This is a genomic window from Acidithiobacillus sp. HP-2 (genome assembly GCF_015100155.1).
Lineage (GTDB): Bacteria > Pseudomonadota > Gammaproteobacteria > Acidithiobacillales > Acidithiobacillaceae > Acidithiobacillus.
In genome coordinates, this window is the sequence record NZ_JACKZA010000012.1 from 57,672 (window position 1) to 115,342 (window position 57,671).

The following is a 57,671-nucleotide window of genomic DNA, read 5'->3' on the forward strand; positions in this document are numbered from 1 at the left end:
CCTCAGGGGACCAATCTATCATGCCTCGACCCCATATCCATCAAGGCACCGGTGGCAATCAGCATACTACCAAATGTCCAGATAAGAATGGCCATCTCTAATGCGATCAGTAGTACCACGCCCAATAGGGCGAGAACGATTTTACCTACAAGCATAAAGCCCAGATATTTTACCAGAAAAAACAGAATGCCAAAAAATATGGCAAAAACAATGCCAACACCGATGAATACCAGGATCAGGATTGCGCCCAGAATAAATGGAAAAAACAGCCATTTCAATTTTCCCCCAAAAATACCTAAGCTGCTGGTTATGGACATTTTGGCATTCAATCCATAGGCAGAATACAGCATAAATACATATCCAAAGAATGCGCCCAATAACATGAGTGGAATAAACATTATCCAAATCTGCTGATGCATGAACCAGTCTGCAGGCAACTTTTGCCCCGGCTGAACTATGGGCATTCCCGAATAGGCCTCCAGGACGCTGCCAATAACAGCGTAGATCAAGGCAAGTACCCAGGCTTCACCACGTTTGAATGCCCAAAATAAGTTTCCGATATGCCATGACTGACCGGTGAGACTTTTAGCTAACAGGTAAAATAATCCCATATCCAGCAAGGTGATCCACAAGAATAATGGAAATTGCCTTAACTGGACGTATGTTGGGCCGCTGAAATTGAGTATTGAATCTAGGGCAAAGCCTATTCCTATTAAGAAGATAAAAATGAGTAAAGCCGGCCATAGCGTTTTAAATTGGTTTTTAAGTAGATCCCAGCCACCACGGATGGCGCTGCTGTAAGTGGGATCATCCGCCTGCATCGGGGTAAAACTGTCCATAATGTGTTCCTTTTTTCAATGCCAAAGTAGTAACAGAAAGCCACTGCCATTCCATACCATATGAAGCAGGATTCCGGGCCAGAGTGAACGATAGCGGATGCGCAAAAATATTAATGCGGCTGCCAATAGCGCGATGATAATCAATGCCGGAGGGTAATGAAACTGTTCGATTTTGCTGGGTACATGGGCTAACACAAAAAGCAAACTGACGAACAGGGCCGACCAGCCTGATGAAAACCGCCGGCGCAGCCCGGCATATATGGCTCCCCGAAAAATAATTTCTTCGGCAAAGGGCGCAATGACAATCAGCAACAAAAGGACCACGTAGTGCGTCAATCCTGAGCCTTTCAGTCCCTCAAAGAGACCTAATGCGCGCGGGTTCAGATGGCTGGGCGGAGGAAATACCTGGAAAAGACCATGGGCAATGAGACCGATGAGAATGGCCAGTATCAAGGCCAGCAGATAGGCATATGGACGACTGGGTTTGCGCCAGGCAAAACCATCAGCTTTGCGCCAGACCTCCCGGGGAAATTTCATCTGTAAAAAAATCAGGATCGCCAATGCACAAAGCGTATAGCTCAGGATGCCCAGCCATATACGGAACGTAGTACTGATTTGGTGTAAGGACTTTTCCAGGACAGGCGGCGGCATTTTTTCATGGAGTAAGGCATAATGCATACCCAACTGCGCGCCGACGACAAAATCCCGCAGCATGACCATAACAACGACAATAATGGCCTGACCGAAGAAAAAGCTCAGAAAGAGGATTATCGCTGCCCAGGGCCCCCAATGCGTGCTAAGAGATTTTCTTGCAGACTGTTGCTTGCTTGTTTCTGCCGATAAAGCGTACTTTTGTCCTGTCTGCTGAATTTTTTGGGCAGAAAATTGGGATAAATTCCAGTCACTGCGACTCAGGCGTTGTCGGGCAAGATAGGCGGCAAACCCCACACTGACAAGGGCCATAAACATTAAAACCAGTGTTCCGCGCAGATGAAAGGGCACATGAATCAGGTGGCGATAAAACCAGTAGTGCGCGCTGCGCAACACCAGAAAAGCATCCAACCCAAAAGAAAGGAGCAGGATGATTTGCTGTCGGATACCGGTAAAGCCCAGGCCGATTATACCCATTGGTGCCCAGGCCAGCACCAGAATGCCCATATACAAAATCAACAAAATCATGCCGATTTGCAGGCTATGATATCCCAGCAGAATCAAAATAAGGGCCGGCCAAAGCAGTAATACCAGGGCCAGCAGGCTGGTATGCGCAGCGTAACTTTTTACAATGTGCGTACTTGCCTGCTGGTGATTGCCACCAAAACGACCGGTAAGCGTCAGATATTGCCAGTCAAATGCGCGTGCCGACCAGATACCCCATGATAAGACAGGTAGAAGGTAAATGACCGGAAGAAAAGGTAGAACCTGAGGCCAATGCGATGTACCAACCTGCAAAAATTGTAAGGCCATAAGAGTAGCCGGGAACAAGGGTTGGATGAAAAGAACCGCCAGAATTCCCTGCGGCCGTCGCGCCGTATCGAGAATGGGGTTGTGCCAGTTTCCGGGCATCCAGCGCCAGATTGCACTCCACGGAATGTTCTGGATGCGAATATCCTGGGGCCTGTGCAGGTATTCGGATAAAAAATCTTGCCACTCCCGTGGCGTTTTCCGCATCAGCAGGACGATGAGTAAAAGCAGAAGAATTCCCAGGACCGAATCCACTGGTGCGGGAATCGCCAAAAAAAGATCTCTGGCAGGTGGGAAAAATATGAGGGGATACACTGGAAGCAGGGGGAATCCCTGCCAATATTTTCGGTCTTTCCTGCGGCTTCCGCCGATATTGATCAAAATCGCATAAAAAGAGGCCCAAAATGCCACGTAAGCCGTTAAAATAAAGGCTCCTGCCAGGGGAATGTTTGAAAACCGCATTTCCCCGGCAATGATGACCAGCAAGAGAACTAGAATGGAAACAAATATACCAATGGCCTGTCTGCGAAAACTGGGTAAAATTCTTAAAAAGTCTTCAGAAATCATCCGCCAGTAATGGATGAGAAAGCCAGCCACGATAAAAAATGCGGGCAGTAGTATCATTGTAAAAACTGCTTGCGACGCCTGTGGCTTAGCCTGGGTGGAAAGTGAAAAGCCGATTGTTATACCCATCCCCATTAAAAATAACAGGTTACCCAGTATCAGGGTCAGGTTTTCCTGAAACAGCAGGCGCGGGTGGAGACAGCGCCAGATACCCATCAGTTGCTGTCTCTGGTCTTTGCCAGGAATCGGCTTTCCGCTTCTCCGGGCTGTAAGGTTTCGCGGGGCCATTCTGCAATTTTCTGGCCGTGGTGGAGTACCAGAAAACGCGAACAAATGCGTTCAAGATCAGAAACAATGTGGGATGAGAGCAGTACTGCAGCTTCATGCTCCAGGGCGTGTTCCTGCAGCAGGGACAGGAAATCCTGGCGGGCCTGTGGATCCAGTTGGGAAACTGGTTCATCCAGGATCAATAAACGCGGGCGGTGGCGCATGGCAAGAACAATTGCCAGACGTTGTCTTTGGCCACCCGAAAGTTCCTGAACTTTTTTGCTGGAGTCCAGATCAGCCCAGTCTTCGAGTTTTTTCCAGTGGCGACCGGAAGCAGGATAGAAGCCCGCAATCAACTCAAGAAGTTGCTTGACCCGCATCCAGGAAAAACCACTGAATTCCTGCGGTACAAAACCAGTCTGAATACGGTTTTGGGTATCCAGTTGCTGGATAGCCTGACCAAATAACTCAATGTCGCCCTCATTGGCGAGGATGAGACCGACCAGACAGGTCAGCAGGGTGCTTTTGCCGGCACCATTGGGACCCAGTAATGCCACGATTTCCCCAGGATATAAGTCCAGAGAAACATCCCTGAGTATCTGGGCTTCTCCATAGAATTTGCCAACACTTCTGCAGCGTAATAAGGCTGTGTCCTGCCCGGAAGAATTCATAGGCGTACACTCACCCGAATGGTTTCAGGACTTGCGAAAATTCTCCCGTTTTACCAATATGGGGCACTGATTGGAAATAGGACATTGCGGCTCCTGATCCGGTTTTTACCGGTTAGCAGTTTAATAATGGACAAATGCTAGCACCATAATATGACAATTTGATGAATGTCTATTGATCATGTAAAGAAAGAATCGGCCAGCCTTTGCTTGTGGCATGGGCACCCAGGCGTTCATCGGGGTTCACGGCAACGGGGTAATCGACGGTTTCCAAAAGGGGCAGGTCATTGTAGGAATCACTGTAAAAGGTGCTGCCTTGCAAACTTTGTTGCCAATCCAGTTGCTGCTCCTGCAACCAGTGACGCAGGCGTTCGATCTTTCCCGCCTGGAAGCAGGGGGTGCCGACCGTTTTGCCCGTAAATTCTCCATCTGCGTTTACTTCAGGTTCGGTAGCCAGGAGGTTTTCAATCCCAAATTCAGTGGCGATGGGTGCGGTCACGAAGCGATTGGTGGCCGTAATAATGACCAGCAAATCGCCCTGCTGGCGGTGGTCTTCCACCAAGGCCCGTGACCGGTTGGAGATCATGGGCAAAACCCTTTCCTGAAGATAATCACGATGCCAGACATCCAGTTGGGCACGGGGGTGGGCGGCTAATGGCGTGAGCTGAAAGTCCAGAAAGGCATGGATGTCCAGGCGTCCGGCCACATAATCGGCGTAAAACTGATCATTGCGATGATTGAATTCTTCCGCATCGACAATGCCACGACTGCCCAAAAACTCCATCCAGGCGTGGTCGGAATCACCGGTCAGCAGGGTGTTATCGAGGTCAAACAGGGTCAAAGCCATACATTCTCCTTCTGGTTGGTAGTTCAATTATCTGCAAAAATATACCAGAAAGGGCATTCGGGATACGCCGCCCAAAAATTATCCACGCCTGAATTTCAGCAAAGGAGTAATGAGTGGCATCAGCCAATGACAGGGACCTGCAGCGGATTATGCAGTTACGCGCGCAACTGAGTGAAGCGAATGCCGCCTACTACCAGAAAGATGCGCCGACGCTCAGCGATCCGGAATATGATGCGCTCCTGCGGGAACTTCAGGCACTCGAAAATCGCTATCCACAGTGGCGCAGTGCTGACTCGCCGACGCAAAGGGTAGGTGCGGTACCCCTCAGCAATTTTGCCGAAATACATTATCGTGTGCCCATGACCTCTCTGGACAATGTGTTTGACGATGCGGGTTTTGCAGACTGGTTGGCGAGAGTCCACAAGGGTCTGGGACGCGAGCAGGTCAGTTTGAGCGCCGAACCCAAATTTGATGGTCTTTCGGTCAACATCCGCTATGAAAACGGACAATTACTGCAGGCTGGCACCCGGGGAGATGGTCACACAGGCGAAGATGTAACAGGTAATGTGCGTAGTATTCGCAATGTGCCTTTGCAACTTCAGGGAACAGGTTGGCCGGATATTCTTGAAGTGCGCGGCGAGGTGGTCATTCCCGTGGCGGCTTTTGAGCGTTTGAATGCAGAACGTTTACGGAATGATGAAAACCCGTTTGCCAATCCCCGCAATGCAGCGGCAGGGAGCTTGCGGCAACTGGATTCACAAATCACAGCGCAAAGGCCTCTTGCTTTTTTCCCCTGGGGCTGGGGGGAGCTGAGTGCGCCCTTCGCAGAAACTCATCTTGAAGTGTTACATCAACTTGCTGGCTGGGGATTTGAAGTAACTTCTTACTTGAATAAAATTGATCATCTTAATGATTGTAAGATGTATTATTCACAAATGCAGAATTTACGTGAACACATGCCCTTTGAAATAGATGGCCTGGTGTTCAAGGTGAATAATCTGGATGAACGGCAGCGCCTGGGCTTCACAGCGCGCGCGCCGCGCTGGGCTATTGCCTATAAATTCCCGGCGCATGAGGAAAAAACCGTGGTTGAGGTCATTCTGGCTTCGGTGGGACGCACCGGTGTGATTACCCCTGTTGCCCAATTGCGGCCCGTGCAGGTGGGTGGCGTGACCGTCAGTCGCGCCAGCTTGCATAATCAGGATGAAGTAGATCGCAAGGATATCCGGGTAGGTGATACGGTGTTGGTGCGACGGGCGGGTGATGTAATTCCTGAAGTGGTCATGGTCATCCTTGAAGCCAGACCGGAGCATACGCAGCCCTGGCAGATGCCTGCTCATTGTCCGATCTGTGGATCAGAAGTGTTGCGCCTCAGTAATGAAGCCGCGCATCGTTGCATGGGGGGTATTTATTGCCCGGCGCAAAGAATGGGTGCTATCAGTCATTTCGCTTCACGCAAAGCCATGGATATTCGTGGTCTGGGTGAAAAACTGATTACCCAACTGGTAGAGCGTGAACTGGTCAAAACGGTGGCCGACATTTATTCCCTCAATGAAGACGTATTGTGTGGTCTGGAGCGTATGGCCCGTAAATCCGCACAAAATCTGCTCGCCGAAATTGCTGCCTCCCGGCAAACCCAACTTTGGCGCTTTTTGTATGCCCTGGGTATTCGTCAGGTCGGTGAAACGACAGCCAAATCACTGGCTGAGCACTTTGGCGATATTGATCCGCTGATGGCGGCAGATGAGGCACAACTGCAGAATATTCCGGATGTAGGGCCTATTGTCGCCGAGTCCGTCCAGCATTTTTTTGCGCAATCCCATAATCAGGAAGTGATTACGGCCTTGCGCACTGCAGGCCTGCACTGGGAGAAGGTCGCGCCCAAAAGCTCTGGACATTTGGCTGGGCGCATATTTGTTCTGACAGGAACTCTCCCGCACATGAGTCGGGAGGAAGCCAAGGCAGCTATTGAGTCGACGGGAGCGAAGGTCAGCAGTTCGGTTTCTGCGAAAACCGATTATGTGGTGTTGGGTGCGGATGCGGGCAGTAAGGCAGAAAAAGCTGCCAAGTTAGGCATTGCGACACTGGATGAAGCGCAGTTGCTGGCTTTGCTGGAGGATGATCCCTGACTGTACATGTGATTTGAAACTTAGCGGCGCGGCAGCGGTCACAAGGGCTATTGCCACAAGGAGAGAAAAAATGCCACGTTTCCGTGTCCGCCTGCCCATTATGCATATGCTATGGATGCTATTGCCTGCTTCCTTGCTTTTGACAGGATGCGCGCAGGAAGTCTCACCCCATCCGGTCGCCCACATACCTGTGCCTTCCCATGTTATAACCCAGCCACCTACCCAGCGTTATGCGGCTCCAGGCGTACAGAGTGAGGATATTAATGGTCCCCTCGGGGGGCGGAACAAGTATTTGTCTGACGCTGAACTGGCCGCCTTACCCACGCATCTGCGCGTTCATTTTGCTACGAACAGTAGTCAGGTCAATGTCCACGGTCGTCGTATTGCCCTGGATAATGCCCGGTTTTTATTAAAATTCCCCCATGTAAACGTACGCCTGGAAGGTAACTGCGACCAACGTGGCACCCAGGAATACAATCTGGCCCTGGGAAATCGCCGGGCAGAATCCGTGGCGCGCCTGCTGGAGGCTGATGGGGTATCTGCCAGCAGAATTCAGATGGTTTCCTTTGGTAAGGACAATCTGCTGTGTTACGCCAATGATCCCAAGTGCTGGAAGCGCAACCGGCGCGTGGATTTTGTCTATCATGCCATGTTATCAGACTCCAACTAGTGGTACTGGCAGACGCGTGAGCGCTTGGCGACCAGTTTTTCTGGAGATCGGCATGATGGCCTTCCTGACCGGTTGTGCAGCCTTACCGCCAGTTTCCAGCCATGCGGCTACAGCAGAGTGTAACAGGGACAGAGCTGAGGTTGGAGTTATTGATATAGGCTGGCATACCGGATTGATCATTCCTGCTGATGAAATGCAGGGTGACTTAAAGTTTGTACCGCAGTATTTTCGGGTCAAGCCTCATGACTGGATTTTTGGATGGGGTAACCGGCGCTACTATATGGCCGAAAACCCCAGTGTCTGGGAGGGAATCAGCGCCCTGTTGCCTTCGCATAGCGTGATGCTGATCAGAGCCGTGGAAAATCTGAGTGCAGCAAGCGATCTGCCGGGTGTTAAAGTCCGGTGGTTACCGGTCACTCCGGAAAATCTGCACAGACTGGCTAATTATATAGCCGCCTTTCTGACTGTAAACCATACAGACGGGTTGACAGTTGTTGGGGCCGGGCCTTATCCTCGCAGCAAATTTTTTGCCTCGCCGGGTACGTATGATGCTTTTCATACCTGCAATACCTGGACCGTAACCGCTCTGAAAACGGCGGGTTATCCGGTGCATCCGGCGGGGGTAATTTTCGCGGGGCAGGTGCTCAGCCAGCTGAAAACATTGCCGGTCTGTAAATAGCGCTGTTCCGCCCAAATACGTCCGTCGGGGTATATGAAATCAGCAAATACATCTGTTTCGTCCATTGCCGCGCTGAATGACGCCACTCTCGGGCTTTTTCACTTAAAAACCATGTTAACTGCCGGACTGGGATTTTTTTCGGCAGCCTATGATTTATTTATCATTGGATACGCCTTGGCACTGATTCGTCAGGAATGGCATCCTGATGCCCTGATGATGGGCCTGATTGGCTCCGTTTCTTTGCTTGCCGTACTATTTGGGGCATATCTGTTTGGTAGAATTGCGGATATTTATGGGCGCCGCAAAATATACGGTATCGAAGCCCTGTTGATGGTGCTCGGCGCACTCGGATCTGCCTGCGCCAATGATATTACCACATTGATTATCTTTCGTTTTATTCTGGGGCTGGGGGTAGGTGGAGATTATCCTTTGTCTTCAGTGATCATGAGCGAATATGCCAATCGGGATAATCGCGGATTGCTGGTGGGTCTGACTTTTTCCTTTCAGGCTTTGGGGGTTTTGATTGGCCCTGGTATTGCCCTGGCATTGTTGGCCGCACAAATTGACCATGACCTGGCCTGGCGCATCATGCTGGGGCTGGGGGCGTTTCCTGCGCTTGGTGCATACTGGATGCGACGCAGCATGCCGGAATCACCGCGTTGGCTGAATCGGGCCACAAAAGCCCCCAACCACGCGGATTCATCGGTTACCTCTGCAAAGCCACTGAGACATTACTGGCGATATTTGTTGGGTACGGCTGGGGCCTGGTTTGCTTTTGATTATGCCTATTATGGGAATACTATTTCGACGCCCATGATTATGCATGCGCTGGCCCCACATGGTGGGCTGATGGCCAATATTGCCTGGAGCTGGATTGTTTTTGCAATTGCTGCAGTGCCAGGATATTTTCTTGCGGCATTTACTCTGGACCGTATTGGTCATCGCCGTCTGCAATTGATCGGTTTTTTTTGCATGGGTATGGCTTTTCTCGCCATTGGCGTGATTCCTGATATAGCCGGGGCATTTGCTCTGTTTATTGCCTTGTATGCCATCAGTTATTTTTTCGCAGAATTTGGCCCGAATACCACTACATTTGTCCTGGCTTCAGAAATTTATCCTGCTCATTTACGGACTACAGCCGCTGGTGTTTCCGCAGGGACAGCCAAGGTAGGCGCATTTATCGGGGTGTTTTTATTTCCCATTCTGCTCCAGGCGATGGGCATAGAAAACACCCTTCTGCTCACTTTTTTATTCAGTATGACGGGATTGGCCCTGACTATTTTATTGCCTGAGCCCGCCCGCCAGAATCTGGAAAAGGTAGCAGGCGAGGAAAATCTGGTTGAGCGGACGTTTTCCGCTTCGGACGGACCAAATCCTGAGATTAACCCGGAGGGGTCTGGTGCTGAAGGGAAACAGCAGATTGCAGGCTGATGCGTAACAAGGTCAGATTTTCGTGATTATACAATTCATAACTGACATAAATGCGTTGGATATGGAGATTATCCGGCAGGCTTCTGCGCATGTCAGGAACATCCCGACTGGGTAAGACCAGATAAAGGGGACTGGGGTTATGGCGCAGAATGTTTTGTAATTCCGCCATATGCTTGGGCTGGTGCAAAATCATGTTGCCACGCCCGGCATAAAACAGAAAATTGGGCTGGAACCAATGCCAGGCGGCAATACTGTAGGGGTTGTCGCCTTGATACTGACGGATTTTTTCGCCCATGAAGTAAGAAGGCTTCAAAATATTCAATGCCGGCTCGGTGTAGGTCATCAGCGCGAAAGTCAAGGCGGCGGCCCCGGCGGTCAGAGTGATCAACCAGCGTCCAACCTGGTCTTTCCATACCCAAAGTGCGGCAAGGACGGCAGACAGGGCATAGGGTAAGCCCAGGTAATAAAGCGAGCCCAGAGGAGGAATTTTTGCCGGCACGATTATAGCGCCGGCATAGACCAGTGCCGCCCCGACGCTGAAAAGCACGGACAAGGACATATATAATCCCCGGCGGTGAAAGGGCATTTCCCCGGACAGGGCCTGGTAAATGCGTCTTCCGAGAAAAATAAACAGGGGTGGATAGGCTTCCCAGACATAATTGGGCAGTTTGGTGGCGGAAATACTGAAAAAAATGACCCACACCAATAGCCAGCTGAGCAAAAAGGTATCCACAGGATATTGCTGGATCAGTTGCTTGCGTTTGTGCCACAGAGGCCGCAGTGCCTGAGGGAGAAATACGGACCATGGGAGCAGGGCGAGGGGAATGGTCAGCAGGTAGTAAAAAAACGGCCCCTGATGCCCCTGCATTTCAGCATTATATCGGCTGATATTGGCCCGCAAAAGAAAACCCAGATCCCATCTCCAGTGGCTTTCTACCCCCACGGCAACGTACCAGGGCAGGCCGATCAGTAAAAATAAAGGTAAGCCCCACTGCAGACGCCCTTCTTTCCATAAATAGGGGAGATTACCGCGCAACAATAAAAAAACCACAATAATCAGCCCCGGAATCAGGAAGCCTATCGGTCCTTCATCCACAGTGGCCAGGGCCATGGCGGCATAACTGAGTAAAATATTGAAGCTGCGTGTCTCCGGGAATTGATAGGCGTGCAAATAGCTGATCAGACTCATGCTGACAAATAAAATCAACAAGGGGTCCGGTACCGCTGCCCGGAAAATGATCTGGCTATGCAAGATAGTGGCGGCCACCAGGCCCGTCAGCAAAGCGGGGCCGCTGCCTATCAGGCGCCGTGTGGAGACAGTCAGGTACAGGACAAACAGCGCCCCCACCAACACCGAACCCATACGCAAACCCCAGCTGTTCATTCCGAACACTTCCACACCACCCCACATGAGCCAGTAATTCAGAGCGGGTTTGGCAACGCGCAGGGTCCCGTTGAACAGGGGAACCACAAAATTATGCTGGGCAAACATTTCCTTGAGCGCCTGAGCATTATTGGGCTCATCAATATCCCAGAGGCTGCCGCTGCCACTGTGGTAGGCAAAGAGGATAAAAGCACCCAGAAACAACAGGCCGCATAAAAAATAAAAACGGGACAGACTAAGGGTTTTGTTGAAGGCCATATCAGCGGGCGGTCTCCATGGTAGGGGTCAGCAGTGCGGCGCTTATCATATCAAAAATATGGTCCTGATCCTCCATGGCTTACAGCAAAGCGGGTTGCCGGGAACTTTTGTATTGTCTACATATCATATTAGGCTTATACACCGACCAACTGCTCCAATGCTTCAGGTAGAACTATTTGTTGTTATTGAACCGTATTGTCAATGGATAGACCCGTAAAATTCCTGCCCGCAGGACGGGCGCGTCTGGTCATCATCGTCCTCTTGCTGACTTTTGCAGTTATGTTGCTTCGCGATATCTATCTGCAGATTCTGGACCAGTCCACTCTGCGCCAGCAGGGCCAAATGCGTTATTTACGCGCTATTTCCCTGCCAGCCAGTCGGGGAATCATCACGGCCCGTAATGGTGAACCTCTGGCGGTGAATGTTCATGCGGTCACCATCTGGGCGGACCCTGCCATTCTGGATAAACACCACGACCAATGGGCAGCACTCAGTCATGCCCTGCATCTCTCCGAAGCCAGTTTTGCCCGTCGAGTGGCCAGTGGGGGAGCAGATTATGCCTACATTGAACGTCAGATTGCTCCGGAGTTCGGAACGGCTCTACAAAAACTGCAGGTGCCGGGCATTTATGTGCAGGATACCAGCCGCAGTTATTATCCTATGGGCGCGGTGACAACACCCCTGCTGGGGTTGGTGGATCAGGCTCATCAGGGTTCTGCAGGTTTGGAGCGTGGTTACAACACCTGGCTCAGGGCGCATCCCGGAAAGGAACTGGCACTGGTGGATGGACATAGCCAGATAGTGCACGTGGCCAAAGTGCAAAAACTCTCGCATTTTGGTCATCCCCTGCAGCTCACCATTAATCCCCAGATTCAATATTGGGCCTATATTACCCTGACCCGCTCACTGCATCATTTTCACGCCAAAGATGGATCTGCGGTGGTGATGAATGTGCATACCGGACAGATTCTGGCCATGGTCAGTGCACCCAGTTGCAATCCCAATGCAGAGGGTTCCTGCATGGATCCTGCCGACTATACCAATAATGCCGTGCATCAGGCCTTTGAACCGGGTTCAGTGATGAAACCCTTTGTTGTAGCGGCAGCCCTGGCGAGCCACAGTGTTCAGCCTGATGCCCGATTCAATGTGTTTCATCCGCTGATGGTGGACGGTTATGCCATCACGGATGATGTGCGCCATCACATCCTGAATATTGAACATATTCTCAAATATTCCAGCTGTATCGGGGCCTCCAAAATTGCACTCAAAACCCCCGAGCAGATTATTTACAATATGTACCGTAGCGCCGGGTTCGGGCGCAAACCCGATCTCGGTTTCGTAGATGCGACTTCAGGGGTGCTTCCCAACTGGCATAGCTGGAGTCTGGCGCGCCATGCCACCATTGCCCTGGGTTATGGGGTTAGTGTCACCACCCTGCAATTGGCAGATGCTTATGCCGCCTTTGCCAACGGGGGCTACCATATGCGACCGGAATTGGTCATGGGGCAGGCACCAGTCGCCAAGAGAATTATGCCTGCCTGGGTGGCCAAAAAATTGCGAGTCTGGCTGCAGAGTGTGGCGGAGCCGGGAGGAACAGGTATCTTGGCGGCCATTGAGGGCTATCATGTAGCGGGCAAGACGGGTACAGCCAATATGGCCAATGGTCATGGCGGCTTTTATGGACATACCACCAATGCCACCTTTGTCGGCTTTGCTCCCGGCAATCATCCCCAACTGGTGATGGCCGTTTCCCTGCGCGGTAGTCATTTCAAATGGAATTTTGGGGGCATAGAAGCGGCACCCGTATTTCGGGTGACCATGCGTCATGCCTTGCAGGAGCTGAATGTGGCTCCTGCCTGCCATCATGGCCCGACCATGCGCATCACCATCATGCCCGGCCAGAATCTGGCAGAAATTGCCCAGCAGTATCACAGTTCTGTTGCCCATCTCATGCAGATCAATCAGATGACTAATCCGGAAGATATCGACTCGGGCGCATTACTCATGGTGCCCACTCCCAAGGGGGGTAAGCATATTTGCCGTTTTGAGGCACCGCTGGTTTCCAGAGCTCAGGCCGAAATCTGGAGTGAAGGCGGGGGTGGGGCATAGTACCGGGTCATATTGGCCCGGTCATGTTGTTTAGGTGTCCCCAGAATAATTCAATTGGGGGTTTTGTTTTTACCGCAATGGGCACAGACACCGTTCACCACCAGTTCCATTTCGATGACCGAATAATCCTTGGGAAGAGTGGGCGTGGAGACCGTGCTCTCCGGGAGACAAAATACCTGCCCACAGGAAACACAGTGAAAATGGGGATGCTGATTGGATTGTTCCAGGCGCCGGGCACTGAAACGCCAGACCCGATCATCAGCGGTAATGCGGTGGGCCAGGCCGATATCCACTAACCACTCCAGATTGCGATATAAGCTGACCCGATCTACCGGGCTTGCGATACTTGATTCCAGACGTTGCTGTACTTCGGGATGGCTCAGGGGCTGCTCCGCGTCCAGAAGCGTCCTGTAAACAGCAACGCGTAACTTGGTGACGCGCTGCCCCGCGTCCCGCAATAGCTGGGTTACTTCTGCATCACTGTGCGTGGGGGAGGGCGTATCATGCGCATGATTTTTCATGGGTTCATGCTAGAGCAGCCCCTGCATGGGTGCAAGTCCGACCGTGATCCGGGGAATGGCTGGACATCAGGGCATCAGCCGCGCTAGATTTTCAGCAGGTTCACTCAGGAGTCTTCCATGTCCTCAGAAAAAATCGCCGTTGGTCAAGATGCCCCGCAATTTCACGCTGCTGCTTATGGCAAGGATTCAGAAATCCGTTTGCGCGATCTCAACGGCAAAATTGTCGTCCTTTATTTTTATCCCAAGGATGATACTCCCGGCTGCACCACAGAAGGTCAGGAATTTACGGCACTTTATCCTGATTTTCAGGCGGCTGGCGCAGAAGTTTTGGGCGTTTCCCGCGACACTCTGGCCAGCCATGAAAAATTCGCCTGCAAGTTCAATTTCCCTTTCCCTCTTCTGGCAGATACGGACGAAGCACTCTGCACCGCTTTTGATGTGCTCAAGGAAAAAAACATGTATGGCAAAGTCAGTATTGGCGTAGAGCGCAGTACCTTTATTATTGACCGGCAAGGCAAAATTGCCTATGTGGAGCGCAAGGTCAAAGCGGCAGGTCATGCGGCGGCGATACTTGATATTGTCAAAAAACTCCCATGAGTGCCGGTAAAGCGGTTGCCAAGGAGCCCCAAAAACCACGGCTTTATATTCTCGACACCAATGTCCTGATGCACGATCCAGCGTCGCTGTTCCGCTTTCAGGAACACGACATTCTGCTTCCCATGATTGTTCTGGAAGAGCTGGATCAGCATAAAAAAGGACTCAGCGAGCAGGCCCGTAACGTCCGTCAGGTCAGTCGCAGGCTCGATGAACTGCTGACGGATACGGCGGATCTGGATCAGGGCCTGCCTTTACCCTACGCCCAGGGCCGCCTGTTTTTTCAGACGGCGGCCTACCAGCAGGCTTTGCCGGAAGATCTGGCGGGTGGTAAGGCTGATAACGAAATTCTTGCGGTCACCTTGGCCTTGCAAAATCGTCACCCTGAAAAAGATGTCATTCTGGTCAGCAAGGACATCAATCTGCGCATCAAGGGCCGGACCCTGGGTATTCGCGTGGAAGACTACGAAAATGACCGGGCCCTGGAAGACGCGGACTTATTGTACACAGGCTCAGAAATTCTCAGTGCAAATTTCTGGGACCAGCACAGTCGCGATCTGGATGCCTGGCAGGAAAGCGGGCGCAGTTTTTACAAAATCAGCGGTCCGGCCATTCAGCATTGGCATGCCAATGAATTTATTGCCCTGAATCAGGGGGAGGCTGGTGCCGATGAATTCGCGGCTATTGTCCGCGAAGTACATCCTGAACATGCCATCATCGAGCGGATCACGGATTATCGACATGATCGTCATGCTGTTTGGGGAATTATCGCCCGTAATCCTGAGCAGAATTTTGCCTTGAATCTGCTGATGGATCCAGACATTGATTTTGTCACCCTGCTGGGTCATGCCGGCACCGGAAAAACCCTGCTGACCCTGGCGGCCGCTCTGGATCAGGTTTTTGAACATAAACGCTATTCGGAAGTCATTATTACCCGGGCAACGGTACCAGTAGGCGAAGAAATTGGTTTTCTGCCGGGGACTGAAGAAGAAAAAATGCAGCCATGGATGGGTGCGCTGGAAGACAATCTGGAAATTCTGGCGCGCAGCAGCGATGAAGCCGGGAGTTGGGGGCGCAGTGCGACCCAGGACTTGCTAAACAAACGCATTCGCGTGAAATCCATGAGTTTCATGCGGGGGCGCACTTTTCTGGAGAAATTTGTCATTATCGACGAGGCCCAGAATCTCACCTCCAAGGAAATGAAAACCCTGATTACCCGGGCAGGCCCCGGCACCAAAATTGTCTGCCTGGGCAATATTGCCCAGATTGATACGCCCTACCTGACGGAAACCACCTCGGGTCTGACCTATGTGGTGGATCGCTTCAAGGATTGGGCACATAGCGGCCACATTACCCTGCGCCGTGGAGAACGCTCAAGACTGGCGGATTTTGCCAACGAAGCTCTATAGATGACTTGTCGGGTGGCCTGCAGAACCCTTAGACTGCGCTAGGCTTTTGAGGGGGAGAGCGGGCATGAGCTGGACGGTGGCCGATAGTCGTCATCTTTACAATCTTCAGCAATGGGGCGAGGGTTATTTTGACATCGCCGAAGACGGGCAAATGCTGGTGCGGCCCGATGCGCGTGCGGACAGTCCGGCGATTGGACTGGCTGATGTGGCCAGCGAATTGGGAGAACACTCCCTGGGGCTGCCCTGTCTGCTGCGTTTTCCACAAATTCTCGGTCACCGGGTAGAAAAACTCCGTGGCGCCTTTACGGCCGCCATGCAGGATACGCGCTATCAGGGGGGCTATACCCCGGTTTATCCCATCAAGGTCAATCAGCAACGTCGGGTTGTGGAAGAAATTCTGCGGGCGGGCTCAGGCAATGTGGGTCTAGAAGCAGGCAGCAAGCCGGAATTACTGGCCGTGCTGGGCTTAATGCCCGTAGGCGGAACAGTCATTTGCAATGGCTATAAGGATCGCGAGTATATTCGTTTGGCCTTGAGCGGCGAAAAGCTGGGCTTGCGGGTTTATCTGGTGGTGGAAAAAATATCGGAATTACCGCTCATCCTCAGTGAATCCCGGGATCTTGGTGTCCAACCCCGCATTGGCGTTCGCGCCCGGCTGGCTTCGGCAGGTGCCGGAAAATGGCAGAATACGGGTGGAGAAAAATCCAAGTTTGGTTTGTCCACCGCGCATATTCTCGATTTGCTTGAACATCTACGCCGGGAAAATGCCCTGAAAAGTCTGCAGTTACTGCATTTTCATCTGGGTTCGCAAATTCCAAATATTCAGTTTATCAAGGGCGGCATGCGCGAGTGCGCGCGACTGTATGCCGAGTTGCGGCGTCTGGGTGCGGCACTGGAAGTCGTGGACGTAGGCGGCGGTCTGGGGGTGGATTACGAAGGAACCCATTCGCGTGCCTATTGCTCGACCAACTATCATGTCAGCGATTATGCACATGCCATTGTCAGTGCCCTGGCTGAGGTGTCCCGCCAGGAAAATTTGCCGGAGCCCCATGTGGTTTCGGAATCGGGCCGGGCTCTGACCGCTCACCATGCCATTTTGTTGACGAATGTGACAGATGTGGAAATGGCAGCAGGAGAGCTGCCCTTGTCTGCAACTGCCGCGCAGGGAATCACCGAGGAATGGCAACGGCTGTTGCAACGCCTGGAGAATGCGCAGGCTTCCGATGCCCTGGAGGTTTATCAGGAAGCCATTTACCTGCTGGGTGAAGTGCATCAACAATTTAATCTTGGTCTGCTGCATATTGAACAAAGAGCGCAGGCGGAAGAAATTTACGCGCGCGTTATCTGGCAGGTGCGCCGCTTTCTGGACCCCCATAATCGGGCGCATCGGGATATTCTGGATGAACTGGACGAAAAAATTGTGGATAAATATTTCGTGAATTTTTCGTTATTTCAATCTTTGCCGGATGTCTGGGCGATTGACCAGATTTTCCCCATTATGCCTATCCAGCGTTTAAATGAAGAACCAAAACGTCGCGCCCGGATTGAAGATATTACTTGTGATTCCGATGGTCGGATTGACGCCTATGTGACCGCAGAAGGCCTGACGCCGGCCTTGCCGGTTCATGCCGTGCAAAATGACAAGCCCTATATATTGGGTATATTTATGGTGGGTGCCTATCAGGAAATTCTTGGTGATATGCACAATCTTTTCGGCGATACGGATTCGGTGAATGTGGTTTGTAATGCGCAGGGTCAGGTTCTTCTGGAGCAGCCTGTGGCCGGAGATACCGTAGAATCGGTATTGAATTACGTGCAGTTTTCTGCTCCGGATTTACTGGCGCGTTATCAGAAAAAAGTCGATCAATGTACCCATCTCAACCCTGAGCAACGGCATCTTTTCCTGCAACAATTTGCCGATGGTCTGCATGGCTATACCTATCTGGAGTGATTTGTGATTCTTGAACCTGAAACTTCTCCTTATACCCTGCTGGGCGGCGAAAGCGCGGTCCGGGCATTGGTCAATCGTTTTTATGACTTGATGGACAGTGAAGCCCAATGGCGCAGTCCTTTGCGGGAAATGCATCCGGCCGACCTGGCAGAATCCAAGGAGAAACTGTTTTTGTTTCTTTCAGGCTGGCTGGGTGGACCGGATTTGTATGTCGAAAAGTTTGGACATCCCCGCCTGCGGGCGCGCCATGCCAGCTTTCCGGTAGATGACCAGGCGCGGGATCAATGGATGGCCTGCATGTTGCGCTCCATGCAGGAACAGGAAATGCCACCCGAAGTGTATACGCATTTACAGACCGCCTTGCAGCGTACGGCAGATTTCATGCGCAATCGTTAGTGCTGCGTGCCTGGTTAATCTGCCGTGACCGGATTGATGAGCGACCCGATGCCTTCAATACGTATTTCGCAGTGTTCGCCGGCCCGTAAAAAGCGCGGTGGATTGCGGGTGAATCCTACACCGGCCGGGGTTCCGGTAATGATCAGGTCTCCACAACGCAAGGGTGTGACTGCCGCCAGGGCACGAATCAGTGACGCAACGTTGAAAATCAGATCGGCCGTATTGCCAGTCTGCATGACCGTACCATCAATTAACGTATGCAAGGCCAGGCCTTTGGCTCCCATAGGGAGTTCATCGGCACTGACTACCACAGGCCCACATCCGCCCGTCGCCGGAAAGTTTTTGCCCAGGGTCCACTGACTGGCGCGAAACTGGAAATCCCTGACGCTGGCATCGTTGAAAATGGTGTAACCCGACACGCAATCCAGCGCTTGTGTATCGTTCATGGGCCCGAAGCAGGACTTGCCAATAACCACAGCGAGTTCTCCTTCGTAATCCAGTTCCCGGGAGCTGGAAGGGATACGCAGGGTTTGACCGTGTCCCACCAGAGTATCTTCGTAACGCATAAAAAAGTTGGGATATTCCGCTGGCGGAGCGGAAACTTCCGTGGCATGACTTTGGTAATTCAGCCCTGCGCAGAGGATTTTGCAGTTTTCGGGTAAGGGGGGCAGAAAATTCAGTTGCGCGGGATCGAGCAGGTCCTGGGCATGCGCACGATTAAGTCGTTGTTCCAGATCATTGCGCAGGCTGGCACTCGCGCCGAGCAAATCCATCAGGGTCAAACGCGGAGCGATATTCCGCAGGGACAGCAAGTCCCGACCGCGCCAGAGCGCCAATTCGACGGTGCTGTTGCTACTGATTTTACTGAGTTTCAATGCTTACTCCTTGCCTTGTTTGTTGCCATATACTAGCACCTCGGCTAAGGTGCGCCTATAAAATGCCCGGCAAGGACAGGACATGGTAATGACAGTATACGGGATTGATGTAGATCCCGAATGGCTATTGCATAGAGCGATTTATACGGTACTGATCGTACTGGGCAGCTATGTCATTTTGCGTTGGTACGGTAAAGCCATCAATCACCTGCTGTCTTTTCTGGGATCACGGCGCACCATTTCCCATGGTTATGGCATCGTTTTTAAACGCATAACTACCTGGTTTTTATGGCTTCTGGTTTGGGTGGTCGTCCTGCGCGTCTGGGCGGTGGATGTGACCGCCATCTGGACGACTTTTGTCAGTCTGCTGGCGGTAATCGGTGTTGGAATGCTGGCTTTGTGGGCGATGGTCAGTAATATAACCGCGCAGTTTTTTATCTGGTTCTGGCAGCCCTTACGTTTAGGTCAGCGTATCGAAATTTTCCCCGAAGCACTCATCGGTGAAGTGGTTGAAGAAAACCTGATGTTTACCGAGCTCAAACAGGACGATGGCGCCGTGGTCGTCATCCCCAATAATTTTTTCTTTCAGCGCGTGATCCGCCGTTTACCGGATGTGGGCGACAAGAAAAAAAGTGAATAATTTTCTCCGGAATTGCATGTTTTTCGTTTAGATGTTCAGTCAGACTTCTTGTAACAGTCTTCCATTTTTATATGGTAGATCCCGCAGTTGCGCTGGCTGCCGCCTCTGTGGCGAGCGGCACATTTTCTGCCTGAAGATTATGTCCGCTTACCCAACCGAGAATAATCCCCACTATGGCCATGGCAGATAGTGCGGGGTAACCGATGAACTGCACCAGCGGTCCTCCCAGAAAAGTACCCAGCACGGTAGCTACCGCGCCACTGGCATTAAATAAACCCATGGCGGCACCCTGGCTGAACGGTGTCAGCCGGGCTGTGAGAGTCGTGCCCGAGATGCTTTGCAAAGGCCATACGGCAATAATCAGGACAAAACCCAACAGGGCCACGAAGGTTTTGGGAATGGGTGTAAAAAAGACGGCCAACAGCAGGGTAAAGCCAAGCAGTCGTCCGATGAGCGACCAGCGATATACCCGTCCGGCGCCAAACTTTCCAGAGAGTTGTCCACCCACAGAATAGAGGATCAGGGCAACGGCAGCCGTCACTGCATAGACACTGGAAGTCAAGGCGGGGGCCACGCTGTAAGCTTTTTGCATGGCTACGGGAAAATAGGCAAAAAAGGCGGCAACGCCGAAAGCCACGGCAAACCAGGAGAACAAAAAACGTCCGAAACGGGTGGACAAGACTTCCTTAAAGCGTTTACCACCCCGCAGAGATAAATGATGGGAAAAGCGCATTACCCCACCTCCCAACAGTTCGGGACGCCCAAAATTGGCCAGCAGTCGCCAATCCATTTCCCGACGCATCTGGTTGCCAATTTCTGCAGACCAGTCAAAACGTTTTGCAGCAGCGGGCAGACCTTTGGCGCCCAGCCATATGGCTGGAATTAATGCCAGTGCCGAGCAGATTAAACCCATCTTGAAATTGGCCACAAAAGCACTGGCAACCAGTAGGCCGACCACCTGTCCGGCGCCATTAAAAGTCTGCAACCAGCCAAGACGAGGCTCCCAATGGTCTTTGGGATCAAATTCGACAATGAATAAGCTGGCCACGGTGGCCACAGCCGAGGTACCAGCTCCTGCCAGTAGGGCCAGCAGACTCCAGGGCAAAAGCCCCGGAAGAAAAGGCATGAGCGCAAGGGCTATGATCAGCATCAAAAAACCAGCCAAAAAAAGCGGGCGATGCCAGTGTTTGCTGTCTGCCAGAAAGCCCCAGAGCGGTGAACTCAGGAGTCCTAAATTAAATCCCCCCATTACATAGGCGACCCAACTGAGATGATGGGTTAAGCCAACAATCATCAATGGTAAAAGGATGGGGAGGAGGCCTGAAGAAATGGCGCCCAGAAGGGCATAGGACAGAAACCAGACCGATATCCAGCGCCTTGGTTCATTCAGGATTTTCAGCACAGTGGCGAAGCGTGCATGGGCCAGACTTCTGCGCTCCTTGGAAAATATCGGGTTTCCGGGTTGATGCTGTTCGGCTGTTGTTTTTACAGGCATGGCAAGACCCCTCACGTTGAGTGATAAGTTGCATTGGTGTAAAAATCATGGGTATATAAAATATTGATGACTATCTGGGTAAATAGTTCAATGTGGCCCGAGAAATGGGTTTGCTTGTCAGTGACCTATGCTTTCTATATGGTGAGATGCATGCATGATTTTAAGCGTTTTGGAGTGATTTTCGGCGAATGTCTGGTCGATGACTTCGGCGACAGCCAGCGCCTTGGGGGCGCGCCCTTTAATGTGGCGCGTCATTTACGCGGCTTGGGAGTGCCCGCCATTTTTATCAGCCAGGTGGGCGATGACATCAATGGCAGGAATATCCTGGATCATATGCGGCAATGGCAGATGCCCTTGTCAGGGGTGGCAGTCAGCAAGACTTTGCCAACCGGGCGTGTGGAGGTGCTACCTGACCCGATAGAAGGTCACCGCTTCGAAATTCTACCCCATCAGGCTTATGACGGCATTCCATTCCCCGAAAAATTACCTGAACCTGTTTCCTGGCTTTATCACGGTTCTCTTGCCTTGCGGGAAATCGGTACATCCCGACAAACCTTGCAAAAATTAGCTTCCATCAGTAACAAGCGATTTCTCGATATCAATTTACGGGCACCCTGGTGGACGCCTGACACGCTTGCCCCGTTACTGACTGATTCATCTATACTGAAATGTAACGTTGATGAATTGGAAACTTTGCTGGCCGTTTATTCGCTACGCTCTTGGCCTGCGCTATGCGACAAGATGCGGGTTTTCGCAGACCATTTTTCATTGGAGTCGGTGTTGCTGACTTGTGGACCGGAAGGCTCTGCCTACTGGGATCATCAAGACTTTTATGAAGCGGCTGCTGAACCAGTAAATAATCTGGTGAATACGGTAGGAGCGGGTGATGCATTTTCTGCCGCCTGGTTATGGAGCCTGCTGCGGGGGGAAAGTCCGGAATTACGCCTGCGCCGGGGTGGGGAATTGGCGGCTGCAGTTTGCGCTCTGCAAGGTGCGACGCCGGATTCCCTGGATTTTTATGAATCGTTCATGAGTCTCTGGACCCAAGGCAAAAGTCTGTCTAAACCAATGTGAAGGCACTAGCCCAGCATCAGCTGTGAGGAGAAAAGCCTTTGGCCGAGAATGAACCTTGTTTCAATAAACCCCGGTACCATGGCGTCAGTCCAGCCCTGGATGATGCCTATCGACTGATTGAGGCTGCTGGTGTCTTCTATGGAGGGCAACTGGTGGGTACGGCAGCCAGCGTCGACCCCAAGGCCCCTGCAGAAAATTATGCAGATTGCTTCGTACGGGATTTTTTCCCCGTCGGATTGATTCTGCTGCTGGAAAACCGGGCTGACGTCGTCCGCTCCTTCCTGCATCTGATTATGCAGCTCAGAGGACAGCAGGAAGAACTTGAAGGGCAGCAGATTGCTCCCGGGGTTATGCCTGCCTCGTTTCGCGTGCAGCGTAATGACCGTGGAGAAGAGGAGGTGCTGGCAGACTTTGGTGATCGGGCCATTGGCCGCGTAGCCCCGGTGGACTCGATGATGTGGTGGTCGATGCTTCTGCATGCCTACGTGCTGTATACAGGTGACCTGGGTTTTGCCCACAGCCCCGAAATCCAGCGCATGTTGCGGATGATTCTGAGCCTGTGTTTGCAGAGTCGCTTTGAGGTTTTTCCGACCCTGCTGGTTCCTGATGCCTCCTTCATGATTGATCGACGTATGGGCGTCAATGGTCATCCCATCGAAATTCAGGCGCTGTTCAATGCTACCCTGCGCTGTGCTTCCCTCTTGCTTCCAGAGCAGGGCAGTCAATGGTTGGTGGATTTGGCACAGCGCCGCAGAAACGTATTGCGTTCTTATGTACAGCAGTATTACTGGCTGGATATGGACGTCCTTAACCGGATTTATCGCTTTGAAACGGAAATGCTCGGAGTCAATATTGAAAATCTTTTCAATATCCACCCGGAATCCATTCCTCTTTGGGTCCAGGACTGGCTTCCCGACGGTGCCGGCTTTTTCGTAGGAAATCTGGGGCCCGGGCGTATGGATTTTCGCTTTTTCGCTCAGGGAAACCTGTTGATGCTGGCTACGGGCATGGCCACGACTGCTCAGGCACAGGCGTTGACCAGCTTGATTGAGCAGCGCTGGAACGACCTGATTGGACGAGTCCCCATGAAACTCGTTTATCCCGCCGTTGAGGGGGATGAATGGCGGCTGATCACGGGGTCCGACCCTAAAAATATCCCCTGGTCTTACCACAATGGTGGCAATTGGCCGGTCATGATCTGGCCCCTGGTGGCGGCAACTATCAAAGCGGGACGCATGGATCTGGCAGAGCGGGCCTGGCAAATGGTTGAGCCACGCCTGTTTGCCGACCGTTGGCCGGAATATTACGACGGCCGTCTTGGACGTCTGGTAGGTCGTCGGGCCAATATCGGACAGGTGTGGAGCGCTGCAGGACTATTACTTGCGCGCTATTTCCTAGATGAGCCGGGTCTTCTGGAGCGGCTGGGGTTCGATGAAACCCTGGACGAAGCCACGGAGAGTGCAGAGGAGTAGGTAATATGTTTCGGAAGCATATGGTGAGGGGTGGATAATGGACAATCGCCCGGAAAGCAAGCCGAATTCAGCCCAACTCCATCTGGTCCTTATCAGCCTTCACGGACTGATTCGCGGCCAGAATCTGGAACTGGGCCGCGATGCGGATACGGGCGGTCAGATTCTCTATGTCGTCGAACTGCTGCGTGCGCTTGCCACAGATCCTCGGGTCGGGAGGGTCGATCTGCTTACCCGGAGGATTCAGGATGCGCACGTGGCTGATGATTACGCCCGGCAAGACGAGACCCTGCCTGACTTGCCGAAGGCGCATATTATTCGTTTTCCGGCAGGACCTGACGAATACCTGCCCAAGGAAGGCCTGTGGCCCCATCTGGATGGTTTCAGTGATCACGCCATGGAGTATCTGCGCCAGCAATCTCCGAGTCTTATCCATTCTCACTACGCCGACGCGGGCTATGTGGGTATGCGCCTGGCCTTACAACTCGGTGTGCCTCTGGTGCATACCGGACATTCCCTCGGGCGCAGCAAGCGCCAAAGCCTTTTGGCCTCTGGAGAGTCAGAGCGCACCCTGGAGAAAAAATATCGCCTGTCCCAGCGTATCCGTGTTGAGGAAGAAATTCTGGCGACTGCCTCCCTGATCATCACCAGTACCCAGGACGAGATCGATAGACAATACGGGATGTATGATTGGGCTAATGCTGAGCGGATGCGGGTGATTCCGCCAGGGGTTAATGTTTCCCGCTTTGAACCCGGCCCTCAACCCTCGCCGCCCATCAGCACAGAATTGCGCCGTTTTTTACGAGCACCACAAAAGCCACCTATTCTTGCCCTGTCCCGTCCTGACGAACGAAAAAATATTGCCGGTCTGATTCATGCCTATGGCCAAAATCCGGGTTTGCAGGCGCGCGCCAATCTGGTGATTGTGGCCGGAACACGCGATGACATTCGTGACATGGCCGCCGGTCCACGGCGGGTATTGACGGAAATTCTGCTGTTGATTGATCGTTATGATCTTTACGGAAGAGCCGCCTATCCCCGCTACCACCGTCCTGATGACGTACCAGATCTCTATCGCTGGGCGGCAGGCCTGGGAGGTGTTTTCATCAATCCGGCCCTGACCGAGCCATTTGGTCTGACACTCATTGAGGCGGCGGCTTGCGGGTTGCCGATCCTGGCGACTGAAGACGGAGGACCCAAAGATATTATCGCCAATTGTCAAAACGGCGTGCTGATTGATCCCCTGAATGTCGAAGAAATCGGCGAGAAGCTGCTCAGCATGCTGAGCGATAAGGCTATCTGGAAAAGTTATGCCAAGAACGGTATTGCCGGGGTGCGTCGGTATTATTCCTGGCAGACCCACGTTGACCAATACCTGACCGCACTGGATGAATTGCCCCTCACCGTTCCTCAGCGACAAGATATTATCCCGACAGACGAACGTATTACTGCCGATCGGCTGTTGTTTCTGGGTGCCCGTTTGCTTGATCCAGCACCCATTCCGGGGCAACAGGCAGAACTGGTCGCTATGCTGCATCGCCATCGGCGAAAAATAGCCTTTGGTTTGGTCAGTTTTCGTCCCCTCCATGAGTTGCTGGCGCTGCTTAAGCAGCGCCGCATGAACGTTCCTGATATTCTTATAACCCGTGGAGGGACCCAGATTCATTATGGTTCCAGCCTCTCCCGCGATCAGGGTTGGAGCCGCCACATTGGAGTAGATTGGCAAGGCGATCGGGTATACGACCTGCTTGCAGAAACCCCTGGCGTGCAGATTGTAGGCCGCAGCGGTCAGGGATTTTATGCCGTGCATGGTTTCATCCATGACCATGCCGAATTTGAGGGATTGGCCGTGCTGAATGATCAGCTTCACAACTGCGATATTCCCAGCCGCTTGATAACCCTCAATTCGCAGGAATTTCTGGTTGTACCCCAGCGCGCTTCCTTGGGGTTCGCTATCCGTTATGTGGCGGATCGCCATGACATCGCCCTCGATCACGTACTGGTCGTCGGTAGTGCCCGTGCGGATCTCGATTTGCTGGGAGGTAATATTCTGGCTGCCCAGGTGGGCGGAGAAAAAGATCTGCAACAACATGAGGATATTTATCAATCTCAGGCAAGTGGGCTACCAGGAGCGATGGAGGCCATCACGCATTATGATTTCCTGAGCAATAACGCAGCGATCTGAGCAAGGGAAATGGTGATCTGACATGAATGGAGCAGGAGACAAGCATGATGAACGCAACAGAGGAAAACATTCCGACAGTATTACTCTGCTGTGATCTGGATCGAACCCTGATTCCTAACGGCAGCCAGACCGAATCCGCACAGGCCCGTCCTTTGTTTCGGGAGCTTTGCGCCCATCCTGCTGTACACCTGGCCTTGGTAACCGGCCGCCATCTGCAACTGGTTACCGCAGCCATTGAGCAATGGCAACTACCTGTTCCCGATTTTATCATCGGTGATGTCGGTACAAGCATTTACACCCGTGAAGAAGGACATTGGCGTCATTGGGATCATTGGTCTGCAGAAATTGGCCCTGACTGGGGAGGAATGACACATCAGGATATTACTACAGAATTTGCCGATATTTCCGCCTTCACCTTGCAGCCAGCTGAACAGCAGGGAATATTCAAGGTCAGTTACCAGGTGGATATGGGTATCAATCGCGACATCCTGGAATCGGAACTGCTCCGCCGCCTTTGGGGCATCGGGGTTAATGCGCGATTGGTCTTGTCATTCGATGAAATGACCGATACGGGTTTGTTGGATATTCTGCCCAGCAGCGCCAGCAAGCTCCATGCCATAGAATTTCTCGGTCAACAGCGTGCGTATCCCAACGAGCGCACGGTTTTTGCCGGTGATTCGGGTAACGATCTGGAGGTGTTAGGCAGCCATATTCACTCCGTGCTGGTAGCCAACGCCCATCAGGGGGTCCAGGAAGAGGCCATACGTATGGCTGCAGCGTCGGATCTGGCGGGCACCCTTTATATTGCCCATGGAGGATTTCTGGGCATGAACGGGAACTACAGCGCGGGAGTATTGGAGGGACTCGCGCATTATCTGCCCGAAACGGCGGCGTGGATGAAGTTGCCTGCTTGTTCATAAAAAAGCTCAAAACAGCTGTTGTCTGGAGGGCTTTGTCACTTTCATTCAGGACCAGACTCTGCCCGTTCCAGAGATACAAATCCTGATGCAGAACATGGAGCAGTCAGTGTTCCGTCAAAATTGGCACGATGTGCCGGGAACTTTCGGGTAAAAATTCCGGTCTCTTCAGGCGGAGGAAAACTTCCTTCCGATTGTTTTGATCTCAGGGTTTTTTCCAGTAAGGAGGATAGCCATGAAAAGAAACCCTCTCTCGAAACGCCGGTGGCTTGCCCTGGCGAGCTTACCCCTTCTCGGCGCGACAATGGCCTTGCCCATCGCCCATGCGGCGACGACCTATGTTTCAGTGGATGGTCATTCGATTCCCGTTTCTGCGCAGAGCAGGACCATTCATATTCCCGGTGGCATCATCCGGGTACAAACATTCACTTGGGGGGCGCAGGGTGTTCCCGGACATTTGCAGGTGACCGCCGGCCATCTCTCTCCAGTACAGGGGCAAGCGCTGATCAATCAGAGTTTGTGGCAGATGCGCTCCATGCAGGTGGCAATGGATCAGCAGATCGCGCAAATGAATCAGCTTATGCGCGTCTCTTTCGGTCCTTTCATCAACCCGGCATTCAATTTTCCGGAACCCGTGATGATGATTCATGGACTTTTGCCGGGAACGGAGCGGCTGACACCGGTGCATAAATCTCCTGCAACGGCTGTCTCGGCAGGTCCTTTATCTGGTCATGAGACGCTGTCGGTACGCTGGAAACATCCGGAGAAAACCGAAAATCCCAAGTTGCCCATTTAATCAAGAGTTGCCAGACACACCCCAAAGACCAGCTCGCGGTGTCTGAACACTAGCAGCAGATGATGATGTTGTTGGCGAATACTCCAAAGGCCTCTTGGAATCAGGCATCTGCCGGGAGTTCGTTGCTGTTTTGAACGGATTCAGCTCCACGTTACGGGGCATTTTCAGATGTCAGGAAGCTGATATGTATCCATTATTATATCGCAAATTTATTTTTTACCTTTTTGGGGTCATCGGGTTAAGCTGGACATCCGGTGTAGCAATTGCAGATGAGTTACTGGTGCACAAAGTGCCTGCATTCCGAATACATGAGATGGAACTGCCGGAATCTGTAGCGGGAATGCCTTTGCGTGAAATTGAAAAATGGGCGCGAGCTGGAGATCCTGCAGCAGAAAATGCCTTGGGTGTGGACTACTTGCATGGTAAAAATGTTCCAGAAAACTGGCAAAAGGCAGATGCCTGGTTTCGTAAGTCGGCCCATGCCGGGAATGCCAATGGGGCTTTTCATTTGGCCTTCGCCTATAACTTCGGCGAGGGTGTGCCGCCGAATAGGCACAAAGCCGTTTATTGGTGGCAACAATCAGCGAAAGATCGCAAGAGATGAGTAAGTTTTGTGCTCAAGTGTATATTGAAACTCCTCGTGGTAGGTCTATTCGCGGCATTCAGGTTATTCTGGATTGGTCATCAGGGCCACACGCATATTGAACGGATTTTTGAGTCCAGTAAGAACCGCCACTCTTTTCGTTGGCATGTCACAAACCCTGTTATAAAAAACGGAAGAGAGTGATCAGATTCTTTATGGGTTTTCTTCATCAAATAATTCACCGTTTCCAGAGACCAGCGCCCAGACCAAGGCTACAATCCAGCCAATAATTGTCCAGCCTAACAGCAAATCCAGTGTGGTGATGCCCAGGAAGAAAGGACTTTTCAAGCTCCAAGCCAATAACACTGGTAAAATATATATGGCTATTATTATCATAAATCCTATCATCAATAAAACAGTAAATCCCGTCGGACTGTGTAAAATCCAGTGTAGCATTATCTATCCCCTGTAATGGCTAAGATATTTATATGACAATCCAGTATTTTTTTTTGATTTGTACAATAAAAACCAGCGCTAAAAAGTATAATGCAACCTATTTATTGCCTGCACAATCATAGCACCTCTATACATCTTCATGAGAACTATAGTGTATTTTTGATTTTACATTACCTATCATCCATGAAGGCTTGATAACAGTGATTTGCGTATCATCTATAGCATTTGGCTGCAAATCGAGCTTAATGATGGTAGTTATGATTATTACGCCACAAACAATCATCATGCTGAACAAGCTACGTATGAAAGCTCTTTTGAAAGAAGGACCACTATTGAAGGACCTTCTTGATGCGGCTAGTTCCCAGCACCACCACCAGCCAATGACACTCCATCCAAATAGAAAATTAAAAATGTACAACTTGTGCTTGTTCCTTTTTTTTTGCAATTCCATACCACAGTGATGGCAAAAAGTAGAATATAAGTATAGCTAGTGAAACTGCAAATATTTTTAGTGCAGAGAAATACAAAGGAAGCAGGTGGAATTCTGATCTGATCATTCACCTGGCCTTTTTAGGTGTGACTAAAAATAGCAGCGTTTGCACTACCATATCGATGATTATTCCTGAAAGCAGAATGACGTATACTATCTAGACTCGTACTGCTGCTGTAGAGTTCCGCTATTCACAGGGAATGACTTTGTATAGGAGGGGCTGGAGGTTATCGTTTGTAACCATGTAACTGACGATGATAGGCCTGAATTTCAAATATTAGGAGAAGTTGACAATGTTATGGTTGATACCAATTAGCTTATGGTTACATTTTTTACCAGCATCTGGGTCTTCACCGCTTATGAATGGTAATAATAATCATTTTATATTGGTGGAGGGAACCAATCCTTGTTATCAATCCAAAGTAGAATTTACTTCAAATCCTAGCGATCGGGCCTATTGGAGTAGTAATATAAACTCCTTCTCCGCCTTGACGCATGCTCAGCCGAACAATTGGATTTTAAGCCTTGGTGAAGAGAGTCCTAAAGGACAATGGCATCATCCGGTAAGCTTGGCTCAGCTTTTCGGTAAATTGGCATTTGCGCACGGCAAATATGCGATTTTAGCCCCATCCTTAAGGGTTCTGGGCTTACATGGAAGCGGTTTTGCTTCAGCAAAAAGGAACGAGGCACAAGTCCCCCCAGCGTTATCAAAACTGCTAAAAATTTCCGCTCAGGGAAATGGTATCATTCTTCGCGTGGCATCTTATGAAAATAGACCGACCGAATATGCGCATATTGTTCGTTTTTTCTCCGCCGCTATACGCAAGACGCTCCCCGATGTAGCCATTATTGCCGAACTAGCAATGCCGGATAGTCCAGGCTTCTGGAGCGTCAGTCAGCATACTTGGCTTAAAGACATTCAGACCACAAGTCATCTGGTGGACGGTTATGCGTTATTTCAATGTGGTCATGTCTTATATTCGAACTATTCAGGGACCTCTTCGTCTTTAATAGCTTCAGGTATCCGTCTTGCCGATGAAACCAAACAACCGTCCTAATGGTCCATACTGTAGGGACCATTCAACACTTTTAAAGCCAAATAAGCGTTTTTCGGCTGAATGATATTCCTCCGCGAGCGCAACTACTGATTCGAGGAGTCCGTAAATGACCAATATGCCTGGCAAGCAGTTTATTTTTATGTGTGGCTTAATGTTGATGCCTATTGGCGCAATGGCAAGTTCCGATGCTACTTCTGCCTTATCAAGTATTTCGGTGACGGCGCACACGCTGGCCAATTGGCGTGCTGGTGCCGAACATGGTTATGGTCCAGATCAATATCGTCTAGGACTGGCGTATGCAACAGGTGATGGTGTTCCTCAAAATTTGAGTGAAGCTGCCTATTGGTGGCGTAAGAGTGCTGACAATCTTTATCCGCAGGCAGAACTTATGATGGGCAATGCTTATGCGCATGGATGGGGTGTATCACGTGATATCAATAGGGCGATTCATTGGTGGAAGACCGCTGCGCGAAGCGAGGCCGCTGATGTGGCCCGTCGAGCCCAATTCCTGCTCGATTCCGCAGCTTAAAATGCCGATGGCGTCATTGATATCCAAATTTTAGGGCAGTCAGTCAATAACAGGAGGAGAATATTGCCTTATCTAAATAAGTTTTCAGCCCATAATTTTATCCTGAGGGACTGGTTGGCGCTGGATCGCACCATTCTCGCCAACGAACGAACCATCTTGTCCTTTACCCGGACAGCCTTGGTACTCATTCTTGCAGGAATGACTTTTATACGATTTTTTGGGGCGAATAGTTGGTCAGCTTTAGGTTATCTGACGCTTGCGGTAGGCGTGATCCTGTGGCTGACCGGATTCCGCATCTATTTGGGAAGAAAAAAGAACTATCATGCGTATGTAACAGAGCTGCAAACTGAAGAAAACGATGAACAGGAGAAGGGAGAAAAATATGTACCGATATCCCTACGATGATTATAATCGCGATAAAATGGTATTGCGGGACTGGATGGCGATGGATCGGACGGTTTTTGCTGCTGCCCGCACGTTCAATGATTATATCAAAATTTTCATAACTGCCGTTGTTGCTACGATTGTTTTTCTGGTCATATTCAATGGAAAAATATGGGATGAGGTGATTTATCTGGGATTGATTTTTGCGGGCATGATGTTGGTGGCGGGATTGTTTTTGCTTGTGCAGGCGTATTTGCATCATCGGAATTTGCATCATGAGTAGCCATTCAAACATTACTTGGCTGGACGCACTGCACATGGATGTCCATCGTCGTTATTTTCACTGTTACCAGAAAAAAGACCTGGTACTTCAGGACTGGCTGGCTATGGACAGAACCGTAGCAGCAAATAAACGCACACTGTATGCTTTTATGCGTACAACACTGGACTTCAACGTAACAGGTTTGATATTTATTCGTTTTTTTAAATATGGTTGGATTATTGGCATTGGGGGTTTTTTCCTGCTGATGTCCATCCTGCTGGGCGGGTATGCACTAGCTCGATATTTTCGTGTGAAAAGTCATTATCAGAAATTTTTGCGAGAATCAGGAGATGTTAAACCAGCTGATTTATTGCAGGAATAGAAAGATAATAAAATAAAACATCTTGATGCTATCGAAAGCACTGCTGACAATTAAATTGGTTGAATACACCTGCAAGTTGGCTTGAGAAAATCAGGTTCTCAATAAATAGGAAATTCGGTTTTATCGATCATTTTCCGCAACACAAAGCTGGAATGCACGCCAGTCACGCCTTCGATTCTGGTCAGGCGATTCAGTAAGAAATCCTGAAAGTGGGCCATGTCGCGCAGGACCACTTTCAACTGATAATCGGCATCGTGCCCGGTGATCAGATAACATTCCAGAACTTCGTCTGATTTTTTGATTTCTGCTTCAAAATGCTCAAAGCGTTCGGGGGTATGGCGGTCCATGCTGATGTGCATCAGCACCATGAGTTCCAGCCCGATTTTTTCCGGCTGTAACAAGGCCACCTGTTTGCGAATGATGCCTGCTTCTTCCAGTGCCTGCACCCGGCGCAGGCAGGGGGAAGGGGAGAGGCCAATTTTTTCAGCGAGGCGCTGATTGCTCAGGCTGGAATCCTTTTGTAAGGCTTCAAGGATGCGGCGATCATACCGGTCCAGGGGCATTTTGGGTTCTCCATTTTTCATGGCACAATATTCCATCTAAAAAAAGACCATTATAGCAATAATAATGCGCGAACAGCGGCGATAAAGTCAAAATTCGCAAGCACCTGCCGGATAATGCCGCGTATAGTTCTCCCATCGTCTTGAGCAGGCAGGAGAGTCATCATGAACAACTTTAATCATCGTCGTTATCGGGCTTTCCCGGCGGTTCACAAGCCGGATCGTCGTTGGCCCAACCGGCGCATGCATCATGCACCCATCTGGACCAGTGTGGATTTGCGCGATGGCAATCAGGCCTTGGTGTCGCCCATGAGTGTGGCCCAGAAAATGGAAATGTTCGATTTGCTGGTACGGATGGGGTTCAAGGAAATCGAAGTGGGTTTTCCCGCCGCCTCGCAGCCTGATTTTGACTTTGTCCGCAAAATCATTGAGGAAAAACGGATTCCTGAGGATGTGACCATCCAGGTTTTGACCCAGGCACGAGAAAATCTGGTTGAGCGTACTTATGCGGCTCTGCAAGGTGTGCAGCGCGCCATTGTGCATGTGTACAACTCGACCAGTCCGGCGCAGCGTGAACAGGTGTTTGGTCTGGATAAAGAGGGCGTCAAGGCTATTGCCGTGCGCGGTGCCGAGTGGGTAAAAGCCGGAGCGGCCCGTTTCCCGGAGACCCGGTGGACATTTCAGTATTCCCCTGAAAGTTTCAGCAATACGGAATTGGATTATGCCGTTGAAATCTGCGAAGCCGTGATGTCCGTCTGGCATCCTGAAGAGGGGCAGCCGGTTATTTTGAACTTGCCGGCTACAGTCGAATCCGCCATGCCCAACGTGTTTGCAGATCAGATTGAATGGTTTTGCGACCATTTGCGGGGACGGGAGCACGTTAAAGTCAGCGTGCATACCCACAATGATCGGGGATGTGCGGTGGCTGCAGCAGAATTGGCGGTGTTGGCGGGTGCTGACCGGGTTGAGGGGACCCTCTTCGGGAATGGTGAACGTACCGGGAATATGGACATTCTCACCATGGCCATGAATTTGTATTCTCAAGGGCTTGATCCGAGGCTGGACCTGTCCATGGGGGAGGCCATCAGCAAAATTTACACCCGTTGTACGGGAATGGCGGTTTCTCCCCGCCATCCCTGGTTTGGTGAACTGGTCTATACCGCATTTTCCGGCAGCCATCAGGATGCGATTCGCAAGGGCATCAATCACCGTCAGGGACAGGATGTGGCTGTTTGGGAGGTGCCTTATTTGCCTGTAGACCCTGCCGACTTGGGCCGCAACTATGAAGCGGTGGTGCGCATTAACAGTCAATCTGGTAAGGGCGGGGTCAGCCATGTACTGGAAAGGGATTATGGCATTTCCTTGCCGCGCTGGTTGGCTCAGGAGTTCAGTGCCGTTGTGCAGAAAGCGACTGAAGAGCAATCCGGCGAGATCACGGCGAAGCAAATATATGCCTTGTTTGAAAGTCATTTTGTGCAGCGCAATACCGACTGGCAGATGCAACGCTACCGCTTGCAGCGTGAAGGCGAAAAGGTCATTGCCTCAGTGGTAATGGGCACGGAAGCGCATCCCCGCATTTTGCAAGGGAAGGGGAGTGGGGCCGTAGGGGCGCTGGTAGATGCCTTGATTCAGGGTGCTGGCATTTACGCCGAAGTGGAGCAATTTGATCAGCACGCCCTGGGAGCCGGGACTGGTGCCCGCGCCATGGCCTGCGCCCGGGTCGGTGTGGAATCCGCTGGAACCGCTTCAGCAGTATCTTTTGGTGAAGACACCACCGAAGCCGCCTTGCAGTCTGTGCTGAGTGCCATTGGTAAGGCGGGAGCGGTGGTTCGTCTTCATCAGAACGATGCGCAGAAACAGGGATGAGCAAGGAGGGAGGCTAAATGGATCTACTATCCGCCAAAGGCCTCCCAGGCCGTTCTGGCAATCAGGACCAGCACGACAACAATGAACAGGCGGCGTACAAAAGTAGTTCCATGCGTCATTGCCATGCGGGTACCCATGAGACTGCCCAGCATGTTGCACATGGCCAGAAACAGGGCGAGATGCCAGAGCACATGATTTTTGCTGGCAAACAGAACCAGTGCCGCAAAATTTGACGAGAAATTGACTATTTTGGCGCTGGCGCTGGCATGTAAAAAATCAAAACCAAAGATGAGAATGAATACAAAAACCAGAAAATTACCGGTTCCAGGACCCAGAAAGCCGTCATAAAAGCCGATGAGCAAGCCACCACCTATGCCCAGAAAAATGGCGGTCTTTTGGGAGAAACGGGGTTGATGCACCTGACCCAGCTGTCGGTTCATGAGGGTGTATATCAATACGCCAGCAAGCACAAAGGGCAGGGCACGGCGAAAATCGTCGCCATTGATACGAGTGACCATATCCGCCCCGATCAATGACCCCGTCAAAGACGCCAGGGCAGTTGGGAGAACGGTTTTCCAGGGGATGCGCACGCGCCGGACATAAGACAGGAAGGCGGCACCAGTTCCCCAGATAGCGCCGGCTTTGTTGGTGCCGAGCAGCGTCGCCGGTGCGGTCTGGGGAAAGGTTGCAAAAAGAGCGGGCAGCAGGATCAGTCCACCTCCACCCACAACAGCATCGACAAAGCCTGCAAATCCTGCGGCTAGTCCAAGGCCCATATCTGCAACGTTCAGAAACATCATGAGGAGGATTTTTATAGGATCAGCAGAAAATTTTCAGGCATGCGCCGCCGCAGTTTTCCGGGCCAGGACGGCGGCCTTTTTGGCTATCTGAGCGCCGGGCAGACCGAAAGTCTCGCGCACAAAACACCAGCCGTACAGCCCAACCAGTATCAATAAGGCCACCCCTACCAGGGATACCAGCAGTGCCGCAGCATAAGTATGCAAGCGTGCCGAAATGAAGGTGATGCACCCCTGTAGCAGCAGGCTGGCCAGCAAGAAAGCCAGCCAGACCCGAACATTGGCCAGCACAGCCTGGAATCCTGCCAGCAGGGCTAGATAGCCTCTCTGGGTGATACCCGTGACAATGACGCCAACAGACAGCAGCAAAAATGCATTACCCAGCATGGTTTGTGCGGTACCAAGGGCATTGGTGATGAGCGAACGTAACCAGTCCGGCAGCTTTTGCCAGTCGGCAGATTTCAGATTGTGCAAAGTCGCCGCTGAGGAAATATGATCCTGACTGAATATACCCTGCAGATAATGCCGGAATATCAGCATCAGCATCAGCAGTGCCGCAACCAGCAGGGCAATTTCCAGGATGAGCCGCAAGAGGGGCCACCAGGGTACGTCGCGAATGCTGCGGCCAACGTCGGTCAACTGCGTGCTACCCTGATGAATCGCCATGGCGACGGCAAATATAATTGCCATGACAATGCAGGAGATGGGAATACTCAGTACAAGCGGCTGCCAGGCTATATTCAGTAGCAATAGTACCAGATAAAGCAGCGCAAAAGACCGGGGCGAAGCACGCAGCAGAATCAGAGAATCCCGCCACCAGCGCAGCAGCCAGCCGGATTCAACGGGCTGTGGTTTAAGCGATGCAGCCATTATTAGATAGTGTGGAAGCAGAAAGGGGCCTACGCTGACGATGACGCATCGTCACGGTATGCCCCTCTCCCTGATGACCATTATTGCCACGATGTTTGACTTTGCGGTTGTAAACCGTCTGGTCTTTCTCGATACGGGTAGGGTGAACACCCAGACGCGGTTTTGGCCGTTTGGCCTGGCCATGTATTTTTTCTATTTTCATCAATATCTCCTGAATTCTCCAGAAACTGGACCTAGTCTAGCATGATCCGGGCAAGGATGAAGATTACAGGTTTTAGGGGTAAATTTCTGCCATCGCTCCGTATTTCAGAAGCCTAAGGAATGAGCGTTATTTTTTCCAGCGACCACTGACCAGCCGCCCAACGTCCAATGCAGGCTGCATCCGGGCTCCAGGCACCCAGCACCATTCGCCAGCCAGCGTCAGTGTGTTCCCAGACGGGGCGATGCGTATGCCCATGTACCAGCACATCAAAACCCTGCTCCAGGTGCTGATCCGCAATCCCGTGATGCAGAGCCGTCTGAATGGCCATAGGATGAGCGTCGGTGATATTCAGGGATTTTTTCTGGACTGCGCGAGTGCTTCCCCGCCGCAGGCCCGTCGCCAGTTTTTGCAACCAGGAGTAGGGGAGATTACCGACACTGAGACGCATCAAGGGATGGCGAATCACCCGCCGAAAAATCTGATAGCGTCGGTCTTCCGTACAGAGCAGATCACCATGGGTGAGCAGGATATTTTGGGTATCCAGGCGCAAGGCCATCGGGTCGGGAATAGGAATAAGGCCAAAGGACGCGAGCAAGTTTTTGCTCAAGGCAAAATCCCGGTTGCCAACCATCACATAGACCCGAATACCTGCTGTAACCAATTGCTGCAGGTTCGCAAACACTTCGGCGTAGGTGCTTTCCCGGGATTGATCGGCATGGACCCAGTAATCAAACAGGTCCCCGAGAATAAAAATAGCCTGCCCTTCTTTAGCCCGGGTTTCGCAAAACTGCTGAAAAAGCCGGGTCAGGGCAGGCTGCTGGGGGCTCAGGTGCAGATCAGAAATGAACCAGATCGGTCCGTCTTCAAAATCCACATCCAGATAGGGCATATCAGGCCGTAGCGATACGCTCGCCCTTTTCAATGGTGACGGTTTCCTTGGGCACATCCTGGTGCATACCTTTATTGCCGGTAGGCACTTTGGCGATTTCGTCCACCACTTCCATGCCGCTGACTACCTTTGCAAAGACCGCATAGCCCCAACCGGTACCCGAAGCGGCTTTGAAGTTGAGGAAATCATTGTCGGTCAGATTGATGAAAAACTGGGCTGTGGCTGAATGGGGATCGTTGGTGCGGGCCATGGCCAGAGTCCCGCGCAGGTTCTTCAAACCGTTTTCTGCTTCATTTTGAATGGGCGTATGGGTTTTTTTCTGCTGCATATCTGCCGTAAAACCGCCGCCCTGAATCATGAAACCGGGAATGACCCGATGAAAAATCGTTTCATCAAAAAAACCTTCATCAACATAGCTCAAAAAGTTTTCGACCGTGTTGGGGGCCTTTTCGGCATCCAGTTCGATGATAATATCGCCCTTGTTGCTGTGCAGTACGACTTGTGGATTGGTCATGAAGACTCCTCGGGATTGCAGGGATCCACCCTGTTCAGAATAAATTCACCACTGGGTCAGCGGCAGCGAGTGAGAAGAGTAAAGCGTCAGCCTAGCTTTTGTCGATAGGCGCAAGCATCATGACGCAGGGCATTCATCCCAAAAACGGTGGTTGCCACGGGTGTTTTGCAGCGACTTTTGTTTCGCGCCGTTGTTGTTCTTGGCGAAATCCTGCGCCCGTCAGGAGAGCTGTTTGAGCCCGTAGGGCGAGTTCTCTCCTGACAGCAGGATGAGCCCTAGAACAACAGGCGAGGAATAATGGAGCAAAAAAACCCGTGGCAACCACCGTTTTTAGATTCATGGATTCTCCGGGTCAGAACGGGTCACTTCACAATGAATGCGGCCTCTAGCTAAAGTAGCTACCAGTTGTTCACCGGGATGGGTGTTCTGACTGTCGAAAATAACTTTTCCGGATGCATCCCGTAATACCGCAAAGCCTCTTTGCAATACTGCCAGAGGATCCAGCAAACGCAGTGCAGAAGTAGATTGCTGCTGGCGAAGGCCCGCTCGCTGCAAAATATCGAGCATGACGGTTCCCAGATTTTTCTGGCTTTCGCGCAGTTGCTTTTCCAGAATCTGCAGACGTTGTCCTGGATCCTGGCGCGCTCGTCGCTCCTGGAGATAGGCGAGTTGCTGCGCTCGCGATGACAGCTGCAAGGTCATGGCTCGAGACAGGTTCTCACGAGCGAGTTGCAGGCGTCGTTGGGCCGCATCCAAACCTTCTCCAGGATGGCGCAGGCGCATCCGCAAAAAATCGAGGCGCTGGGATTCATCCTGCAGCTTTCTGAACATGAGTTTTTCAATCTGATGATGTTGAGTCTGAACTTTGGGAAGCCACTCGCTCCGATCAGGACTGACCGCTTCTGCAGCGGCGGTGGGAGTGGCCGCTCGTAGATCACTGGCAAAGTCCGCAATGGTAAAGTCAATTTCGTGACCAATTCCGGTGACTACCGGAATGCGCGAGGCACGGATGGCACGGGCCACCATTTCTTCATTGAAACACCAGAGATCTTCCGTGCTGCCACCACCACGGGCAAGAATCAGCACATCTTCGGTGCTGCGCGCATTGGCGCGCCCCAAGGCTTCGACAATCTGGCCGGCAGCCTGATCCCCCTGAACCAGTACCGGATAAACCATTATGGCGAGCAATGGCCAGCGTCTGGCCAGGGTTGCCCGGATATCCTGCAAGGCTGCGCCTGTCGCCGAAGTGATCACTGCCACCCGTTGTGGCCATGCGGGTAGTGGGCGCTTTAAATGGGCTTCAAAAAGCCCTTCGGCTGCGAGTTTTTCTTTTAATGCCAGAAAACGCGCCTGCAAGTCACCTTCACCGGCTTCCTGCAATTGCTCAATAATCAGCTGAAATTCACCCCGACCCTCATAGAGCGTAGGTTGTGCCAGCACCTGAATTTGCAGGCCGTTTCGTGGTTGCACCCGGCTATATGAATTTCGTTGCCGAAACATGGCGCAACGTACCTGGGCGCGACTGTCCTTGAGAGAAAAATACCAATGGCCAGAGCCCGGCGCACTGAAATTGGAAATTTCACCCTCGACGCGTAACAGCGGAAAATTGCCTTCAATAATTTCCCGGGCCGTACTGTTCAGTGCACTGACTGACAGCACCGGCATAGATTCTTCAGAAATACGCATGTCTCGACCTCATCCCTTGACCCCATCCGTCCCGCGCTTTAAGGTCAGCATATAGCATTTTACTGTCATTCGGGATGGTCCCGTCTGCCGCGCGCGATTCTGCGCAATCCTGTTTACGAGAGGAGATAGCATGGCTGTAGTGGAACTTACCCAGGAAAACTTTGAACAAATGGTTACCGGAAATGACATGGTTATTGTCGATTTCTGGGCTCCTTGGTGTGCGCCTTGCAAGGCTTTTGCCCCAACTTTTGAGGCTGCAGCCGAAAAATACCCGGATATTGTTTTTGGCAAGGTAAATACGGATGTGGAACAGGAACTGGGTGCTTCCTTCCAGATTCGTTCCATTCCCACATTGACCATTTTTCGTCAGCAGATTGGTATTTTTTCCCAGGCTGGTTCGCTACCTGCCAGCGCGCTGGAAGAAGTTATCCAGCAGGCACTCGCGCTTGATATGGATAAAGTCCGTGAGGAAATTGCCAGTCAACAGGGCGAAAACACCAGTCATTGAGACGTTCACGCCGGCCTAAAAACCGGCGTATAACTGCAGTAGCAGTAATCCCAGCAGACTTATGACTGCCGCAGTCAAGCCGCTACGCAACGGCAAAAACCAGCTTGGCAAGCTCAAGCGCTTGTTTATGCGATAATCGGCGAACCACTGTGCGATAAAGCCCAAAATCAGCAGGACCAGCGCTACGGGTGCTGACCACCATAAAGCAAAAAACCCCCATAATGCCGGAATAACACTCCACATCATCAACATGGGTGCGTCATCGCTGTGTTCACGGTTCATGGCCAGGCCCCAGTGAATGGCACCAAGAAAACTGAGAATAATAGCGGCGTACATATTACCCAAAGTTAAAGCCACCACACCGTAACCTTTCCAGAATCCCAGATTGGCAAGAATAAGGGGAATGATTCCTGCCCAACCGAGTATTCTCGCCATACGCATGCTATCCATGATGACTGTCCTTGGCTGAAGGGGAAGCACTGGAAGCCGTCGCTGCAGTACCAATACCTTTCGGTTGAATGTTGGTAAAACCAATCACGACCAGAGCGACCATGGCGGCTGCCCACAGCACCAGAAACAGCGCGAATAACAGCGGGCCAACTTTTCGTTTTTTCAAGGGATTCTCCTCATCAGTAAATCACCAGGCATTGACCCGACGCACACCCATGAAATGCATATTCAGCGGAATTTCAATTTTCCGGGTTTGGGCTGCCAGCTGCTTGGAAAAAGGCATATAGGGAAACGAAAGTCGAATAATGCGCTCAGCCGCGGCATCAAGTTCCTTGTTGCCGGAAGGATCTACCATGATGATGCGTTCCAATCCTCCCTGGGGGTTGAGCACCACTTTGACTTTCAGCTGACCCACCATAGAGCCGGGATAATTGAGATCGCCAATGCGTTCCAGCTTCTGAATCCAGCCGGCGATGTAAAAATCGGCTACCGGTCCTTTGGGGTTCTCGAATTTGGGTAAAGGGGGGCTGGAGGTAGCTTCACGCGCGGCTTGGTCCATTTGTTCCTGCAGTCTTCCCAAATTGATATGGGGTGGACCTGCGGGCTGGATGCTTTGCAGGGTGGAAGGTGCCTGAGAAACAGCTGGTTGCGGTTTTTGTGGCAGCGCATGGGGATGGAATACGGGGTGTGGTACGGGGCGGGGCACCGGTCGGGGTACTGGTACCGGTCGCAGCTGCGGCTTCACCGGGTGTGGTTTCACCACCGGCCGGGGATGAGGGATCACCTGCGGTTTTACTGGACTTGGAGTCACGGCCTTATTCGGCAACGGCATGACATGGAAAGTTTTATTGACTTCCGTCTGGTTGTGCAGTGCCTGCATTTTGGGCTTCTGGACATGGATCAGCAAAAACAGAGCGAGGGCCACCAGAACAGCTGAAACAGCCAACCACGGAGCCAGGCTTTCACTCCAATGGGGTTTCTCATCAGGAATCAAAAAGTAAAACTTTTGTTCAGCGAAGGCCAATCGTCCTAACCTCGCGGCAGTGCCGCTCATGAAATATGCCCGCGCAAGGCGGGCGGCAATGCTTAGCTTGTCCTATCAACCGCCACGAGTAAAGCCGGTTAATGCGCGCTTTTGGGCGGCGCTGGAATATGCGGAAGAAATGCTGCAAGCAAGCCCAGCAGCGGCAGGAACGCACAAATCTGGTAGACCACCTGGATACTCCAGACATCCGCGAGTTCACCAAGAACAGCAGCACCCACCCCACCCAGACCGAAAGCCAGACCAAAAAATAATCCGGAAATGGTACCAACCTTACCGGGAACCAGCTCCTGGGCGTAAACCACCATGGCCGGAAAGGCCGAAGCCAGCAGAAAACCAATGACCACTGTTAATAGTGCACTCATGGTTAGGCCGACGTAGGGCAGGGCCAGGGTAAAAGGCGCGATTCCCAAAAGGGAAACCCAGATGACCTTCTTGCGACCAATGCGGTCACCAATGGGTCCACCCATCAAGGTTCCAGCGGCAACCGCCGCCAGAAAAATAAACAAATGCAACTGGGCTTCCTGGGTGGCAATGTGAAAACGCTGCATCAGATAAAAAATCAGATAGCTGCTGATACTGGTCAGGTAAAGAAATTTGGAAAACATCAGTGCGACCAGAATGATAATGCTGCGTTTGACCAGTTTTTGCGGTAGTACCGCTTCGCGAACCTGGCTCCCTTGATTTTTGGGTTGACGATGCTGATGTTGGTACCAACGCCCCACAAAAGTCAGAATCACAATGGCCAACAGGGCGGCCAGGGAAAACCAGGACAAGCTGTGCTGGCCATTGGGCATGACAATAAATGCCGCCAACAGCGGTCCAACGGCGGTGCCCACATTACCCCCCACCTGAAAAATGGACTGGGCGAGGCCATGACGGCCACCCGAAGCCATCCGCGCCACCCGCGAGGATTCGGGGTGAAACACCGACGAACCCAGACCCACCAGTGCGGCAGCAAGCAGGAGTATCAGATAATTGGGTGCAATGGAGAGTAACAACAAACCCGCAAAGGTGGATACCATTCCAATAGGCAACGAAAAAGGCAGAGGGTGTCCATCCGTATAACGCCCGACTAGCGGTTGAATAATCGAGGCCGTCAGCTGGTAAGCCAGGGTAATCAACCCGATCTGTGCAAAACTCAAGTCAAAATTGCTTTTGAACAATGGGTACACCGCCAACATCAGCGATTGAATGCTATCATTGAGGAAATGTGACACGCTGATGGCACCAAGTACGTCAAAGCGGGTGCCTTCCTGCCTGAACATGGTGTTTATCTGCGCTGTCTTTTGTATGGACATGGAGAGAGGAGCCTTTCGGGATGGAAAACCAGTCGAAATATTAGTGTCCAATTAACCGACCGTCCAGTATGAAATTAAATTTTTGCGCTTGCCCCGAGGATGGGGCCTAGTGTTTAATTGGCAAACATGGAAAAAGACATGAATAACGAACCCTCTTCTGCAGACACACCTGCAGACTTCGCCAGCACCCTCGACGCCCTTGAAGCTACGGTCCGCCGTCTGGAAGGTGGTCAGCTGGGTCTTGAAGATTCGGTAGCCCTGTTCAAGCAGGGTATGGACCTCGCCAAGCGCGCCGAATTGCAACTACTTCAGGCGCGTCAGACCGTGGAAATACTGCTGGGAGAGAATACCACCCCAATGACTCAGGATGATTAATCAATGACCCTGGAAGCCCTGGAGACCACTCAGAATTTTGCTTTATTTCGTCGGCATGCTGTGCAACGCATTGAGTCAGTTTTGCAAAACCTGCTGCCCGACGAACATGTTTTACCGGCGCGCTTGCATGCCGCCATGCGTTACAGCACCTTGGGTGGCGGCAAGCGCATACGGCCGCTTCTGGTATATGCTACCGGACTGTGTCTGGACCTTGCCCCGGAAAAACTCGATCGCCCTGCTGCCGCCCTGGAAATGATTCATGCCTATTCGCTGGTCCATGATGATCTCCCGGCCATGGACAATGATGATTTGCGGCGGGGGTTACCGACCTGCCACAAAGCTTATGATGAAGCCACGGCCATTTTGGTGGGTGATGGTTTGCAGGCCCAGGCTTTTGTCGCCCTGTCCGAGCCGGATTGGGGCGTTGATCCTCAATGGCAAGTTCGCATGCTGGCGGCATTAGCCCTGGCAGCCGGTTCTCGGGGTATGGTCGGCGGTCAGGCCATTGATCTGGCGGCGGTTGGCCATGAGCTGGCTTTGCCAGCTCTTGAGCAAATGCATCTGCATAAAACCGGAATGCTGATTCGTTGCGCTATTCAACTGGCTCTTTGTGCCGCAGGCGTTGAAGAAAATTCGGAGCAGGGCGGCATGCTGCTACAATATGCGGATCGGGTTGGGCTGGCCTTTCAGGTTCAGGACGATATTCTTGATGAAATCGGTGATCTGCAACAAACCGGTAAAGCCCTGCAGGGCGCAGATCGCAGTCGTAACAAACCGAGTTTTGTGACCTTGCTGGGCTTGAAAGAAGCCCAGAATTACGCACACCGCCTTCTGGAAGAGGCTCTGGCTGCCCTGCAGTCCTGGCAGCATGAGGCGGATCATCTGCGCGCACTGGCGCGCCTTATTGTAGAGCGGAATAAATGACGGACTTGTTGAAGGGTATTCCCATGCCCGAAGAATTGCGGAGAATGTCCCGCACTGAATTGAAGGGTGTTGCCAAGACATTGCGCCAATTTCTTCTGGAATCCGTAAGCCAGACCGGCGGGCATTTATCGTCCTGTCTGGGTACGGTGGAACTGGCGGTTGCCTTGCATACGGTTTTCAACACACCCGATGATCGGCTGGTCTGGGACGTGGGCCATCAAGCCTACCCCCATAAAATTCTGACCGGGCGGGGACCCCGCTTTGGCCAACTGCGCATGAAAGACGGGCTTTCCGGTTTTCTGAAACGCGATGAAAGTCCCTACGACAGTTTTGGGGCTGGTCATTCCAGTACCTCAATCAGCGCCGGACTGGGAATGGCGGTTGCCGCAAAACTGGAAAAGCACGACCGGGAAGTTGTTGCCATCATCGGCGATGGTGCCATGACCGCTGGAATGGCTTATGAAGCCCTCAATAATGGGGGGGTACTGGACGCCAACCTGCTGGTGGTCCTTAATGACAATGAAATGTCCATTTCTCCCAACGTCGGTGCGGTTTCCCAGTATCTCACCCGCATCCTTTCCGGGCGCTTGTATAATACCGTGCGTGATGGTGCCGGGCAGGCATTAAGTCTGGTGCCGCCGCTGCGCGAGCTGGCCAAAAAGGCTGAGGAAGGCGTCAAGGGATTGGTTACTCCAGGAACTCTTTTTGAGGAAATGGGCTTCAATTATTTTGGACCCATCGACGGTCATGATCTGGACGCCCTCATTCCTACCCTGGAAAACCTCAAAAAAATTAAAGGGCCACGTCTTTTGCATGTAATGACCAAAAAAGGCAAAGGCTACGGACCAGCTGAACAGGATCCCTGCGGCTATCATGGTGTTACCCCTTTCAATCAGAGTGATGGGAAAATGGCCAAAAAGGCGGGCGGGCCGCCCAGCTACACCAAAATTTTTGGCGATTGGCTATGTGACAAAGGGGCGGCAGAATCCAGTCTGGTGGCCATTACCCCGGCCATGCGCGAAGGTTCGGGCCTGGTGCGTTTTGAGCAGCTTTATCCGGAACGTTACTATGATGTCGGTATTGCCGAACAACATGCAGTGACTTTTGCTGCAGGCATGGCCTGTGATGGCATGCATCCGGTCGTGGCCATTTATTCGACCTTTTTGCAACGCGCCTATGATCAATTGTTGCATGATGTCGCCATTCAGAATCTGCCCGTACTGTTTGCTATTGATCGGGCCGGTTTGGTGGGCGCCGATGGGGCTACCCATCAGGGTGCCTTTGATATGGCCTATTCGCGTTGCATTCCCAATCTGGTGATCATGGCACCCAAAGATGAACAGGAACTGCGCGACATGCTCAATACCGGGTTTGCTTATCCCGGTCCGGCGTTAGTTCGCTATCCTCGTGGAAATGGAGTAGGGCTGGAACTGGAAAAAAACCTGGAGCGCACTGTACCACTAGGCAAGTCTGAAGTACTCCGCTCCGGAAAAAAACTGGCCATATTGGCTTTTGGTACACGGGCAGCAGCAGCTTTGCAGGCTGGAGAAGTGTTAGGTGCGACGGTTATTAACATGCGCTTCGTCAAACCATTAGATCAAGAGTTGCTCCAGGAGTTGGCCCAGACCCATCAGGCTTTGCTCACGGTAGAGGAGGGAGTGATTGCCGGTGGCGCGGGTTCTGCTGTGGCGGAATACCTGCTGAACCAGGGGCAAATCGTTCCCATGCGCATTCTTGGGCTTCCCGATCAGTTCATTGAGCAGGGAGATGCCAATCAGTGGCTTGCAGAACTGGGGCTGGATACTTCTGGAATCACAGCAGCAGGCCGTACTTTGCTGGACTCTCTTGCCCAGAAGCCGGGTCACGCGTAATATCTGACTAAATTGGTCCACTATTCAAAGTGAGGTGCGCGTGAAGATTTGCGCTACAGAGATTCTTGAAGATGTTCAGGGTAGGGTAGATCCCCGTGCCATTCCCATTCAGCAGGTAGGTATTCGTGCCGTCAGGCACCCTCTGCAGATTGCGGACAGAGAGGCAGCAGTTCAACCCAGTGTTGCCTTGTGTAACATGTATGTCAGTCTGCCTGCTCATCTCAAGGGCACACACATGTCGCGCTTCATTGAAATACTCAATAACCATGAAGCTCCGATCAGTGTCGAAGGTTTTCGGGGTGTTGTTGAGCAAATGTGCACACGCCTCGAAGCCGATTCGGCACGACTCGAAATGCGTCTGCCATTTTTCGTGCAAAAAGCGGCACCCGTTTCCGGCGTCAAAAGCATGCTGGATTACGAGGTGGAATTGATTGGCGAAATCACCCCGAAAGGCTATCAATTAACCTTGGGAGTCATGGTGCCGGTAACCAGCCTCTGTCCCTGTTCAAAAAGCATTTCAGAATACGGGGCGCACAACCAGCGTGCCCATGTTTGGGTGCATGTCCGCAGCCAGGGGACTATCTGGATTCGGGATCTTATTGATTTAATTGAAGCTGAAGCTTCGTGTGAATTGTATGGTTTACTGAAGCGTCCCGATGAAAAGCATGTGACGGAATATGCCTATGATCATCCCAAATTCGTCGAGGACATGGTCCGGGATGTGGCTCTGCGTCTGCAGGAAGATCCGCGAGTGCGCTGGTTTTCGGTGTCATCGGAAAACTTTGAATCCATTCATAACCATTCGGCTTACGCCATGATTGAAATGGAAAAATAATTCATGGCTGGCAGCAGTTTTGGGGAGTGTTTCCGGGTGAGCACCTTTGGCGAAAGTCATGGACCGGCCATTGGCTGTATTATTGATGGTTGCCCGCCGGGAATGCCCCTGGCACCGGAAGATATCCAAGGTGATCTGGATCGGCGCCGCCCGGGGCAGTCACGCCACACCACCCAGCGCCAGGAAAAGGATCAGGTAGAAATACTTTCGGGTGTGTTCGAAGGGGTCACCACTGGAACACCCATTGGCCTGCTGATTCGCAATACCGACCAACGCTCCCAGGATTACAGTAAAATCAAGGATCTGTTCCGTCCTGGTCATGCAGATTATACGTATCTGCAAAAATACGGATTACGGGATTATCGGGGCGGGGGGCGCTCATCGGCTCGCGAAACTGCAACCCGCGTCGCGGCGGGTGCCGTCGCGCGCAAATTTCTCAAAGATCGGCTAGGCATGGAAATCCTTGCCTGGATGGCGCAGATGGGAACTGTGAAGGCCCAGTCGTTTGATGTCGCTGAAATTTCCAAAAATGACTTTTTTTGTCCAGATGCCAGCGCTGCAGAACAGATGGCAGAATTTCTGGATGCGTTGCGCAAGGAAGGTGATTCCATCGGTGCCCGCGTCGATGCCCGGGTTACAGGCATGCCGACAGGACTGGGAGAACCTGTTTTTGATCGCCTGGAAGCTGATATTGCCAAGGCTATGATGAGCATTAACGCGGTGAAGGCCGTGGCCATGGGGGATGGTTTTGATGTAGTCGAGCAGCGCGGCAGTCAGCACGGCGATGCGCTGACCCCGGACGGTTTTCTGAGTAATCATGCCGGCGGAGTGCTGGGCGGAATATCTTCCGGTCAGAATCTGACGCTTTCGGTGGCCATCAAACCTACCTCCAGTATCCGTATTCCTCGCCAAAGTATTGATATCCACGGCCAACCTCAGGAAGTGGTAACCACCGGTCGCCATGACCCCTGTGTGGGTATTCGTGCGGTACCCATTGTTGAAGCCATGCTGGCTTTGACGTTGATGGATCACTGGATGCGTCAGCGCGCCCAGAATGGAGACGTACAGTCTCCACTTCCCCCTATTTCTGCATAAATAATGGGCATTGAACGGGAAGGGGGCTGGCTGGCCGCCTTCTATTTTGTTTATTTCTGCGCCTTGGGTGCGTTCATGCCCTACTGGGGACCCTGGTTGCATGCTCAGGGTCAAACCCCTCTGGCTATTGGCATCCTCACCGCTGCCGTACAATTCAGTAAAGTTCTGGCGCCCAATCTCTGGGGATGGTTATCCCACTTCTGGGGGAGCCGCCGGATTGTGATGCTGGGGACTCTGCTCACCGCTGCCGGGTTTCTGGCACTGGAATTCAGCGCCGGTCATTTCCTGGTCATTCTGCTTATCACCCTGGCATTTTCTTTTTTCTGGGCCGCAACGTTGCCATTGGTGGATGCGGCCACTATGGACTGGGCGCAGCGTCGCTCGGCCTCTTATGGTCGCATCCGCTTGTGGGGTTCATTAGGCTTTATTGTCCTGTCCCTGGGAATGGGGGTGTTCATCAGCAACTGGGGAATGCGCGCATTTTTACCCGGTATTCTGGTGTTTTTAGTGCTTGCCTGGTGGGTAAGCCGCCATTTGCCTTACGGAATCCAGACCCATCCGTCACATCAGCTGCGTCCGCGCATGAGTCCGGTCTTGCGGGATGCCGGGCTCTGGTTTTTTTTGTTGGCGGGCCTGCTCGAACAGGCCAGTCACGGCGTATATTATGCATTTTATTCGATTTATGCCGAGGCGCATGGGCTTAGCAGTAGTAGTGTTGGCATGCTCTGGGGTTTTGCCGTGCTTTGCGAAGTAGCCTTTTTCTGGTGGGGAGATCGTTTTATCCATCGCTTTGGTGTGCCACTGGTTTTTACCGCCTCCTTTTTTCTGACGGCGCTGCGCTGGGGAGTAATTGCCTGGTGGCCGGGCTTACTCTGGATAGTGCTTGTCCAGAGTCTGCATGCAGCCAGTTATGCAGCTTTTCATCTGGCCGCTGTACACTGGGTATCTGAGCGTTTTCCCGGAGCCTTGCGGGCCCGGGGCATGGCGCTTTATGCCAGTATGGTTTATGGACTGGGCGGCGGCTTGGGTGCCCTTGCCGCAGGCTGGTCCTGGGCCCAATGGGGTGGGCAGCTGACTTTTGCCGGGGCCGGTCTGGTGGCCTTGCTGGCCAGTGTTTTTCTGATTAAAGGATTGCGGGGATCCCCTACCCTTGAAAAAAAGACCAACTGATCCCATGTGATGGTCAACGTTTATTCCATGGAGCTTTACCATGCGCACTGATAAATTGACCACCAAATTTCAACAGGCCTTTCAGGATGCCCAAAGCCTTGCTCTCGCTCAGGATCATCAACAAATTGAACCCATTCATTTTTTGATCGCTTTTCTGGATCAGGAGGGGGGGGTTGCCCGTCCGGTACTTGCCAAAGCTGGTGTGCAGGTGGATGCCCTGCGCAATCAGCTGAGTCGCGCATTGGAAGGCATGCCCAAAGTACATGGTCAGCCCGGCGAAGTACAGGTGAGTCGTGACTTGAACAATATGTTCAATCTGGCCGATAAAATCAGTCAGAAACGCGGAGACAGCTTCATTTCTACCGAGCATTTTCTGCTCGCCCTGCTGGACGACAAGGGCGAGGCCGGACGCTTGTTCAAAGCTGCAGGAGCCACCAGCAAGGATCTTGAACAGGCCGTCCATGATCTTCATGGTGGCGAAAAAATCAACGATGCCAATGCTGAAGAACAGCGGCAGGCGCTGGAAAAATACACCACTGATTACACCGAAAGGGCCAGACAGGGTAAACTGGATCCGGTCATTGGTCGCGACGATGAAATCCGCCGCACCATTCAGGTATTGTTGCGACGCAGCAAGAATAATCCGGTGTTGATTGGTGAACCCGGCGTCGGCAAAACGGCCATTGTTGAGGGTCTGGCTTTGCGTATGGTCAATGGCGAAGTACCGGAATCCCTGCGCGACAAGCGCCTTTTGGGCCTGGATCTGGGGGCCTTGATTGCCGGCGCCAAGTTTCGGGGTGAATTTGAAGAACGTCTGAAGGCCCTTTTAACGGATCTTGAAAAAAGTGAAGGGAAAATCATTCTTTTCATTGATGAAATTCATACTCTGGTAGGGGCAGGTAAGGCTGAAGGTTCCATGGATGCGGGCAATATGCTCAAACCGGCGTTGGCGCGCGGTGAACTGCACTGTATTGGCGCCACTACCCTGGATGAATATCGCAAATACATCGAAAAAGATGCGGCGCTGGAACGCCGCTTCCAGCGGGTGCTGGTAGATGAGCCCAGTGTCGAAGACAGTATTGCCATTTTGCGGGGCCTCAAGGAGCGTTATGAGGCCCATCATGGGGTACGCATTACCGATCCGGCATTGGTGGCGGCTGCCCAGTTATCGCACCGCTATATTCCAGATCGAAACCTTCCCGATAAAGCCATTGATCTGATGGATGAAGCAGCATCGCGTATCAAAATGGAAATTGATTCCAAACCTCAGGAACTGGATGAACTGGAACGCCGAATCATCCAGTTGAATATTGAGCGGGTCGCACTGGAAAAAGAAAAAGATGAAGCAAGCCTGAAGAGACTGGATATTTTACAGTCTCAAATCAAGGATCTGGATAAAAAATATCAGGATCTGGAAGAAGTCTGGAAAGGTGAAAAACTGACCATCGAAGGCACTTCGCAAATTCAGAAAGAACTGGACCGCAAGCGCGTGGATCTGGATACAGCGCGTCGCGCCAATGATCTGGAACGCATGGCAGAATTACAATACAGCGTCATTCCTGCCCTCGAAGCCCAGATCAAAGCGGCTGAAACTCAAGGCGAAGGCGCAAAGCAGACAAAATTGACTTTGCTGCGTACCGAAGTCGGTGAAGAAGAAATCGCCGAGGTCGTGGCCCGCTGGACAGGTGTTCCCGTTTCGAAAATGCTTGAAGGCGAAAAAGAAAAGTTGTTGAAAATGGAAGAACGCCTGCAGGCGCGGGTAGTGGGACAAAGCGAGGCAGTGGCCGCTGTTGCCAATGCCATTCGCCGTTCTCGTGCAGGACTTTCTGATCCACGCCGACCCAATGGCTCATTTTTATTTCTTGGGCCTACTGGGGTTGGTAAAACCGAATTGACCAAGGCATTGGCAGAATTCCTGTTCGACAGTGAAGACCTACTGGTCCGCATTGATATGAGTGAATTCATGGAGAAGCACTCGGTAGCGCGCTTGATTGGTGCCCCGCCCGGATATGTCGGCTATGAAGAAGGCGGCTATTTGACCGAAGCGGTGCGGCGTAAACCCTACTCTGTTGTTCTGCTGGACGAGGTGGAAAAAGCCCATGCCGATGTGTTCAATGTCCTCTTGCAGGTGCTCGATGATGGTCGCTTGACGGACGGACAGGGACGCACGGTGGACTTCCGGAATACGGTCATTGTCATGACTTCCAATCTTGGTTCGGACCGGATTCAGGAGTTCAGCCGTAGCGGCAATTATGACGCCATGCGCGTCGCCGTCATGGACGTGGTTCAGGATCATTTCCGTCCGGAATTCCTGAATCGTATTGATGAGATGGTGATTTTCCATCCGCTGACAGCCGTGCAACTGCGGGAAATCACCAGTCTTCAGATGGGCGCATTGCGGGCGCGCCTGAAAGAGCGGGATATGGATTTGTTGTTAAGTGAGGGGGCATTGGACCGTCTTGCTGAAGTGGGATATGACCCGGTTTATGGAGCCCGTCCCCTGAAACGGGTCATTCAGCGGGAAATTGAAAACCCGCTTGCCCAGCGTTTACTGCGCGGGGATTTCAGTCCGGGTGAAATCATTGAAGTGATGCTTGAAGGTGACAATTTCACCTTCACCCCGCGTCGTCTGCACTGATTTATTCTGAACACGGCGGGCCAAAGTCGCTGCAAAGCTTCCCGGCCCACCGCCGAGTTCAGGCTTACGCAGAACTCAGCGTTTGTCCTGAGCCCCCAGTTGCTGCAGGGTGCCCGCATCTTCCAGGGTGCTGATGTCCTGCGTTACATCCTCGCCCCGGGCAATAGAGCGTAACAATCGGCGCATGATTTTGCCCGAGCGGGTCTTGGGCAGGGCGTCGGTAAAACGAATATCATCCGGCCGGGCAATGGCGCCAATCAGTTCAGTGACCTGCACCCGTAATGCCGCGCCGAGTTCATCCCGGTCATCCCCTTGATGTTGATGTTTCAGTATAACAAAAGCACAAACAGCTTCTCCCTTGATTTCGTGGGGAATCCCTACCACAGCAGCTTCTGCCACTGCCGGATGGGCGACCAGGGCTGATTCTATTTCGGCGGTGCCCAGGCGATGCCCGGAAACGTTGAGCACATCGTCAATGCGGCCCATGACCCAGAAATAACCGTCCTGATCCCTACGGGCGCTGTCACCGGCTACATAGTAGCGGTTATTGAATTTGGCCCAATAACTTTCAATGTAACGCTCCGGATTCCCCCAGACTCCACGTAACATGCCCGGCCAGGGTTGATCAATTACCAGATAACCCCCGGCGTCGGGAGCGTCAACCGGATCTCCCCGGTCATCCACAATCCGGGCACTGATGCCGGGTAAGGGGAGGGCGCAGGAGCCGGGTTTGTTGGCGGTGACGCCGGGAAGTGGCGCGATCATGTGGCCACCGGTTTCAGTTTGCCACCAGGTATCGACAATGGGGCAGCGTCCCGCACCAATTTGCTGGGAATACCACATCCACGCTTCAGGGTTCATAGGTTCGCCGACGGTACCCAGCAGACGCAAACTCGACAAATCATGTCTGGCCGGCCATTCATCGCCCATTTTCATGAAAGCCCGGACGGCCGTAGGCGCCGTGTATAGTACGCTGATTCCATGGCGGGCGATCATTTCCCAGAAACGGTCGGGCTGGGGATACATGGGTGCACCTTCGTACATGAAAATGGTTGCGCCATTGGCGAGGGGGCCATACACCACATAACTGTGTCCGGTAATCCAGCCGACATCTGCCGTGCACCAGTACACATCTTCGGGTTTCAGATCAAAAGCCCAGCGGGTGGTCAGCATAGCCCAAAGCAAATAACCGGCGCTGCTGTGAAACACGCCCTTGGGTTTGCCGGTACTGCCGGAGGTATAGAGAATAAACAGCGGGTCTTCTGCCGCCATGGGCAGGGCGGGGCAGACGGCGCTTTGTCCGGCAACAGCTTCCTCCCACCAGATGTCGCGCCCTTCCTGCATGTCGATGTCCGCACCGGTTCGGCGCAGGACAATGACCCGTTTCACGGAATGTTCGTGTTCACGCAGCAATGCCTGATCGGCGTGATGTTTGAGAGGGACTTTTTTGCCAGCACGCCAGGCCCCATCTGCGGTAATAAGCATCACGGCAGACGTATCTTCAATACGATCTTTAAGCGCTTCGGCAGAAAAGCCGCCAAATACTACCGTATGAATGGCACCAAGACGGGCGCAGGCCAGCATGGCCACAACGGCCTCTGGGACCATGGGCATGTAAATGGCGACCCGATCGCCTTTTTTGACACCCTGATGGATGAGCGCATTGGTAAAAATGCTGACCTCCCGGTGCAACTGCGCATAAGTATAGGTGCGGACTTCTCCGGCTTCCCCCTCCCAAATCAGTGCCGCTTTATGGCGCTGTGCCCCATGCAGATGACGATCCAGGCAGTTATGGGTCACATTGAGCTTGCCGTCGCTGAACCAGCGATAAAACGGCGCGTCGCTGGAGTCCAGTACCGTTTTGAACTCCGTGTCCCAGTCCAGATGCTGGCGCGCCAGATCAGCCCAAAATTGCTGAGGATCGTGTGCTGCTTTTTGCTGGAGTTCTGCAAAATCTTCTGCCGTCAGGTTTGCCTGGTCAGCAAAATCTGCGGGTACTGCGAAAAGGCGGTTTTCGGTCAGACTGGAATCAATGGCATTATTCATAAATCACTCTCAATTTTTTTGTGTGGTCCGCATATTCAGATAATGCTTTAACATAGCATAGAGAAAAGCGTTCCTGGACTATTCGGCTACTGGCCAGCTTGAAAACTTATGCGGTGACTGCAGTTTCCTGTGCAGTGTTACCCTCAAGAACATACAGTTCGGCTTTGGTCAGTGCTGCGGGGCTACCAAATAAAACCAGTACATCTCCAGATTTCAATACGGTATCCGGAGCCGGATCGCGCCCGCGAATACCGTGCCGCCGCACGGCCACCACAGACACGCCAAAACTGGTCAAATTCAGCTCGCGAAGGCTAAGGCGCAAGCCAAAAGCGGTTTCACCCAAAGGGATAGAGGCCAGTCGCGCCGAAGCCTGATCTTCGCCGGGTTCAGAACCGCCCCAGAATGCGCCACGGAAGAACTGGTAGCGCTCCTGACGAAAACGCCTGACCCGACGTAATACGGTGCTGATGGGAAAACCGATGAGTAATAAGGTCTGAGAGGCGAGCATCAAGGCCCCTTCGTTTACCTCCGGCACTACTTCATCGGCTCCGGCGGCTTCCAATTTTTCCAGTTGGCTGTCGTCATGAGCACGGACCACCACCGGTAATTCTGGTCTCAACTCCTTGATTATGGAAAGAACCCGCTGACTGGACGCGACATTGGCATAGGTGATCACCACCGCCCGCGCCGAGAAAATTCCCGCCGCCTGCAAAACGTCACGTCGACTGGCATCCCCATAAAATATGGACTCTCCCGCAGACTGCGCCTGACGGACCCGCACCGGATCCAGATCCAGGGCAATAAAAGGAATAGCTTCTTCTTCAAGTACCCTGCCTACACTTTGACCAACCCGGCCATATCCACAAAGCACCACGTGGGCCTTGAGATCAGCGGCGCGTATTTCAGTGAGTTGCTGATCGCGATGATTGTGGTAACTTCCCACCAATTTGCGCGCAATCCAGCCATTACGTTCTACCAGAATGGGTGCCAACATCATGGATAACAACATACCGCCCAACACAGGCTGCAACACATGCGCGGGTAACAATTGGTATTGATTGGCCAGTGCCAGCAATACAAAACCAAATTCTCCCGCTTGTGCAAGGACAATGGCAGAGCGTAATGCCACTCCGGGTTCATAACCGAATAATCGGCTCAGCCCCCACACCAGAAAGCCTTTTAGAAACACAATCAGCAATAAAACGATGAGCACCCAGGCAATATTCGCCCACCAGGCGGGCAAATCCACCAACATCCCGATGGTGACAAAAAACAGCCCCAGGAGAATATCGCGAAAGGGCGCAATATCAGCTTCCACCTGATAGCGATAGGCGGTTTCGGAAATCAGCATGCCCGCTACAAATGCGCCCAAAGCCAAAGAAAGCCCGGCCTGTTCCGTAATCCACGCCAGAGCCAGGGTCACCAGTAACACATTGAGCATGAACAGCTCAGTAGATTTGCGGTTGGCAATCAACTGAAACCAGGGCCGCATTATCGGCCGGCCAATGACCAGCAAGACCAATAACACCACCACCGCTTTAAGACCGGCCATGGCAAGATCATGAGGAAGCTCTTTGGCGGACCCTGCCAGTGCCGGAATCAGAATCAGCAGGGGAACTACGGCTAAATCCTGAAACAGCAATACACTGACCGCTATGCGACCGTGACGGGACTGCATTTCCATTTTCTCGGCCAGGGCACGGATTACCATGGCCGTCGATGACATGGCCAGAATGCCCCCGAGAATCACGCCGGTTTTCCAGGAAAGCGGAATAATCAGAGCAATACCCACAAAAATAACACTGGTAAGCAAAACCTGGGCAGCGCCCATACCAAAAATCAGTCGTCGCATGCTCATGAATTGTGAAAGACTGAATTCCAGCCCAATGCTGAACATCAGAAACACCACACCAAATGCTGCCAGTTGACGGGTGCTGGCCAGATCGGGCACCACCGCAAGAGCATGCGGCCCGAGAATGACTCCGGTCAGCAGATAGGCAAACACTGCGGGCAACTGCAAAAAGCGCAGGACCCCCACCAGGATCACGCCCGTAGCGAGCAGCAAGATAATGATTAGCAGTCCCTGATCGTGCATAGGTCTCCTCAGCAAACACACCAGAATCTGGTCATGGCGCTTGCGTGGTTTTCATAGGTAGGGTCGATTGAGTGTTTGCACTCCCCGAAAGGGATATGGGCTTATGTTCGGCAGATGCCCACTTTCTGTTATCATAACCGGAAAAGGAGAAATGCGCATGTATATTGTCACGGGCGGAGCTGGATTCATCGGCGCCAATATTGTTTATTCACTGAATCAAAAAGGTATTTCAGACATTCTCGTGGTTGACCACCTGACCCGCGCAGACAAGTTTCTCAACCTCACCGATCTGGAAATTGCCGACTACATGGAAGCTGAGCGTCTTCTGGAGTTGATTCAGAATGATCAGCTGCAAGGTGTCGAAGCCGTTTTCCATGAAGGCGCCTGTTCCGATACCATGGCCACGGATGGGCGTTATGTCATGGAAAACAACTATGCTTTCAGCAAGGCGTTACTGCATTGGTGTCAACGGCACAATATTCCTTTTCTGTATGCATCCAGTGCTTCTGTTTACGGTATGACCGGGAGTTTTACGGAAAAACGCGAAGCCGAATCTCCCCTGAATATTTATGGTTTCAGCAAGTTTCAGTTTGATCAGTATTTACGGCGCATGTGGAATGAGTTGAAGGCCCCGGTACATGGATTTCGCTACTTCAATGTCTATGGCCCCCGGGAGTTTCATAAGGGCCGTATGGCTTCTGTGGCCATGCATTTTTACAGGCAATATCGGCTGGATGGGCATGTGCATCTGTTCGCAGGCAGTGCCGGTTATGCGGATGGCGAGCAACGTCGAGATTTTATTCACGTAGATGACGTAGTGTCCGCCAATATGCACTTTCTGGATCATCCACACAGCGGTATTTACAACGTGGGCACGGGGCAGGCTCAAAGCTTCAATGATGTGGCTGTCACTGTGGTCAACAGTATGCGGCGTATGGCCGGTGAGGAAACTCACGATTTACCCAGCCTGCAAAAATCCCAAACCATTCGTTATATCAGCATGCCTGATGCACTGCATGGTAAATATCAAAGTTTCACACAGGCTGACATTCGCCAATTACGCGCTGCAGGTTATAGCAAAACCTTTCTCTCCGTAGAACAGGGAGTGGAGCGTTACATCGACTGGCTGGCTGAACGGGACCAATAATGGAAACGCGGGTACTCATCACCGGCGTTGCCGGATTCATTGGGTTTCACCTTGCGCGGCGTTTGCTGGCCGATGGATGGATTGTGCAGGGGATTGATAATCTTAACGACTATTATGATCCTAACCTCAAAAAAGATCGTCTCGCTCAACTGGAAGGTCATCCAGCTTTTCAGTTTAAAAAAATCGATCTGGCAGATCGCTCCGCCATGGATACGCTTTTTGCGGGACCCCATTTTGATGTGGTGATTCATCTGGCCGCTCAGGCTGGTGTGCGTTATTCATTGCAGGCTCCGCACAGTTATGTGGACAGTAATGTGACCGGTTTCTTGCACATCCTTGAGGGATGTCGGGCACAAAAAGTCGGGCATCTGCTTTTTGCGTCTTCCAGCTCTGTGTATGGAGCCAATAGTCAACTCCCTTACAGCGTTCACGATCCGGTGGATCATCCAGTCAGCCTTTATGCGGCCACCAAGCGGGCAGGGGAGTTGATGGCTCATAGTTATGCGCACTTGTATGGCATTCCCTGTACGGGGCTGCGTTTTTTTACCGTTTATGGTCCCTGGGGAAGGCCGGACATGGCGTATTTCAGCTTCACCCGCAAAATCCTTGCCGGTGAAAAAATTCCGGTATTTAATCATGGAAAAATGCAGCGGGATTTTACTTATATAGACGACATCATAGAAGGTGTTACCCGTCTTGTTCCGAAAATACCCGGCCCGCAGGCCAGCTGGCCTGCGGATCCGGCATCCAGTGCCGCGCCTTTTCAGATACACAATATCGGCAATCATACACCGGTAGCCCTGACGGACTTTATTCATACGCTGGAAGAGTGTCTGGATAAAAAGGCAGAAATCGAATGGCTGCCCATGCAGGATGGTGACGTGGTAGCTACCTACGCCGATGTCTCTGCACTTCAGGAGGCTGTCGCTTTTGCTCCGGACACGCCCTTGCGTGCGGGACTGCAGCACTTTGTGGACTGGTACCGTCGGTATTATGGCAATGCCCAATAAGCCACTTC

Annotated in this window: 55 protein-coding genes (1 of these 55 only partly in view); 33 read left to right on the top strand and 22 right to left on the bottom strand. The window is 52.1% G+C overall.

Features of this window, described 5'->3' with window-relative positions; genetic code table 11:
- Positions 1–2: 2 nt before the first annotated feature.
- The 4 genes from H7F11_RS10855 to H7F11_RS10870 form a co-directional block, all read right to left on the bottom strand.
- Positions 3–839 carry a hypothetical protein gene (locus H7F11_RS10855; RefSeq protein ID WP_193649373.1) on the bottom strand — a complete coding sequence of 279 codons (837 nt, stop codon included), beginning with the start codon at positions 837–839 and terminating at the stop codon, positions 3–5.
- A 15-nt stretch (positions 840–854) separates the two neighbouring features.
- Entirely contained in the window at positions 855–2,924 is a 2,070-nt protein-coding gene (locus H7F11_RS10860; RefSeq protein WP_193649372.1) for a CPBP family intramembrane glutamic endopeptidase, read from the bottom strand.
- Between the two features lie 155 nt (positions 2,925–3,079).
- A complete protein-coding gene (locus H7F11_RS10865) occupies positions 3,080–3,802 on the bottom strand; it encodes an ABC transporter ATP-binding protein (RefSeq protein ID WP_193649371.1) in 723 nt (240 codons plus the stop codon).
- Positions 3,803–3,971: 169 nt separating this feature from the next.
- Positions 3,972–4,646 carry an HAD family hydrolase gene (locus H7F11_RS10870; protein WP_193649370.1) on the bottom strand — a complete coding sequence of 225 codons (675 nt, stop codon included), beginning with the start codon at positions 4,644–4,646 and terminating at the stop codon, positions 3,972–3,974.
- Positions 4,647–4,795: 149 nt separating this feature from the next.
- Here H7F11_RS10870 and ligA point away from each other — a divergent pair, with 149 nt between their 5' ends.
- The 4 genes from ligA to H7F11_RS10890 all read left to right on the top strand — a co-directional run bounded on the left by ligA (position 4,796) and on the right by H7F11_RS10890 (position 9,555).
- A complete protein-coding gene (ligA, locus tag H7F11_RS10875; protein ID WP_193649501.1) occupies positions 4,796–6,775 on the top strand; it encodes an NAD-dependent DNA ligase LigA in 1,980 nt (659 codons plus the stop codon).
- 70 nt (positions 6,776–6,845) lie between these two features.
- On the top strand, positions 6,846–7,445 hold the full coding sequence (locus H7F11_RS10880; RefSeq protein WP_227485433.1) for an OmpA family protein: 600 nt from the start codon (positions 6,846–6,848) through the stop codon (positions 7,443–7,445).
- 52 nt (positions 7,446–7,497) lie between these two features.
- Positions 7,498–8,124: a DUF2459 domain-containing protein gene (locus H7F11_RS10885; protein WP_193649369.1), complete on the top strand. Its 627-nt coding sequence runs from the start codon at positions 7,498–7,500 to the stop codon at positions 8,122–8,124.
- 33 nt (positions 8,125–8,157) lie between these two features.
- On the top strand, positions 8,158–9,555 hold the full coding sequence (locus H7F11_RS10890) for an MFS transporter (RefSeq protein ID WP_193649368.1): 1,398 nt from the start codon (positions 8,158–8,160) through the stop codon (positions 9,553–9,555).
- Here H7F11_RS10890 and H7F11_RS10895 read toward each other — a convergent pair.
- A complete protein-coding gene (locus H7F11_RS10895) occupies positions 9,506–11,197 on the bottom strand; it encodes an ArnT family glycosyltransferase (protein WP_193649367.1) in 1,692 nt (563 codons plus the stop codon). The genes H7F11_RS10890 and H7F11_RS10895 overlap by 50 nt on opposite strands.
- A 201-nt stretch (positions 11,198–11,398) precedes the next feature.
- Between H7F11_RS10895 and H7F11_RS10900 the strand changes: the two genes are divergently transcribed.
- Positions 11,399–13,306, top strand: coding sequence for a peptidoglycan D,D-transpeptidase FtsI family protein (locus H7F11_RS10900; protein WP_193649366.1), 1,908 nt, complete (start codon positions 11,399–11,401; stop codon positions 13,304–13,306).
- Between the two features lie 50 nt (positions 13,307–13,356).
- Here the strand turns inward: H7F11_RS10900 and H7F11_RS10905 are convergent, their stop codons facing one another.
- Positions 13,357–13,827 (bottom strand): Fur family transcriptional regulator, encoded by a 471-nt coding sequence (locus H7F11_RS10905; RefSeq protein WP_193649365.1) that lies wholly within the window; start codon positions 13,825–13,827, stop codon positions 13,357–13,359.
- Between the two features lie 117 nt (positions 13,828–13,944).
- Between H7F11_RS10905 and H7F11_RS10910 the strand changes: the two genes are divergently transcribed.
- From H7F11_RS10910 to H7F11_RS10925, 4 genes are all read left to right on the top strand, one after another.
- Positions 13,945–14,424 (top strand): peroxiredoxin, encoded by a 480-nt coding sequence (locus H7F11_RS10910; RefSeq protein ID WP_193649364.1) that lies wholly within the window; start codon positions 13,945–13,947, stop codon positions 14,422–14,424.
- Positions 14,421–15,830, top strand: coding sequence for a PhoH family protein (locus H7F11_RS10915; protein WP_193649363.1), 1,410 nt, complete (start codon positions 14,421–14,423; stop codon positions 15,828–15,830). The genes H7F11_RS10910 and H7F11_RS10915 overlap by 4 nt, the downstream gene beginning before the upstream one ends.
- A gap of 64 nt (positions 15,831–15,894) precedes the next feature.
- Positions 15,895–17,781, top strand: coding sequence for a biosynthetic arginine decarboxylase (gene speA, locus H7F11_RS10920; RefSeq protein WP_193649362.1), 1,887 nt, complete (start codon positions 15,895–15,897; stop codon positions 17,779–17,781).
- 3 nt (positions 17,782–17,784) lie between these two features.
- A complete protein-coding gene (locus H7F11_RS10925) occupies positions 17,785–18,177 on the top strand; it encodes a group II truncated hemoglobin (RefSeq protein WP_193649361.1) in 393 nt (130 codons plus the stop codon).
- A 14-nt stretch (positions 18,178–18,191) separates the two neighbouring features.
- On the opposite strand, the gene H7F11_RS10930 is transcribed toward H7F11_RS10925, so the two are convergent.
- Complete coding sequence (locus tag H7F11_RS10930; protein ID WP_193649360.1) at positions 18,192–19,052, bottom strand: fumarylacetoacetate hydrolase family protein; 861 nt, start codon at positions 19,050–19,052, stop codon at positions 18,192–18,194.
- Positions 19,053–19,134: 82 nt separating this feature from the next.
- On the opposite strand from H7F11_RS10930, the gene H7F11_RS10935 reads away from it, so the two are divergent.
- Positions 19,135–19,692 carry a mechanosensitive ion channel domain-containing protein gene (locus tag H7F11_RS10935; RefSeq protein ID WP_227485434.1) on the top strand — a complete coding sequence of 186 codons (558 nt, stop codon included), beginning with the start codon at positions 19,135–19,137 and terminating at the stop codon, positions 19,690–19,692.
- A 67-nt stretch (positions 19,693–19,759) separates the two neighbouring features.
- Here H7F11_RS10935 and H7F11_RS10940 read toward each other — a convergent pair whose 3' ends face one another.
- Positions 19,760–21,187, bottom strand: a complete 1,428-nt coding sequence (locus tag H7F11_RS10940; RefSeq protein ID WP_193649359.1) for an MFS transporter — start codon at positions 21,185–21,187, stop codon at positions 19,760–19,762.
- A 150-nt stretch (positions 21,188–21,337) separates the two neighbouring features.
- Here H7F11_RS10940 and H7F11_RS10945 point away from each other — a divergent pair, with 150 nt between their 5' ends.
- The 6 genes from H7F11_RS10945 to H7F11_RS10970 all read left to right on the top strand — a co-directional run bounded on the left by H7F11_RS10945 (position 21,338) and on the right by H7F11_RS10970 (position 28,232).
- Positions 21,338–22,261 (top strand): PfkB family carbohydrate kinase, encoded by a 924-nt coding sequence (locus tag H7F11_RS10945; protein WP_193649358.1) that lies wholly within the window; start codon positions 21,338–21,340, stop codon positions 22,259–22,261.
- 38 nt (positions 22,262–22,299) lie between these two features.
- Positions 22,300–23,733 (top strand): glycoside hydrolase 100 family protein, encoded by a 1,434-nt coding sequence (locus H7F11_RS10950; protein ID WP_193649357.1) that lies wholly within the window; start codon positions 22,300–22,302, stop codon positions 23,731–23,733.
- A gap of 37 nt (positions 23,734–23,770) precedes the next feature.
- The gene (locus H7F11_RS10955; protein ID WP_193649356.1) at positions 23,771–25,915 is read left to right on the top strand and encodes an HAD family hydrolase; all 2,145 of its coding nucleotides are present in this window, start codon (positions 23,771–23,773) and stop codon (positions 25,913–25,915) included.
- Between the two features lie 44 nt (positions 25,916–25,959).
- Positions 25,960–26,835 (top strand): HAD-IIB family hydrolase, encoded by an 876-nt coding sequence (locus H7F11_RS10960; protein WP_193649355.1) that lies wholly within the window; start codon positions 25,960–25,962, stop codon positions 26,833–26,835.
- Positions 26,836–27,067: 232 nt separating this feature from the next.
- Positions 27,068–27,628, top strand: a complete 561-nt coding sequence (locus tag H7F11_RS10965; protein WP_193649354.1) for a hypothetical protein — start codon at positions 27,068–27,070, stop codon at positions 27,626–27,628.
- 184 nt (positions 27,629–27,812) lie between these two features.
- The gene (locus tag H7F11_RS10970; RefSeq protein WP_193649353.1) at positions 27,813–28,232 is read left to right on the top strand and encodes a tetratricopeptide repeat protein; all 420 of its coding nucleotides are present in this window, start codon (positions 27,813–27,815) and stop codon (positions 28,230–28,232) included.
- A gap of 192 nt (positions 28,233–28,424) precedes the next feature.
- Here H7F11_RS10970 and H7F11_RS10975 read toward each other — a convergent pair whose 3' ends face one another.
- Positions 28,425–28,667: a superinfection immunity protein gene (locus H7F11_RS10975; RefSeq protein ID WP_193649352.1), complete on the bottom strand. Its 243-nt coding sequence runs from the start codon at positions 28,665–28,667 to the stop codon at positions 28,425–28,427.
- Positions 28,668–29,450: 783 nt separating this feature from the next.
- Between H7F11_RS10975 and H7F11_RS10985 the strand changes: the two genes are divergently transcribed.
- The 5 genes from H7F11_RS10985 to H7F11_RS11005 all read left to right on the top strand — a co-directional run bounded on the left by H7F11_RS10985 (position 29,451) and on the right by H7F11_RS11005 (position 31,772).
- Complete coding sequence (locus H7F11_RS10985) at positions 29,451–30,215, top strand: hypothetical protein (RefSeq protein ID WP_193649350.1); 765 nt, start codon at positions 29,451–29,453, stop codon at positions 30,213–30,215.
- Positions 30,216–30,321: 106 nt separating this feature from the next.
- Complete coding sequence (locus tag H7F11_RS10990) at positions 30,322–30,744, top strand: tetratricopeptide repeat protein (protein ID WP_227485435.1); 423 nt, start codon at positions 30,322–30,324, stop codon at positions 30,742–30,744.
- Between the two features lie 63 nt (positions 30,745–30,807).
- Positions 30,808–31,149: a DUF202 domain-containing protein gene (locus H7F11_RS10995; protein WP_227485436.1), complete on the top strand. Its 342-nt coding sequence runs from the start codon at positions 30,808–30,810 to the stop codon at positions 31,147–31,149.
- A complete protein-coding gene (locus tag H7F11_RS11000; RefSeq protein ID WP_193649349.1) occupies positions 31,127–31,411 on the top strand; it encodes a DUF202 domain-containing protein in 285 nt (94 codons plus the stop codon). Before H7F11_RS10995 ends, H7F11_RS11000 begins: the two co-directional genes overlap by 23 nt.
- Positions 31,404–31,772, top strand: a complete 369-nt coding sequence (locus tag H7F11_RS11005) for a DUF202 domain-containing protein (RefSeq protein WP_193649348.1) — start codon at positions 31,404–31,406, stop codon at positions 31,770–31,772. Before H7F11_RS11000 ends, H7F11_RS11005 begins: the two co-directional genes overlap by 8 nt.
- Positions 31,773–31,870: 98 nt before the next feature.
- Here the strand turns inward: H7F11_RS11005 and H7F11_RS11010 are convergent, their stop codons facing one another.
- Entirely contained in the window at positions 31,871–32,356 is a 486-nt protein-coding gene (locus H7F11_RS11010) for an Lrp/AsnC family transcriptional regulator (RefSeq protein ID WP_193649347.1), read from the bottom strand.
- Between the two features lie 141 nt (positions 32,357–32,497).
- Between H7F11_RS11010 and H7F11_RS11015 the strand changes: the two genes are divergently transcribed.
- Positions 32,498–34,198, top strand: coding sequence for a 2-isopropylmalate synthase (locus H7F11_RS11015; protein WP_193649346.1), 1,701 nt, complete (start codon positions 32,498–32,500; stop codon positions 34,196–34,198).
- A gap of 26 nt (positions 34,199–34,224) precedes the next feature.
- Here H7F11_RS11015 and H7F11_RS11020 read toward each other — a convergent pair whose 3' ends face one another.
- The 6 genes from H7F11_RS11020 to xseA all read right to left on the bottom strand — a co-directional run bounded on the left by H7F11_RS11020 (position 34,225) and on the right by xseA (position 39,156).
- Positions 34,225–34,998 (bottom strand): TSUP family transporter, encoded by a 774-nt coding sequence (locus H7F11_RS11020; RefSeq protein ID WP_193649345.1) that lies wholly within the window; start codon positions 34,996–34,998, stop codon positions 34,225–34,227.
- Positions 34,999–35,031: 33 nt separating this feature from the next.
- A complete protein-coding gene (locus H7F11_RS11025) occupies positions 35,032–35,865 on the bottom strand; it encodes a hypothetical protein (protein ID WP_193649344.1) in 834 nt (277 codons plus the stop codon).
- Positions 35,849–36,067 carry a hypothetical protein gene (locus H7F11_RS11030; RefSeq protein WP_193649343.1) on the bottom strand — a complete coding sequence of 73 codons (219 nt, stop codon included), beginning with the start codon at positions 36,065–36,067 and terminating at the stop codon, positions 35,849–35,851. Before H7F11_RS11030 ends, H7F11_RS11025 begins: the two co-directional genes overlap by 17 nt.
- Positions 36,068–36,179: 112 nt before the next feature.
- A complete protein-coding gene (locus tag H7F11_RS11035; protein WP_227485437.1) occupies positions 36,180–36,989 on the bottom strand; it encodes a UDP-2,3-diacylglucosamine diphosphatase in 810 nt (269 codons plus the stop codon).
- On the bottom strand, positions 36,958–37,470 hold the full coding sequence (locus H7F11_RS11040; RefSeq protein ID WP_193649342.1) for a peptidylprolyl isomerase: 513 nt from the start codon (positions 37,468–37,470) through the stop codon (positions 36,958–36,960). The genes H7F11_RS11035 and H7F11_RS11040 overlap by 32 nt, the downstream gene beginning before the upstream one ends.
- A 336-nt stretch (positions 37,471–37,806) precedes the next feature.
- Complete coding sequence (gene xseA, locus H7F11_RS11045; RefSeq protein ID WP_193649341.1) at positions 37,807–39,156, bottom strand: exodeoxyribonuclease VII large subunit; 1,350 nt, start codon at positions 39,154–39,156, stop codon at positions 37,807–37,809.
- Positions 39,157–39,286: 130 nt separating this feature from the next.
- Here xseA and trxA point away from each other — a divergent pair, with 130 nt between their 5' ends.
- A complete protein-coding gene (gene trxA / locus H7F11_RS11050) occupies positions 39,287–39,664 on the top strand; it encodes a thioredoxin (protein ID WP_193649340.1) in 378 nt (125 codons plus the stop codon).
- 15 nt (positions 39,665–39,679) lie between these two features.
- Here the strand turns inward: trxA and H7F11_RS11055 are convergent, their stop codons facing one another.
- The 4 genes from H7F11_RS11055 to H7F11_RS11070 form a co-directional block, all read right to left on the bottom strand.
- Positions 39,680–40,114 carry a DUF3429 domain-containing protein gene (locus tag H7F11_RS11055; protein WP_193649339.1) on the bottom strand — a complete coding sequence of 145 codons (435 nt, stop codon included), beginning with the start codon at positions 40,112–40,114 and terminating at the stop codon, positions 39,680–39,682.
- On the bottom strand, positions 40,107–40,280 hold the full coding sequence (locus H7F11_RS11060; RefSeq protein WP_193649338.1) for a hypothetical protein: 174 nt from the start codon (positions 40,278–40,280) through the stop codon (positions 40,107–40,109). Before H7F11_RS11060 ends, H7F11_RS11055 begins: the two co-directional genes overlap by 8 nt.
- A 21-nt stretch (positions 40,281–40,301) precedes the next feature.
- Positions 40,302–41,168: an energy transducer TonB gene (locus tag H7F11_RS11065; RefSeq protein ID WP_227485438.1), complete on the bottom strand. Its 867-nt coding sequence runs from the start codon at positions 41,166–41,168 to the stop codon at positions 40,302–40,304.
- Between the two features lie 68 nt (positions 41,169–41,236).
- On the bottom strand, positions 41,237–42,457 hold the full coding sequence (locus tag H7F11_RS11070) for an MFS transporter (RefSeq protein ID WP_193649337.1): 1,221 nt from the start codon (positions 42,455–42,457) through the stop codon (positions 41,237–41,239).
- A gap of 138 nt (positions 42,458–42,595) precedes the next feature.
- On the opposite strand from H7F11_RS11070, the gene xseB reads away from it, so the two are divergent.
- Genes xseB through clpB form a run of 7 tightly spaced genes read left to right on the top strand, consistent with a single transcriptional unit; the run spans position 42,596 to position 51,365 of the window.
- Positions 42,596–42,832 (top strand): exodeoxyribonuclease VII small subunit, encoded by a 237-nt coding sequence (xseB, locus tag H7F11_RS11075; RefSeq protein ID WP_193649336.1) that lies wholly within the window; start codon positions 42,596–42,598, stop codon positions 42,830–42,832.
- 3 nt (positions 42,833–42,835) lie between these two features.
- The gene (locus tag H7F11_RS11080; protein ID WP_193649335.1) at positions 42,836–43,756 is read left to right on the top strand and encodes a farnesyl diphosphate synthase; all 921 of its coding nucleotides are present in this window, start codon (positions 42,836–42,838) and stop codon (positions 43,754–43,756) included.
- Positions 43,753–45,627 (top strand): 1-deoxy-D-xylulose-5-phosphate synthase, encoded by a 1,875-nt coding sequence (gene dxs / locus H7F11_RS11085; protein WP_193649334.1) that lies wholly within the window; start codon positions 43,753–43,755, stop codon positions 45,625–45,627. The genes H7F11_RS11080 and dxs overlap by 4 nt, the downstream gene beginning before the upstream one ends.
- A 40-nt stretch (positions 45,628–45,667) precedes the next feature.
- Positions 45,668–46,462, top strand: coding sequence for a GTP cyclohydrolase FolE2 (gene folE2, locus H7F11_RS11090; protein WP_193649333.1), 795 nt, complete (start codon positions 45,668–45,670; stop codon positions 46,460–46,462).
- 3 nt (positions 46,463–46,465) lie between these two features.
- On the top strand, positions 46,466–47,557 hold the full coding sequence (gene aroC, locus H7F11_RS11095; protein ID WP_193649332.1) for a chorismate synthase: 1,092 nt from the start codon (positions 46,466–46,468) through the stop codon (positions 47,555–47,557).
- A gap of 3 nt (positions 47,558–47,560) precedes the next feature.
- Complete coding sequence (locus H7F11_RS11100; protein ID WP_193649331.1) at positions 47,561–48,727, top strand: MFS transporter; 1,167 nt, start codon at positions 47,561–47,563, stop codon at positions 48,725–48,727.
- Between the two features lie 40 nt (positions 48,728–48,767).
- The gene (clpB, locus tag H7F11_RS11105) at positions 48,768–51,365 is read left to right on the top strand and encodes an ATP-dependent chaperone ClpB (RefSeq protein ID WP_193649330.1); all 2,598 of its coding nucleotides are present in this window, start codon (positions 48,768–48,770) and stop codon (positions 51,363–51,365) included.
- 75 nt (positions 51,366–51,440) lie between these two features.
- Here the strand turns inward: clpB and acs are convergent, their stop codons facing one another.
- Positions 51,441–53,411 (bottom strand): acetate--CoA ligase, encoded by a 1,971-nt coding sequence (gene acs, locus H7F11_RS11110; protein WP_193649329.1) that lies wholly within the window; start codon positions 53,409–53,411, stop codon positions 51,441–51,443.
- 106 nt (positions 53,412–53,517) lie between these two features.
- On the bottom strand, positions 53,518–55,506 hold the full coding sequence (locus H7F11_RS11115) for a cation:proton antiporter (RefSeq protein WP_193649328.1): 1,989 nt from the start codon (positions 55,504–55,506) through the stop codon (positions 53,518–53,520).
- A gap of 157 nt (positions 55,507–55,663) precedes the next feature.
- On the opposite strand from H7F11_RS11115, the gene rfaD reads away from it, so the two are divergent.
- The 3 genes in view from rfaD to H7F11_RS11130 are tightly spaced (each overlapping or abutting the next) and all read left to right on the top strand, a layout consistent with a single transcriptional unit that may run on beyond the window.
- Complete coding sequence (gene rfaD / locus H7F11_RS11120) at positions 55,664–56,653, top strand: ADP-glyceromanno-heptose 6-epimerase (RefSeq protein WP_193649327.1); 990 nt, start codon at positions 55,664–55,666, stop codon at positions 56,651–56,653.
- Positions 56,653–57,663, top strand: coding sequence for an NAD-dependent epimerase (locus H7F11_RS11125; protein ID WP_193649326.1), 1,011 nt, complete (start codon positions 56,653–56,655; stop codon positions 57,661–57,663). Before rfaD ends, H7F11_RS11125 begins: the two co-directional genes overlap by 1 nt.
- Positions 57,653–57,671: the 5' end (the start) of a hypothetical protein gene (locus H7F11_RS11130; RefSeq protein ID WP_193649325.1), read on the top strand. Its footprint extends 389 nt past the window's final position; the window shows 19 of its 408 coding nt (coding positions 1–19); its start codon is at positions 57,653–57,655; its stop codon lies off the right edge, out of view. The genes H7F11_RS11125 and H7F11_RS11130 overlap by 11 nt, the downstream gene beginning before the upstream one ends.

Bases quoted from the DNA above. Each gene is read 5' to 3' on its own strand.
- H7F11_RS10855 (WP_193649373.1), bottom strand. From the start codon at position 839: ATGGACAGTTTTACCCCGATGCAGGCGGATGATCCCACTTACAGCAGC.
- H7F11_RS10860 (WP_193649372.1), bottom strand. From the start codon at position 2,924: ATGATACTACTGCCCGCATTTTTTATCGTGGCTGGCTTTCTCATCCAT.
- H7F11_RS10865 (WP_193649371.1), bottom strand. From the start codon at position 3,802: ATGAATTCTTCCGGGCAGGACACAGCCTTATTACGCTGCAGAAGTGTT.
- H7F11_RS10870 (WP_193649370.1), bottom strand. From the start codon at position 4,646: ATGGCTTTGACCCTGTTTGACCTCGATAACACCCTGCTGACCGGTGAT.
- ligA (WP_193649501.1), top strand. From the start codon at position 4,796: ATGCAGTTACGCGCGCAACTGAGTGAAGCGAATGCCGCCTACTACCAG.
- H7F11_RS10880 (WP_227485433.1), top strand. From the start codon at position 6,846: ATGCCACGTTTCCGTGTCCGCCTGCCCATTATGCATATGCTATGGATG.
- H7F11_RS10885 (WP_193649369.1), top strand. From the start codon at position 7,498: ATGATGGCCTTCCTGACCGGTTGTGCAGCCTTACCGCCAGTTTCCAGC.
- H7F11_RS10890 (WP_193649368.1), top strand. From the start codon at position 8,158: ATGAAATCAGCAAATACATCTGTTTCGTCCATTGCCGCGCTGAATGAC.
- H7F11_RS10895 (WP_193649367.1), bottom strand. From the start codon at position 11,197: ATGGCCTTCAACAAAACCCTTAGTCTGTCCCGTTTTTATTTTTTATGC.
- H7F11_RS10900 (WP_193649366.1), top strand. From the start codon at position 11,399: ATGGATAGACCCGTAAAATTCCTGCCCGCAGGACGGGCGCGTCTGGTC.
- H7F11_RS10905 (WP_193649365.1), bottom strand. From the start codon at position 13,827: ATGAAAAATCATGCGCATGATACGCCCTCCCCCACGCACAGTGATGCA.
- H7F11_RS10910 (WP_193649364.1), top strand. From the start codon at position 13,945: ATGTCCTCAGAAAAAATCGCCGTTGGTCAAGATGCCCCGCAATTTCAC.
- H7F11_RS10915 (WP_193649363.1), top strand. From the start codon at position 14,421: ATGAGTGCCGGTAAAGCGGTTGCCAAGGAGCCCCAAAAACCACGGCTT.
- speA (WP_193649362.1), top strand. From the start codon at position 15,895: ATGAGCTGGACGGTGGCCGATAGTCGTCATCTTTACAATCTTCAGCAA.
- H7F11_RS10935 (WP_227485434.1), top strand. From the start codon at position 19,135: ATGGTAATGACAGTATACGGGATTGATGTAGATCCCGAATGGCTATTG.
- H7F11_RS10940 (WP_193649359.1), bottom strand. From the start codon at position 21,187: ATGCCTGTAAAAACAACAGCCGAACAGCATCAACCCGGAAACCCGATA.
- H7F11_RS10945 (WP_193649358.1), top strand. From the start codon at position 21,338: ATGCATGATTTTAAGCGTTTTGGAGTGATTTTCGGCGAATGTCTGGTC.
- H7F11_RS10955 (WP_193649356.1), top strand. From the start codon at position 23,771: ATGGACAATCGCCCGGAAAGCAAGCCGAATTCAGCCCAACTCCATCTG.
- H7F11_RS10960 (WP_193649355.1), top strand. From the start codon at position 25,960: ATGATGAACGCAACAGAGGAAAACATTCCGACAGTATTACTCTGCTGT.
- H7F11_RS10965 (WP_193649354.1), top strand. From the start codon at position 27,068: ATGAAAAGAAACCCTCTCTCGAAACGCCGGTGGCTTGCCCTGGCGAGC.
- H7F11_RS10970 (WP_193649353.1), top strand. From the start codon at position 27,813: ATGTATCCATTATTATATCGCAAATTTATTTTTTACCTTTTTGGGGTC.
- H7F11_RS10975 (WP_193649352.1), bottom strand. From the start codon at position 28,667: ATGCTACACTGGATTTTACACAGTCCGACGGGATTTACTGTTTTATTG.
- H7F11_RS10985 (WP_193649350.1), top strand. From the start codon at position 29,451: ATGTTATGGTTGATACCAATTAGCTTATGGTTACATTTTTTACCAGCA.
- H7F11_RS10990 (WP_227485435.1), top strand. From the start codon at position 30,322: ATGACCAATATGCCTGGCAAGCAGTTTATTTTTATGTGTGGCTTAATG.
- H7F11_RS11000 (WP_193649349.1), top strand. From the start codon at position 31,127: ATGTACCGATATCCCTACGATGATTATAATCGCGATAAAATGGTATTG.
- H7F11_RS11005 (WP_193649348.1), top strand. From the start codon at position 31,404: ATGAGTAGCCATTCAAACATTACTTGGCTGGACGCACTGCACATGGAT.
- H7F11_RS11010 (WP_193649347.1), bottom strand. From the start codon at position 32,356: ATGAAAAATGGAGAACCCAAAATGCCCCTGGACCGGTATGATCGCCGC.
- H7F11_RS11015 (WP_193649346.1), top strand. From the start codon at position 32,498: ATGAACAACTTTAATCATCGTCGTTATCGGGCTTTCCCGGCGGTTCAC.
- H7F11_RS11020 (WP_193649345.1), bottom strand. From the start codon at position 34,998: ATGATGTTTCTGAACGTTGCAGATATGGGCCTTGGACTAGCCGCAGGA.
- H7F11_RS11025 (WP_193649344.1), bottom strand. From the start codon at position 35,865: ATGGCTGCATCGCTTAAACCACAGCCCGTTGAATCCGGCTGGCTGCTG.
- H7F11_RS11030 (WP_193649343.1), bottom strand. From the start codon at position 36,067: ATGAAAATAGAAAAAATACATGGCCAGGCCAAACGGCCAAAACCGCGT.
- H7F11_RS11040 (WP_193649342.1), bottom strand. From the start codon at position 37,470: ATGACCAATCCACAAGTCGTACTGCACAGCAACAAGGGCGATATTATC.
- xseA (WP_193649341.1), bottom strand. From the start codon at position 39,156: ATGCGTATTTCTGAAGAATCTATGCCGGTGCTGTCAGTCAGTGCACTG.
- trxA (WP_193649340.1), top strand. From the start codon at position 39,287: ATGGCTGTAGTGGAACTTACCCAGGAAAACTTTGAACAAATGGTTACC.
- H7F11_RS11055 (WP_193649339.1), bottom strand. From the start codon at position 40,114: ATGGATAGCATGCGTATGGCGAGAATACTCGGTTGGGCAGGAATCATT.
- H7F11_RS11065 (WP_227485438.1), bottom strand. From the start codon at position 41,168: ATGAGCGGCACTGCCGCGAGGTTAGGACGATTGGCCTTCGCTGAACAA.
- H7F11_RS11070 (WP_193649337.1), bottom strand. From the start codon at position 42,457: ATGTCCATACAAAAGACAGCGCAGATAAACACCATGTTCAGGCAGGAA.
- xseB (WP_193649336.1), top strand. From the start codon at position 42,596: ATGAATAACGAACCCTCTTCTGCAGACACACCTGCAGACTTCGCCAGC.
- H7F11_RS11080 (WP_193649335.1), top strand. From the start codon at position 42,836: ATGACCCTGGAAGCCCTGGAGACCACTCAGAATTTTGCTTTATTTCGT.
- dxs (WP_193649334.1), top strand. From the start codon at position 43,753: ATGACGGACTTGTTGAAGGGTATTCCCATGCCCGAAGAATTGCGGAGA.
- aroC (WP_193649332.1), top strand. From the start codon at position 46,466: ATGGCTGGCAGCAGTTTTGGGGAGTGTTTCCGGGTGAGCACCTTTGGC.
- H7F11_RS11100 (WP_193649331.1), top strand. From the start codon at position 47,561: ATGGGCATTGAACGGGAAGGGGGCTGGCTGGCCGCCTTCTATTTTGTT.
- clpB (WP_193649330.1), top strand. From the start codon at position 48,768: ATGCGCACTGATAAATTGACCACCAAATTTCAACAGGCCTTTCAGGAT.
- acs (WP_193649329.1), bottom strand. From the start codon at position 53,411: ATGAATAATGCCATTGATTCCAGTCTGACCGAAAACCGCCTTTTCGCA.
- H7F11_RS11115 (WP_193649328.1), bottom strand. From the start codon at position 55,506: ATGCACGATCAGGGACTGCTAATCATTATCTTGCTGCTCGCTACGGGC.
- rfaD (WP_193649327.1), top strand. From the start codon at position 55,664: ATGTATATTGTCACGGGCGGAGCTGGATTCATCGGCGCCAATATTGTT.
- H7F11_RS11125 (WP_193649326.1), top strand. From the start codon at position 56,653: ATGGAAACGCGGGTACTCATCACCGGCGTTGCCGGATTCATTGGGTTT.